46 protein-coding genes (1 of these 46 cut by a window edge) are annotated in these 45,110 nt (G+C 72.7%); 31 read left to right on the top strand and 15 right to left on the bottom strand.

From position 1 onward, the window contains the following. Positions 1-323: 323 nt before the first annotated feature. From OHL10_RS06180 to OHL10_RS06125, 12 genes are all read right to left on the bottom strand, one after another. Entirely contained in the window at positions 324-860 is a 537-nt protein-coding gene (locus tag OHL10_RS06180; RefSeq protein ID WP_265521301.1) for a hypothetical protein, read from the bottom strand. A 202-nt stretch (positions 861-1,062) separates the two neighbouring features. Then, positions 1,063-2,166 carry an AAA family ATPase gene (locus OHL10_RS06175; protein ID WP_265521300.1) on the bottom strand — a complete coding sequence of 368 codons (1,104 nt, stop codon included), beginning with the start codon at positions 2,164-2,166 and terminating at the stop codon, positions 1,063-1,065. A gap of 137 nt (positions 2,167-2,303) precedes the next feature. Further along, entirely contained in the window at positions 2,304-2,999 is a 696-nt protein-coding gene (locus OHL10_RS06170) for a hypothetical protein (protein ID WP_265521299.1), read from the bottom strand. 69 nt (positions 3,000-3,068) lie between these two features. Then, the gene (locus OHL10_RS06165) at positions 3,069-3,239 is read right to left on the bottom strand and encodes a hypothetical protein (protein ID WP_265521298.1); all 171 of its coding nucleotides are present in this window, start codon (positions 3,237-3,239) and stop codon (positions 3,069-3,071) included. 69 nt (positions 3,240-3,308) lie between these two features. Further along, entirely contained in the window at positions 3,309-3,575 is a 267-nt protein-coding gene (locus OHL10_RS06160) for a hypothetical protein (protein ID WP_265521297.1), read from the bottom strand. Then, on the bottom strand, positions 3,572-3,886 hold the full coding sequence (locus tag OHL10_RS06155; RefSeq protein ID WP_265521296.1) for a hypothetical protein: 315 nt from the start codon (positions 3,884-3,886) through the stop codon (positions 3,572-3,574). Before OHL10_RS06155 ends, OHL10_RS06160 begins: the two co-directional genes overlap by 4 nt. Before the next feature lie 83 nt (positions 3,887-3,969). Beyond that, positions 3,970-4,404 (bottom strand): hypothetical protein, encoded by a 435-nt coding sequence (locus OHL10_RS06150; RefSeq protein ID WP_265521295.1) that lies wholly within the window; start codon positions 4,402-4,404, stop codon positions 3,970-3,972. Beyond that, entirely contained in the window at positions 4,401-5,294 is an 894-nt protein-coding gene (locus OHL10_RS06145; protein WP_265521294.1) for a tyrosine-type recombinase/integrase, read from the bottom strand. The genes OHL10_RS06150 and OHL10_RS06145 overlap by 4 nt, the downstream gene beginning before the upstream one ends. Before the next feature lie 58 nt (positions 5,295-5,352). Next, positions 5,353-6,432 carry a non-homologous end-joining DNA ligase gene (gene ligD, locus OHL10_RS06140; RefSeq protein ID WP_265521293.1) on the bottom strand — a complete coding sequence of 360 codons (1,080 nt, stop codon included), beginning with the start codon at positions 6,430-6,432 and terminating at the stop codon, positions 5,353-5,355. 4 nt (positions 6,433-6,436) lie between these two features. Further along, positions 6,437-7,045: a hypothetical protein gene (locus OHL10_RS06135; protein WP_265521292.1), complete on the bottom strand. Its 609-nt coding sequence runs from the start codon at positions 7,043-7,045 to the stop codon at positions 6,437-6,439. 101 nt (positions 7,046-7,146) lie between these two features. Beyond that, positions 7,147-8,856 carry a DUF349 domain-containing protein gene (locus tag OHL10_RS06130; protein WP_265521291.1) on the bottom strand — a complete coding sequence of 570 codons (1,710 nt, stop codon included), beginning with the start codon at positions 8,854-8,856 and terminating at the stop codon, positions 7,147-7,149. Continuing rightward, a complete protein-coding gene (locus tag OHL10_RS06125) occupies positions 8,853-9,593 on the bottom strand; it encodes a peptidylprolyl isomerase (RefSeq protein ID WP_265521290.1) in 741 nt (246 codons plus the stop codon). Before OHL10_RS06125 ends, OHL10_RS06130 begins: the two co-directional genes overlap by 4 nt. 156 nt (positions 9,594-9,749) lie before the next feature. Here OHL10_RS06125 and OHL10_RS06120 point away from each other — a divergent pair, with 156 nt between their 5' ends. The 3 genes from OHL10_RS06120 to OHL10_RS06110 all read left to right on the top strand — a co-directional run bounded on the left by OHL10_RS06120 (position 9,750) and on the right by OHL10_RS06110 (position 13,013). Then, complete coding sequence (locus OHL10_RS06120) at positions 9,750-10,493, top strand: MBL fold metallo-hydrolase (RefSeq protein ID WP_265521289.1); 744 nt, start codon at positions 9,750-9,752, stop codon at positions 10,491-10,493. A 46-nt stretch (positions 10,494-10,539) separates the two neighbouring features. After that, on the top strand, positions 10,540-11,922 hold the full coding sequence (hisS, locus tag OHL10_RS06115; protein WP_265521288.1) for a histidine--tRNA ligase: 1,383 nt from the start codon (positions 10,540-10,542) through the stop codon (positions 11,920-11,922). A 68-nt stretch (positions 11,923-11,990) separates the two neighbouring features. After that, positions 11,991-13,013 carry an Rv2578c family radical SAM protein gene (locus tag OHL10_RS06110; RefSeq protein ID WP_265521287.1) on the top strand — a complete coding sequence of 341 codons (1,023 nt, stop codon included), beginning with the start codon at positions 11,991-11,993 and terminating at the stop codon, positions 13,011-13,013. Between the two features lie 25 nt (positions 13,014-13,038). Here OHL10_RS06110 and OHL10_RS06105 read toward each other — a convergent pair whose 3' ends face one another. Beyond that, positions 13,039-13,503 (bottom strand): PPOX class F420-dependent oxidoreductase, encoded by a 465-nt coding sequence (locus OHL10_RS06105; RefSeq protein WP_265521286.1) that lies wholly within the window; start codon positions 13,501-13,503, stop codon positions 13,039-13,041. Positions 13,504-13,635: 132 nt separating this feature from the next. Here OHL10_RS06105 and aspS point away from each other — a divergent pair, with 132 nt between their 5' ends. Next, positions 13,636-15,429, top strand: coding sequence for an aspartate--tRNA ligase (aspS, locus tag OHL10_RS06100; RefSeq protein ID WP_265521285.1), 1,794 nt, complete (start codon positions 13,636-13,638; stop codon positions 15,427-15,429). A gap of 100 nt (positions 15,430-15,529) precedes the next feature. Here aspS and OHL10_RS06095 read toward each other — a convergent pair whose 3' ends face one another. Next, positions 15,530-17,776, bottom strand: a complete 2,247-nt coding sequence (locus tag OHL10_RS06095; RefSeq protein ID WP_265521284.1) for an MMPL family transporter — start codon at positions 17,774-17,776, stop codon at positions 15,530-15,532. Between the two features lie 168 nt (positions 17,777-17,944). On the opposite strand from OHL10_RS06095, the gene OHL10_RS06090 reads away from it, so the two are divergent. From OHL10_RS06090 to OHL10_RS06055, 8 genes are all read left to right on the top strand, one after another. Then, positions 17,945-19,372, top strand: coding sequence for a replication-associated recombination protein A (locus OHL10_RS06090; protein ID WP_265521455.1), 1,428 nt, complete (start codon positions 17,945-17,947; stop codon positions 19,370-19,372). A 194-nt stretch (positions 19,373-19,566) separates the two neighbouring features. After that, positions 19,567-20,193, top strand: coding sequence for a 30S ribosomal protein S4 (rpsD, locus tag OHL10_RS06085; RefSeq protein WP_265521283.1), 627 nt, complete (start codon positions 19,567-19,569; stop codon positions 20,191-20,193). A 165-nt stretch (positions 20,194-20,358) separates the two neighbouring features. Continuing rightward, a complete protein-coding gene (locus tag OHL10_RS06080) occupies positions 20,359-20,745 on the top strand; it encodes a DUF948 domain-containing protein (protein WP_265521282.1) in 387 nt (128 codons plus the stop codon). Continuing rightward, on the top strand, positions 20,745-21,095 hold the full coding sequence (locus OHL10_RS06075) for a hypothetical protein (protein WP_265521281.1): 351 nt from the start codon (positions 20,745-20,747) through the stop codon (positions 21,093-21,095). Before OHL10_RS06080 ends, OHL10_RS06075 begins: the two co-directional genes overlap by 1 nt. Before the next feature lie 133 nt (positions 21,096-21,228). After that, on the top strand, positions 21,229-23,913 hold the full coding sequence (gene alaS, locus OHL10_RS06070) for an alanine--tRNA ligase (protein ID WP_265521280.1): 2,685 nt from the start codon (positions 21,229-21,231) through the stop codon (positions 23,911-23,913). A gap of 14 nt (positions 23,914-23,927) precedes the next feature. Further along, the gene (gene ruvX, locus OHL10_RS06065) at positions 23,928-24,443 is read left to right on the top strand and encodes a Holliday junction resolvase RuvX (RefSeq protein ID WP_265521279.1); all 516 of its coding nucleotides are present in this window, start codon (positions 23,928-23,930) and stop codon (positions 24,441-24,443) included. Positions 24,444-24,489: 46 nt separating this feature from the next. Continuing rightward, positions 24,490-25,638: an endolytic transglycosylase MltG gene (gene mltG, locus OHL10_RS06060; RefSeq protein WP_265521278.1), complete on the top strand. Its 1,149-nt coding sequence runs from the start codon at positions 24,490-24,492 to the stop codon at positions 25,636-25,638. Continuing rightward, a complete protein-coding gene (locus OHL10_RS06055) occupies positions 25,635-26,519 on the top strand; it encodes a shikimate dehydrogenase (protein WP_265521277.1) in 885 nt (294 codons plus the stop codon). Before mltG ends, OHL10_RS06055 begins: the two co-directional genes overlap by 4 nt. A gap of 21 nt (positions 26,520-26,540) precedes the next feature. Here the strand turns inward: OHL10_RS06055 and OHL10_RS06050 are convergent, their stop codons facing one another. Continuing rightward, the gene (locus OHL10_RS06050; RefSeq protein ID WP_265521276.1) at positions 26,541-27,161 is read right to left on the bottom strand and encodes a prepilin peptidase; all 621 of its coding nucleotides are present in this window, start codon (positions 27,159-27,161) and stop codon (positions 26,541-26,543) included. A gap of 150 nt (positions 27,162-27,311) precedes the next feature. Here OHL10_RS06050 and aroC point away from each other — a divergent pair, with 150 nt between their 5' ends. From aroC to coaBC, 19 genes are all read left to right on the top strand, one after another. Further along, on the top strand, positions 27,312-28,529 hold the full coding sequence (aroC, locus tag OHL10_RS06045) for a chorismate synthase (protein ID WP_265521275.1): 1,218 nt from the start codon (positions 27,312-27,314) through the stop codon (positions 28,527-28,529). 5 nt (positions 28,530-28,534) lie between these two features. Next, the gene (locus OHL10_RS06040) at positions 28,535-29,140 is read left to right on the top strand and encodes a shikimate kinase (protein WP_265521274.1); all 606 of its coding nucleotides are present in this window, start codon (positions 28,535-28,537) and stop codon (positions 29,138-29,140) included. Next, on the top strand, positions 29,137-30,294 hold the full coding sequence (gene aroB, locus OHL10_RS06035; RefSeq protein WP_265521273.1) for a 3-dehydroquinate synthase: 1,158 nt from the start codon (positions 29,137-29,139) through the stop codon (positions 30,292-30,294). The genes OHL10_RS06040 and aroB overlap by 4 nt, the downstream gene beginning before the upstream one ends. Positions 30,295-30,336: 42 nt before the next feature. Further along, a complete protein-coding gene (locus tag OHL10_RS06030) occupies positions 30,337-30,789 on the top strand; it encodes a type II 3-dehydroquinate dehydratase (RefSeq protein ID WP_265521272.1) in 453 nt (150 codons plus the stop codon). A gap of 97 nt (positions 30,790-30,886) precedes the next feature. Continuing rightward, the gene (locus OHL10_RS06025) at positions 30,887-31,510 is read left to right on the top strand and encodes a helix-turn-helix domain-containing protein (RefSeq protein ID WP_265521271.1); all 624 of its coding nucleotides are present in this window, start codon (positions 30,887-30,889) and stop codon (positions 31,508-31,510) included. Between the two features lie 48 nt (positions 31,511-31,558). Next, entirely contained in the window at positions 31,559-32,017 is a 459-nt protein-coding gene (locus tag OHL10_RS06020) for a hypothetical protein (RefSeq protein WP_265521270.1), read from the top strand. A gap of 145 nt (positions 32,018-32,162) precedes the next feature. Then, the gene (efp, locus tag OHL10_RS06015; RefSeq protein WP_265521269.1) at positions 32,163-32,726 is read left to right on the top strand and encodes an elongation factor P; all 564 of its coding nucleotides are present in this window, start codon (positions 32,163-32,165) and stop codon (positions 32,724-32,726) included. A 1-nt stretch (position 32,727) separates the two neighbouring features. Further along, complete coding sequence (gene nusB / locus OHL10_RS06010) at positions 32,728-33,147, top strand: transcription antitermination factor NusB (protein WP_265521268.1); 420 nt, start codon at positions 32,728-32,730, stop codon at positions 33,145-33,147. A 123-nt stretch (positions 33,148-33,270) separates the two neighbouring features. Beyond that, positions 33,271-33,876, top strand: coding sequence for a bifunctional pyr operon transcriptional regulator/uracil phosphoribosyltransferase PyrR (pyrR, locus tag OHL10_RS06005; RefSeq protein ID WP_265521267.1), 606 nt, complete (start codon positions 33,271-33,273; stop codon positions 33,874-33,876). Next, positions 33,873-34,925, top strand: a complete 1,053-nt coding sequence (locus OHL10_RS06000) for an aspartate carbamoyltransferase catalytic subunit (protein ID WP_265521266.1) — start codon at positions 33,873-33,875, stop codon at positions 34,923-34,925. The genes pyrR and OHL10_RS06000 overlap by 4 nt, the downstream gene beginning before the upstream one ends. Then, on the top strand, positions 34,922-36,265 hold the full coding sequence (locus OHL10_RS05995) for a dihydroorotase (RefSeq protein ID WP_265521265.1): 1,344 nt from the start codon (positions 34,922-34,924) through the stop codon (positions 36,263-36,265). The genes OHL10_RS06000 and OHL10_RS05995 overlap by 4 nt, the downstream gene beginning before the upstream one ends. A gap of 7 nt (positions 36,266-36,272) precedes the next feature. Then, the gene (locus tag OHL10_RS05990; protein WP_265521264.1) at positions 36,273-36,863 is read left to right on the top strand and encodes a PH-like domain-containing protein; all 591 of its coding nucleotides are present in this window, start codon (positions 36,273-36,275) and stop codon (positions 36,861-36,863) included. Next, positions 36,860-38,104: a glutamine-hydrolyzing carbamoyl-phosphate synthase small subunit gene (gene carA, locus OHL10_RS05985; RefSeq protein WP_265521263.1), complete on the top strand. Its 1,245-nt coding sequence runs from the start codon at positions 36,860-36,862 to the stop codon at positions 38,102-38,104. The genes OHL10_RS05990 and carA overlap by 4 nt, the downstream gene beginning before the upstream one ends. Before the next feature lie 3 nt (positions 38,105-38,107). Next, on the top strand, positions 38,108-41,452 hold the full coding sequence (gene carB, locus OHL10_RS05980) for a carbamoyl-phosphate synthase large subunit (protein WP_265521262.1): 3,345 nt from the start codon (positions 38,108-38,110) through the stop codon (positions 41,450-41,452). Further along, positions 41,449-42,315, top strand: a complete 867-nt coding sequence (gene pyrF, locus OHL10_RS05975) for an orotidine-5'-phosphate decarboxylase (RefSeq protein ID WP_265521261.1) — start codon at positions 41,449-41,451, stop codon at positions 42,313-42,315. The genes carB and pyrF overlap by 4 nt, the downstream gene beginning before the upstream one ends. Positions 42,316-42,554: 239 nt before the next feature. Then, on the top strand, positions 42,555-42,866 hold the full coding sequence (mihF, locus tag OHL10_RS05970) for an integration host factor, actinobacterial type (RefSeq protein ID WP_265521260.1): 312 nt from the start codon (positions 42,555-42,557) through the stop codon (positions 42,864-42,866). Positions 42,867-42,984: 118 nt separating this feature from the next. Further along, entirely contained in the window at positions 42,985-43,542 is a 558-nt protein-coding gene (gene gmk / locus OHL10_RS05965; protein ID WP_425498973.1) for a guanylate kinase, read from the top strand. A 150-nt stretch (positions 43,543-43,692) separates the two neighbouring features. After that, a complete protein-coding gene (gene rpoZ / locus OHL10_RS05960) occupies positions 43,693-43,965 on the top strand; it encodes a DNA-directed RNA polymerase subunit omega (RefSeq protein ID WP_265521259.1) in 273 nt (90 codons plus the stop codon). 37 nt (positions 43,966-44,002) lie between these two features. Continuing rightward, positions 44,003-45,110 carry the 5' portion of a bifunctional phosphopantothenoylcysteine decarboxylase/phosphopantothenate--cysteine ligase CoaBC gene (gene coaBC / locus OHL10_RS05955; RefSeq protein ID WP_265521258.1) on the top strand. Its footprint extends 122 nt past the window's final position, so 1,108 of the gene's 1,230 nt are visible here — the first part of the coding sequence; its start codon is at positions 44,003-44,005; its stop codon lies off the right edge, out of view.

Here is a 45,110-nt window from a genome sequence, read left to right as displayed (position 1 = left end):
CCCTGGTTACCACACTGGGGGGGGGGGTCCCGGGCGCGCTCGGGGGGCGGGCCCCCGACACCGCGTCCTGACCCCGAGCTGGCCGGCTGTGCCTGCCCTCGGGCATACCTCCCCCACCACTCCCACCCGAGTGGGTGAAGCGCTACCGCGAGGAACATACACCACGAGCACCGACACGGCCCATCACCGAGAGCGCGGCGGGCGCCGGTCGACCACGCGTCGCGGGTGCTCGCTTACGTCACGACACCGGCTCGTGAGCGGGGAGGTGCGCCGCGGCGACGGCGCTGCTGGATGGGCGGCGGGATCGCGAGTCGTCTGGGCTCTCATGCCGCTGGTCGGTTTCCGCTCGAGGCGGGCGCCGACGGTGCAGCCGTGGTGCCGCCGGTCGCGATCGCGTGCGCGATGGCGTCGAGCTGTGCCAGCGCGAGGGCCGCGGCCCGGTACGCCGGCGCGAGTGCGAGGACGCTGCACGCGGTGGGAACGTCGACTACCCAACCACGCGGTGGCATCACCGCGACGTCGGCCAGAACGTGCGTTCGCGCTAGCCGACGAGCTGCCGAGAGCAACGCCGCGCGGGCGTCGTGCGCCGGCGGGACGTCGGGGAGCGCTAGCGCAGAGGCCTGGATCGACAGCACACGGTCTGGTCCGGACCACGTCGACGTCGCAGGGCCGCCGACCGGCCACGGCTCGGTGTGCTCGTCGTGGTGCTCGATGAGCGCCCACACGAGCGCGGCGGGGCCGTCGAACGCGTCCCGCGGCAGCGTGGCACGCAGCTCGTCGGCGGACGACCTGTCCCACAGCGCGGTGTACAGCACGCGGCGCTCCGCCGCACGCACGAGCTCGTCGCGAGTGCTGCTCATAGGTGGCACCGGATTCTGACGGACGTCGGCGCATCGGTCGTTACCGCGTTACCGACACCAGGGGTGCGGTAACGGGTACCGCTCGGAAATGGCGGAAGATCAACGATCCTCGCGGCGACGACCCGGGCTATTGGGTAATGACGAACCGAAGGGTGAGTGTCGTTACCCGTTACCGGGAAACGCTCGGGTAACGGGTAACGCATCACGAACGGTCCGACTGCCGCCAGTCGCGCATCGCATTCACCGTGCGCTGCATGTTCCACCCGAGCCGCTCGCGCGCCTCCTTGATTGCGGTTGGCGGGGGATCGAGGGCAGCGACCGCGGCGACGTCTTCGGCAGAGGCCGCCAGGGCCGGGTCGCGGTCGTCCGGCTTCGGCGCGTACAGGGCGAAGGTCGTGTCGTCGTTCAGGCGGAACACGGCGGCCAGCGGCTCCTTGTCGCCGGCGCCGGCGCGGTGCTGACGCAGACCGCCGTGCCGGTCTTTCGAGATGGCGAGGTAGCACGACCCACCGCGACCGGGTGCGAACGCCGTACCGACCGTGACGCGCAGCGACACGCCGCCGATCGCACGCTTCTTGGCCGCCGTACCGGTGGCGCCCATCGCGCGAGAGCTCTCGCCCTTGGCGAGGTGGTCAATGACGAGAACTGCGGCGCCGGATCGCGCCAGCGGCTTCATCACGAGCCCGTGCACACGGGTGAAGTCGTCGGGGCTGTTGGACGATGCACCGAACATCGGTAGGACCTCGCCGAGACTGTCCAGGACGACCGTGTCCGGTGTCCACTCGGCCAAGGCGCGCACGACCTGGACGAGTTGCGCGCCGTCCTCGGGCTCGGCGTACCGGAACCGGTCCGGGTCCCGCAGCGCGGCCGCCGGCGCACCGAGGTCGAGCAGGCGGTGCACGGTCGACGCCACCCCGTTGTGGTCGACGTCGATCACCGCCGCTCGACGCCCAGCGTCAAGGTCGGTCGCGGCGGCTGCGAGACAGACCCAGGTCTTGCCGGACTCCGGGTCACCGTAGATGTGATTCAACTGCCCGCGGTAGAAGAGGGCCGCACCGTCCGAACAGACCATGAGGCTGGGGCGCGGAGGTTCGGGCATCGTGCCGTCGAGCAAGGCCGCCACGTCCGCGAACAGCGGCGGCTCAGCGTCGTCTTCGATTGCCGGCTGCGGGTCGGCGGCGAGACCGGTCGCGGCGACGAACGCTTCAAGCGCGCGGTCACTCAGCGCGGAGTCGCCCGGGTCGTCGTACGTGTCGGGCGAGAACCACGAGTCCTCGTCGGCGGGTGGAGCGGGTGAGTGGGTCACGGGGCGGCCCTGTAGCCTCTCTGGCGAGTAGTCCGGTCGCGGACCACCGGCCTGTACACGGCCGTCGTCCGTCCTGTCGCGCAGACCGTCCCGGGGTCGGTGTGTCCAGCACCGACCCCGGGGAACGGCCGCCCGGCCTACTGCTCGCTGAGGATGCGGGCAATGAACTCGTCGGCCGCCTGCCCACGCGTCCGCCCGTCCGGCAGCACCTCGGCCGCGAGCCGCTCCACCATGCGCTGGCGAACGATCGTCGCCATCCTCGGTGAGAGCTGCACCGGACGGGGCAAACCTGCGATCTCGACCAGTCCGATGCGGGCGGCGCCCACCTCACCCGTCGCGGCGTCCGTACGCGGACGGGCGATGGTGCGAGCGGCCTCCTGACCCAACCTGTATTGCTTGTGCTCGAAGCTCGCATGTCCAATGCGGCGGGGGTGGAACAGGTACCGCTCGCGGTGCGCGTCCGTGAGGTCCGCGCGCACCGCGGCCCTGATGTGATCCCACGGGGTGTTCCAGTCCGTGTGCCCGATCGTGAATTGCTTCTGGGAGATGAGCCCGCGGCCGCGGAGCGAGGTCCAGTACTCCGGCTCCGCTTCGACCCGGCGCCTGAACGCGCCGCGCAGGTCCGGGTTTCCGGGAAGGGTTGCGGTGTGATCCCACAGGCGGCCGTCGGCGACCGGGTCGATTGTGTAGAACGGGCGCAGCTCGACGGGCACGAACAGCGGGCTGTCCGGGTCGGTGTACGCGGGCGGGAGCGCGGGCTCGGGCGGCGTGGTCGCCTCGGTCGTCGGGGCGGGCTCCGGGGTCGTGCGCTTCGTCAGGGCCTTGAGAACCATGAGGTGTTCCTCTCGTGTCAGGTGCCGGACGGCACCAGGGTGGGGTGGGGGGTGGATGGCGAGAGCCGGCTACGCGCTCGGCCGACGGCGCCGGGCGCGGCGGCCAGCGACGGCCCGGACGAACAGCCGTGCCGGCAGTGCCGAGGTCGCGGGCAGCGGCGTCGCGTCGTCGGTCTCGGGGTCCGGCAGCGCCGGCGGGACGGCCACGGCCCGCAGGCCGGGACGGTGGGTGCTGGTCATGAGGGGTTCCTTTTCGTTCGGTGGTGCGGTGGAGGGTCGGCGGCTACATGCGCGCGCCGGTGGGATCGGTCAGCGGCGCCAGAGACCGGCGCCGGTGCGGGCGTCGTCGAGCGCGGCCATGGCCTCGGTCATCCACACGGGGTTGCCGCTGGCGCGGGCGGACTCGTACGCCTGCTCCGCGCGACGAACGCGCCGCTGGTGGCTGTGCTCGAGCGCGATCGACGCTCGGGGCCGGCTCAACGACGCGGACACGTGCAGGCCAGTCGCGGGCACGACGACGGGCGTCGGCGGTGACGGCGCGGCTGGGGTGTCGTCGTCGCGGGCGGGGGTCTTCACGCGGCATCGTCCGGGGCCTCGACGTCCCCCGTGGCTGTGGTGTCGTCGAGTTCCGCGGCGGTGGCGTCGGCCTCCGCGAGGGCCTCGCGGGCACGACGACGAGCCCGCGCCGACTTCAGCGCGAGCTTCTGGAAGTGGGCGCGGCGTAGGCTCTCCGCGCGCTTGGGGTCGCCGCCGGCGTCCGTGAGAAAGCGGGCTTCGAGGGCACGCCGCGCCGGTGCGGTGCGTGCGGTGCGGTCTTCGGTGTTCGCCCAGGAGGTGTTCGCGGCAATCTGGCCGCGCAGGCGTCGCTCGGTGTCGCTGGCAGGCATAACGAGAGAACCCTTTCGGGACTCTCGCGGCGGCCCATTGCTCGCGAACTAAGGTTCGGCGCCAGTCGCACCGGGCGGTGTGCTCAGGAAGATAGCACGACGTTCCACGCATCACCGCGAGGACGCACGGCGATCCACAGCAGGGCGTGGCAGCGGGGGCACGCGGCAGGGTGCTTCATGGGGTCGTTGCCGTTGTCTCTCAGCAAGATGTCGAGGTCGGAGGGGATCGGGTGCGACTCGGGATAGACCATGTCGTCCAGGTCCGCCTCGGTTGACCGACTGATCCGCTCGGCCACTACGCGATGAACGGCGAGTAGGGGATGGTCGGGTAGTTCGAGCGTCCGGTCCGCCGTGCGGCGCTGGTCTGCAAGCCAGGCACGCCGCTGGGCGCCGAGTTCGAAGCGACCGCCGACGACGTCGAGGAAGCGGGCGCCGTCACGCACGACGACGCGCGCGACGGCGCGCCCGTCACCATGAGGGCAGCGCATGGTCCGCTCGACACGCTCAGGGGCGCTCATACCCGATCCCCGCGCTTGAGGCGCTGGGCGGCGGATCGGGCACGGGCGTCAGCGGCGCTGGAACCATAGCGATCGAGCATCACGTCCGAGGACCAGCCGGCCAGACGCTTGAGGTCACGCTCCTGGCCGCCGGCCATCAGGTAGTCGTGGGCGAACGTGTGACGGAACCGGTGCGGGTGCAGGGCCGTGATGCCGGCGCGCGCGCCACGCTGGCGCACGAGCTCGCGCACGCCGTCGGGGGTGAGCGCGCCTCGCTGGGACAGGAAGTAGGCGTCGAGCTGCGCGTGCGGGGACGTGCGCCGCGCACGCTCGTAGCGGTCGAGCGCGGCCGTGGTGCGGGCGCCGAAATAGACGGGCCGCGTGCCGGTCTTGCCGCGCACGATCGCCATGCCGGCGTCCAGGTCGAGGTCTGTGCGGGTCAGCGCGCACAGTTCGCCGACCCGCACGCCGCAGTCGAGCAGGAACCGGACCACGGCCTCGTCGCGCCGGTCGCGCAGCGCCGGGCCCTTGCACGCCTTGACCAGCGCGGTCAGCTCGGCGTCGGTCAGCACCGGAACGGGCTTGGGCTGCTCCTTGGGCAGAGACACACCGTCGAGCGGGTTCGCCGCGATCTCGCCCTCAGCAACGGCCCAGCCGGCGAACCGGTACAGGCCGCGGTGCCGGGTGCGCACCGTCGACGCCTCACGGTCGGCGCGCAGGTCGGCGAGCCAGTCGACGACGTTGCGCCGGTTCAGCTGGTCGATGGTCGTCGGGTGGCCGTTCGCCGCGAGCCACTCGGCGAAGAACCGGACGGACTGCCCGTACAGGCGCAGGGTCGCGGGGGAGCGCCCTTCGGCGCGTAGGTGGCGGGCGAACGAGCGCGCCAGGTCGTCGAGACTCGCGGGTTCCATGGCGGTACGTTATCGCGTGAGGGTGCGCTATGCTCACACCACCACGCACCGAGCACGGCTAGTTTTCGTTGGTATCGCGCCGCTCGCGGGAAGGTTGAACTCTCTTGGGTTCGCCCGGCATCTTCGGGTACTCGGGAGGGTAGGGCAGGTCCCCGAGGCCGTGCTCGGCCTCGTCCCGCCGGGACAGCTCGAGGGCGGCCTCGAGGGACCCGCCCGGGACGGTCCGGTCGGCGCGCAGCGGGGCGAAGAGGTCTCCGACGTCGGCGAACCGTGCGGGCATGGTCGTCACGTCGAAGTCGTCCGGAGCGACGTCGGGCACCTCGTCCCAGTGCAGCGGTGCCGAGACCGTGGCCCGGGCGTTGGCCCGGATCGAGTACGCCGACGCGATGGTGCGGTCGCGGGCCATCTGGTTGTAGTCGACGAAGATCTTCTCCCCCCGCTCCTCCTTCCACCACTTCGTCGTGACCTGGTCGGGCAACCGGCGCTCCAGCTCGCGGCCGATGGCGATGGTGGCGCGGCGCGCGTCGACGAACGTCCAGCGGGGTGCGATCGGGACGAACACGTGCAGCCCACGACCGCCGGAGGTCTTCGGCCAGCCCTCGAGACCCAGCTCGGTGAGGACGGCGCGCAGCTCCGGGGCCACGCGGGCTGCGTCGTCGTAGTCGGTGCCCGGCTGAGGGTCGAGGTCGATGCGCAGCTGGTCGGGTGCCTCGACGTCGTCCGAGCACACCGGCCAGGGATGGAACGTCAGCGTCCCGAGGTTCGCCGCCCAGGCGACGACGGCCAGCTCGGTCGGGCTGACCTCGTCGGCCGTGCGTCCCGACGGGAAGGCGATCGTCGCGGTCTGCACGTAGTCGGGTGCGCCGCGCGGGATGCGCTTCTGGTAGAAGGCGTCGCCGCTGCTGTCCGTGCGGGTGCTGAGCCGGGCGCCCTCGAACACGCCCTTGGGCCAGCGCTCGAGGGTCGTGGGGCGGTCGAGCAACGCGCCCAGGATGCCGTCACCGACGGCGAGGAAGTACTCGACGACGTCGAGCTTCGTCAGGCCGCGGGAGGGGAAGACCACACGGTCCGGGCTGGTGACCCGCACGGTGCGACCGCGGACGTCGAGCTCGACCGGTGGTGTCGACGAAGGCGCCATGACGTCACGCTAGACCGCTCGCCGCGGTGGCGCCCGACGACACGGTCGCGAGCAGGTCGCGCGCGGTGGCGCGTCCGGGCCAGCGCAGGCGTAGCTCGAGCGAGCGCGCCACCGCGTCGAGATCGAGGCCGGCGTCGCGCAGCAGGGACAAGGTCTGCCGCGCCTCGTGCGAGGGACGGGTCGACGCGACCTCGAGCGCGGCCCGACGCAGCCCGGCGACGAGGACGCCACCGATCTCCACGGTCTCCGATCGCAGGACGGCCGCCTGGCGCAGCGTGCGGTCTGCACGCGGAGGGGGCCGGTGCGTCCCAGGGAGGTAGACGACGTCGACCTGTCGTGGAACGGCGGACCCCACGTGGACCCAGGCCGCGCTCGCCCCGCCGACGACGGTCCGTGACGGGACGAGGTGGCGGATCGTCTCCACGCGGGCGGCCGGGCTGGGCGGTGTGCCGGCGACGAGGGCTGTCTCGTGCCGCACGGGCACGAGCGCCCCGGAGCGCACGAGCTCCTGCCAGGCCGCGTGCCCGCCGACGTCGGCGGGCCGCACCAGGGTGGGGACGACGGGCTCGGTGGGGTGGAGCAGGTCGGCGAGCGAGCAAGTGGTGGCGTGCATGTGCTCACGGTCGCGCACGTCTGCCACGACACGCCACCGCCCGGCCTGCGGCTGTGGACAACCAGCGCGGGCCGGGCAGCGGGCGATCGATGACCTGTCGGTCAGCCGCGCGAGTCCTCGGCGGCCTTGACGACCTGCTCGAGCCAGGCACGCCGGGCGGCGACGGCCGTCTCGAGCTCTGCGACCTTGCGGGCGTCACCCGCACCACGTGCGGCCTCGAGGTCCGCCTCGAGGCCGGCGATGGCGGACTCGAGCTGCGCGGCCGCGCCCTCCGCGCGCGCACGGGTCTCCGGGTTCGAGCGCTTCCACTGCGACTGCTCGGCGTCGCGGATCGCGTTCTCCACGGCACGCAGACGTCCTTCGACGCGCTGCAGGTCGCCGCGCGGGACCCGCCCGGCGTTCTCCCAGCGTTCCTGGATGTCGCGCAGCGCCGTCTTCGCCTGGCCGAGGTCCGTGACCGGGACCAGGGACTCGGCGCGCTCGAGGAGCTCCTCCTTGACCACGAGGTTGCTCGCGTACTCCGCGTCCGTGGCCGCGTTCTCCGCGTCCCGGGCCTGGAAGAACGCGTCCTGCGCGGCCCGGAAGCGTGCCCACAGCGCGTCGTCGTCCTTGCGGCTGGCGCGGCCGGCGGCCTTCCACCGGGTCATGAGGTCGCGGTACGCACCCGCGGTGGCGCCCCAGTCCGTGCTGGTCGACAGCGCCTCTGCCTCGGCGACGAGCTCCTCCTTGGCGGCCTTCGCGGCGCTGTTGCGCTGCTCGAGGTCGGCGAAGTAGTGCCGACGTTCGCGGTCGAAGGCGGTGCGGGCGTGGCTGAACCGCTTCCAGAGCGCTTCCTCGCTCGTCCGGTCGATCCGCGGGCCGTTGCGCTGGGCGTCCTTCCAGCGGTCGAGCAGCGTCCGCAGCTCCTCGCCGGCGGGCCGCCACTGCATCCGGCTGGGGTCGGTGGCGGCGATCTTCTCGGCGGCCTCGATGATCTCGGTGCGTGCCGCGAGCGCGACCTCCTTCGCGGCGGCCCGCTCGGCCTCGAGCTGGGCCCGTCGCTCGGCCGCGACCGCGCGCAGCGACGCGACCTTCTCCCGCAGCGCGTCCAGGTCGCCGACCGCCGACGGCTCCGCCGTCTCGTCGCCGAGCTTCGACAGCGTCGAGTCGATCTCCTTGACCGAGAGGTCGGTGCCCGACAGGCGGGCCTCGAAGAGCGCGACCTTCGCGTAGAGGTCGAGGTAGCGACGCACGTAGAGCGCGAGCGCCTCGTCGGCCCCGACGCCGGGGAACTGCCCGACGCTGCGTTCACCGGCAGCCTCACGGACCCACACCGTGCCGTCCTCCTCGACGCGCCCGAACGCCGCGGCTGCCTTGGCAGCGGCGCTGTCGTCCGGCACGGGGACGGCCGGTACCTGCGTCGCCGCCGCGGGCGCCGCGTCCGACGACGCCCCGGGTGCAGGCGGCCGGGGGAGCGCGGAGGGCCGAGGCAGTGCACTGGGCTTGGGGACCGGGCTCGGCTTCGGCGCCGCGGCGGGCCGCGGCTCGGGCTCAGCCGCGGGCTCAGCGTCGGCCGCTGCTGGCTGAGCCTCGGGCGCCGCGAGCTCCTCGGTCGGCTCTCCGGCGGGTTCGTCGTCGGCTTCTGCTGCCGGCGCGAGTTCCTCAGCGAGCGCGGGCTCGGTGACCTCGGGAGCGCTCGGTGCCGCCTCGTCCGGTGCCGTCTCGGACGTCTTGGGCGACTCCGGCGCCGTGGACGTGTCGAGCTGCTCGGTCGAGGAGCCCTCAGGCTCCTGGGCCGGAGCGTCCGTCGGGTTCTCGGTGCTCTCGCTCACTGGGACTCAACTCCTTCGATGGTGACCGGGGTGGCGGGGGAGCCGTCGCCGGCTCCGTCCGCGGTCCCCGCGTCAGCGACTGCTCGGACGACGTCCAAGCCGGTGGTGATCGTGCCGAACACGGTGTAGCCACCGGTGTCGGTCGGCAACGTCGTGTCCTCGTAGACGAGGAAGAACTGGCTCCCCATGGAGTCGGGGTCCGCGGTGCGCGCCATCGCGACGGTGCCCGCGGGGTAGAGGCCGTCCGCGGGCGCGTTCTCGATCGGGCCGAACGTGTAGCCGGGACCGCCCGTCCCCGTGCCCGTCGGGTCCCCGCACTGCAGGACGAAGATGCCCGCCGTGGTGAGCCGGTGGCAGTCGGTGCCGTCGAAGTAGCCGGACTCGCCGAGGGTGACGAAGCTCGCGACCGCCTGGGGTGCCGCAGCGCCGTCCAGCGTGATCTCGATGTCGCCGGCGCTCGTGCTGAGCGTCGTCTGCCACTCCCTGCCCTCCGCCGCGGAGGCGGGCGGGAGCTCGCGGTCCTCGGTCGCCGGTGTGGGCGACGGCTCCGCGGCGGTGTCCGCCTCCCCGGCGGCGTTCAGCGCCAGCACGACGACGGCCGTGACCAGGGCGATCCCGACGACGATCCCGACGATCGCCCACGCGCGCTGCTTGCGTGCCCGGGCCTGCGCCTGGCGTTGGGTCCACTTCTCCTGGCGGCGGCGCGCCTTCTCGCGCTCGCGCTGGGTCGTCGGCACCGAGGCTCCTTCGTCGTCCGGGTCCGCGCGCGCGGCCGTTGCCGCCGTCGGGACGTTTCGGGGGACAGTCTAGGCATCGCGGGCCGTCGCGGCCGGTGAAACGGCCGCTGGGAGGTCACGGTCAGGTCTCGACGAGCCGAGCGGTAGCCTCCGGAGATGCAGATCTACACCGTGGTCGCTCCCGTGTTCGGCACGAACTGCTACGTCGCGGCCGCCGACGGGCCCATGGGGGAGCAGGGGGACCGGGACTGCGTCGTGGTCGACGCCGGCGCCGGGGTCGCTCCGGCGGTGCGCGATCTCCTCACCGATCAGCGTCTGGTCCCCCGGGCCGTGCTCGCGACCCACGGTCACGTGGACCACACCTGGGACGCGGCCGCGCTGTGCGCGCACTACGACGTCCCGATGTACCTGCACGCGGCGGACGCGTACCGCCTCGACGACCCGTTCGGCACGATCGAGCCCGGCGTCACCCGGGGTGCCGGCGACTCGCACGTGTCCGGTCCGCTCGGCCAGGCGCTGCGCGCCGCCGGTGCGAGGCCCGAGGACTACCGGGTGCCGACCGACGTGCGCGCCGTCGACGCCGGTGACGGGGGCGAGGCAGCGGTGCTCGACACCGGTGCCGTGCGCCTGGGGGTCCTGCACGCACCCGGGCACACGCAGGGCTCCGTCCTCTACCTGGTGGGTCGGCCGGGAGACGGCGCCGTGCTCACCGGTGACGTCCTCTTCGCCGGCACGATCGGGCGCACCGACCTGCCCGGGGGAGACGGTGCGACGATGTCCCGGACGCTGCGGGACGTCGTCGGGCGCCTCGACGACGGGTGGATGGTCCTGCCGGGGCACGGCCCCGCGACGGACATGCGGCGCGAACGCCGCACCAACCCGTTCCTCGCCGGGGCCTGAGACGCGATTCCCGGTTCCCGTCACCGGTCTGGAAGGATCGGGTCCCATGGCCCGACCTACACCCCTGTCCGGATTCCCCGAGTGGCTGCCCGCCGGGCGCGTCGTCGAGCAGCACGTGCTGGACGCGCTGCGCCGCACGTTCGAGCTGCACGGCTTCGCGGGCATCGAGACGCGCGCCGTCGAGCCGCTCGACCAGCTGCTGCGCAAGGGCGAGACCTCGAAGGAGGTCTACGTGCTGCGCCGCCTGCAGGAGGAAGCGGGCGAGGTGCCGGAGAAGAGCGAGAAGCAGCTGGGCCTGCACTTCGACCTCACGGTGCCGTTCGCCCGGTACGTGCTGGAGAACGCCGGGCACCTGTCGTTCCCGTTCAAGCGCTACCAGATCCAGAAGGTCTGGCGGGGCGAACGCCCCCAGGACGGACGGTTCCGCGAGTTCTACCAGGCGGACATCGACGTCGTCGGCGCCGGCGAGCTGCCGTACCACTTCGAGGTCGAGCTGCCGCTCGTGATCGCCGAGGCCCTGGCCTCGCTGCGCGACGTCGGCGTGCCCCCCGTGCGGATCCTCGTCAACAACCGGCGGGTCGCCGAGGGATTCTACCGGGGGCTGGGTCTCGACGACGTCGACGGGGTGCTGCGCAGCATCGACAAGCTCGACAAGATCGGGCCCGACAAGGTGGCCGACCTCCTCGTCGCCGAGTCCGGCGCGACCCGTGAGCAGGCGGCGGCCTGCCTCGAGCTCGCCTCGATCTCCGGCGCGGACGCGACCGTCGGTGAGCGCGTGCGGGCGCTCGCGGTCGCGCACGGCGTGACGTCGGAGCTCCTGGAGACGGGCCTCGCGGAGCTTTCGGCGATCATCGAGGCGGCCGCGGTGCGGGCGCCGGGTGTCGTCGTCGCGGACCTGAAGATCGCGCGCGGGCTCGACTACTACACCGGCTCGGTCTACGAGACCGTGCTCGTGGGTCACGAGCAGCTCGGATCCATCTGCTCCGGTGGGCGCTACGACACCCTCGCCTCCGACGGCGCGACGACCTACCCGGGCGTCGGGCTGTCGATCGGGGTCTCGCGCCTGGTGTCCCGCCTGCTGTCGGGCGGGCTGGTGCGGGCGACACGGCCGGTGCCGAGCGCCGTCGTGGTGGCGGTCACGAGCGAGGAGACGCGCGCCGCGTCCGACGCGGTCGCGACCGCGCTGCGTGGTCGCGGCATCCCCGTGGAGGTGGCGCCCAGCGCCGCGAAGTTCGGCAAGCAGATCCGCTACGCCGACCGCCGCGGAATCCCCTTCGTGTGGTTCCCCGCGGGCCTCGGCCCCGACGGCGAGCCCGTCGCGCACCAGGTCAAGGACATCCGCTCCGGCGAGCAGGCCACGGCCGACCCGCTCGTGTGGTCGCCGCCCGCGGACGACCTGTGGCCGCGGATGGTGCCGGCAGGGGACTGACGTCGGCCCGCCCGCGCCGGTCACCCGTCGCCGTTGACCCTGCTTCGAACGCATGTTCGAATAGGGTCATGAGGTGGGACGGGCAGGCGATCGCGGCCGACGACGGCGCGCTGCCCGGTCTCGTGCGCATGGCAGGTCTCGTGCGCACCGTGCGTACGCCGGAGTTCGCGGGGGTCACCTTCCACGAGGTGCTCGCGAAGAGCGCGCTGTCCCGCGTGCCGGAGCAGTCCCGGTTGCCCTTCCGTTGGACGGTCAATCCCTACCGGGGGTGCACCCACGCGTGCCGCTACTGCTTCGCTCGCCCCACGCACGAGTACCTCGATCTCGATCCTGGACGCGGCTTCGACAGCGAGATCGTGGTCAAGGTCAATGTCGTCGACGCCCTGCGTCGAGACCTTGCTCGTCCGACGTGGTCCGGGCAGGCCGTGGCGCTCGGGACCAACACCGACCCCTACCAGCGTGCCGAGGGACGCTACCGGCTGATGCCCGGGATCATCGGGGCGCTCGCGGACGCCCGCACACCGATCTCCCTCCTCACCAAGGGCACGCTCCTCCGGCGTGACCTGCCGCTGCTCGGCGAGGCCGCGCAGCGCGTGGACGTCGGTGTCGGAATCTCCCTGGCGTTCGTCGACGAGGCGCTCCAGCAGGCGGTCGAGCCGGGCACGCCGACTCCACGCGCCCGGCTCGACCTCGTGCGCGCCGTGCGTGCCGCAGGGCTGCCGTGCGGGGTCATGGTCGCGCCGGTCCTTCCGTGGCTCACCGACGCGACCGATCACCTCGAGCGGCTCCTCGATGCCGTCCACGACGCGGGCGCCACGAGCGTCACCGTCCTCCCGCTGCACCTCAAGGCCGGCACCCGGGAGTGGTACATGCAGTGGCTCGCCGATGACTACCCGCACCTCGTGGCGTGCTACGAGCGTGTCTATGCACGTGGCGCCCACGCCAGCGGCGCCTACCGCGCGTGGTTGTGGGACCGTGTGCGTCCGATGCTCGAGGCCCGCGGGCTCAGCACCGCTGAGCACCGCGCCGCCGCGGCGTCCGGTGGCGCCGGAGGCGCGGCAGAACCAGCAGGGCAACCGAGCCTCTTCTGAACCTGGCGAACCGCGACGCTGCGGCTCAGCCTGCGAGGTGCGCCGGGAACCCGCCCGTGGCGACCGGCCCCCAGCCCGTGACGGTCACCCGGACGAGGGACTTGCCCTGGCGGACCATCGCCTCGCGGTACTCGTCCCAGTCCGGATGCTCACCGGCGATCGAGCGGTAGTACTCCACGAGCGGCTCCACCGACGCCGGCAGGTCGAGCACCTCGGCCGTGCCGTCGACCTGGACCCACGCGTCGTCGAAGTCCTCGCCCAGTACGCACAGCGACGCCTGGGACCGGCGTCGAAGGTTCACCGCCTTCGCCCGGTCCGGGTACGTCGAGACCACGACCCGTCCCGCGGCGTCGACCCCGTAGGTCACCGGGCTCATCTGCGGCGCACCGCTCGCGCGGGTCGTCAGCAGCACCGCCCGCTTGTTCGCCCGCAGGAACGTCGTGAGCTCCTCACGGTCCACCCGGTCCGTCGTCGCGATCCGTCGTGCCACAGGTCCACCTCCGCGCCATGCTCCTGAACTCCGTCCACCCACAGACTAGACTCGACCACCGGCGCCCCGGCGCCAGCCCACCCACCCACGGATCACCCCGGTGATCCGGCATGCTCCGGAAGGACTCACCCCGTGCTCCGCACCCACACCGCCGGCTCCCTGCGGGCCGAGCAGATCGGTCAGACCGTCACCCTCACCGGCTGGGTCGACCGTCGACGCGATCACGGGGGAGTGGCGTTCATCGACCTGCGTGACGCCACCGGCATCGCCCAGGTCGTCATCCGCGACGAGTCGGTCGCCCACCCGCTGCGCAGCGAGTTCGTCCTCCAGGTCACCGGAGAGGTCTCGCGCCGGCCCGAGGGCAACGCCAACCCCAACCTCGCCACCGGCGAGATCGAGGTCCTGGCCGCCGACGTCGTCGTCCTCAACGAGTCCGCGCCCCTGCCCTTCCAGGTCTCGACCGCGCTCGCGGACACCGAGACCGTCGGCGAGGAGGCGCGCCTCAAGCACCGCTACCTCGACCTGCGCCGGCCCGCGCCAGCCGCCGCCCTGCGGCTGCGCTCCCAGGCCAACAAGGCCGCCCGCTCCGTGCTCGACGCCGAGGACTTCGTCGAGATCGAGACCCCCACCCTCACCCGCTCCACCCCCGAGGGTGCCCGCGACTTCCTCGTGCCCGCGCGACTCGCCCCCGGCGCCTGGTACGCGCTGCCGCAGTCCCCGCAGCTGTTCAAGCAGCTGCTCATGGTCTCCGGCATGGAGCGCTACTACCAGATCGCCCGCTGCTACCGCGACGAGGACTTCCGCGCCGACCGACAGCCCGAGTTCACCCAGCTCGACGTCGAGATGAGCTTCGTCGAGCAGGACGACGTCATCGCGCTCGCCGAGAAGATCCTCGTCGCGCTGTGGGAGCTCATCGGCTACACCATCCCGACGCCCATCCCGCGCATCACCTTCGCCGACGCCATGCGCCTGTACGGGTCTGACAAGCCCGACCTGCGCTTCGGCAACCCGCTCGTCGAGCTCACCGACTACTTCGCCGAGACGCCCTTCCGCGTCTTCCAGGCCGAGTACGTGGGCGCCGTCGTCATGGCCGGTGGTGCCTCCCAGCCCCGCCGCCAGTTCGACGCCTGGCAGGACTGGGCCAAGCAGCGCGGCGCTCGTGGTCTGGCGTACGTGACGTTCGCCGAGGACGGCACGCTCGGCGGGCCGGTCGCCAAGAACCTCTCGGACGCCGAGCGTGCCGGGCTGGCCGTCGCGACCGGCGCCCAGCCGGGCGACGCGGTCTTCTTCGCCGCCGGCAAGACGTCGGACTCCCGTGCGCTGCTGGGGGCCGCTCGCCAGGAGATCGCCCGCAGGACCGACCAGATCGACGAGAACGCTTGGGCGTTCGCCTGGGTCGTGGACGCGCCGCTGTTCAAGCCCACGGGCGAGGACGACGACGTCGCGGTCGGCGAGGGCGCGTGGACCGCGGTGCACCACGCCTTCACGTCCCCGACGCCGGAGTGGATCGACACGTTCGAGCAGAACCCGGGCGAGGCGCTGGCCTACGCCTACGACATCGTCTGTAACGGCAACGAGATCGGCGGAGGGTCCATCCGTATCCACCGCCGGGACGTCCAGGAGCGTGTCTTCGCGATCATGGGGATCGGCGAGGCCGAGGCGCAGGAGAAGTTCGGCTTCCTCCTCGACGCGTTCGCGTTCGGTGCGCCGCCGCACGGCGGGATCGCCTTCGGCTGGGACCGTATCGTCGCGCTGCTCACCGGGTCGGAGTCCATCCGCGACGTCATCGCGTTCCCGAAGTCGGGCGGCGGGTTCGACCCGCTCACCCAGGCGCCCGCGCCCATCACGGCGCAGCAGCGCAAGGAGGCCGGGGTCGACGCGAAGCCCAAGGCCGTGGAGGAGCCGGTGCCCGCCGCGCAGGCGTGAGGTCCGGCGTGACGACGCCCGGTGGGTGAGCGCACCCGTCGGGACGTCGATCGAGCACCACCGGGAGGGGGTGGCCTGCGAGCCACCCCCTCCGGTGTTCTCAGTGCGTGATCGCCGTGCGCGCGTGGAGACGGCGCAGCGGACCCGGGGCCCACCAGTTGACCCGGCCGAGCAGGGTCATGGTCGCCGGGACCAGCAGCAGGCGCACGATGGTGGCGTCGATGAGGACGGCGACCGCGAGCGCGAAGCCGACCTCCTTGATGACGAGGAGCTCGCCGAAGACGAACCCGGCGAAGACCACGATGATGATCGCGGCGGCCGACGTGATGATGCGGCCCGAGCGCTGCAGCCCCAGGCGCACCGCCTCGTCGTTCGACAGCCCGGCGTCGTGCAGCTCCTTGATGCGCGCCAGGAGGAACACCTCGTAGTCCATGGCGAGCCCGAACGCGAACGCGACGACGAGGGCGACGACGTACGTCTCGATGCCCCCGGCCGACGTGAAGCCGAGGAGCCCTTCGAGGTGGCCGTCCTGGAAGACCCACACGAGCACCCCGAGCGAGGCCGCCAGGGACAGCGCGTTGGTCAGCAGCGCCTTGACGGGGATCACGACCGAGCCCGTCATGAGGAACAGCAGCACGAACGTCGCGACGACGACGATCCCCACGGCCCACCAGACCCGCTCGGACAGCGCCTCGAGGAAGTCGACCTGCCCGGCGGCCTGACCCGTCACCCAGTACTCGAAGCCCGGGTCGAGGGCGCGGATCTCCTCGACGACCGCGACCGCCTCCGGCCCGCCCGGGTCCGTGGTCTCCAGGTGCGCGCCGAGGACGACGTAGGAGCCGGTCGGTGCGGCGGCGTCGACGCGCTCGACGCCGTCCAGGGAGCCCAGGTCCTCGGCCCAGGCCGCGGCGTCCTCCACGGTCGTCTGCGTGACGACGATCACGGCAGGGCTGGCCGACTGCGGGTACTCCTCGGCGAGCTGGGTGACGAACTCGCGCTGCGGCGAGCTCGTCGGCAGCAGCTCGATCCCGGAGTTGCGCATCTGCAGGCCGGCGACCGGCAGCGCCAGCGTCACCAGCACCGCCACCGTGGCCAGCAGCACCCACAGCGGGTGCTTCTGGACGCGTGCCGCGAGCCGTGAGAACACACCCTCGTCCGACTGGACGTCGGCCGTGCGCGCCAGGACGGACCGCACACCGGGGACCTTGCTCAGCAGCCCGGGGCGCGCGAGCCGGCGTCCGCTGTAGGCGAGCAGGGCCGGGACCAGCGTCAGCGCCGTCGCGACCGCGACGAGGACGACGCCGAGGGCGCCCGCACCGATCGACCGCAGGATGTCCGGCTCGAACACCATCAGCCCCGCGATGGAGATCGCGACGATGAGCGCCGAGAAGGCGACCGTGCGTCCCGCGGTGGCCATGGTGCGCACGAGCGCCGTGTGCACCGCACCGTCGCCGCGCCGCCGTCGCACTGCCGCGCCGTCATCGTCCGCCAGCGCGCGGTGCAGCTCCTCGCGGTACCGGGACACCACCAGCAACCCGTAGTCGATCGACAGGCCCAGGCCCAGCAACGTCACGACGTTGACCACCGACGCGTCCACGTCCAGCAGGTAGGAGAGCCCGAGCAGCACCCCGAGGCCACCGGCGATCGACGCGATGGCCGCCGCCATCGGCATCGCCGCGGCCATGAAGCCCCCGAACACCAGGACCATGATGAGCAGCGCGATGGGCAGGGCGATCACCTCGCCGGTCGTGAGGTCCTTCTCGACCTGCTCCGTGATCGCCTCGATGATCAGGGCGTTCGACCCGACCAGCCCCTGCACGTCGGTCGAGATCGCCGCGAGATCGCCGGGGACCGCGTCGAGGCGCTCCACGACGGCGTCGGCCACCTCCGCCTCGGCCGCCGCGTCCAGGTCGGCCGCCAGCGTGACGTCCACCACGAAGCCGTCGCCGCTCGCTGCGAGCAGTCCCTGCGCGATCTCGTCCTCGACGCCGCCCGGCACGACGAACGGGTCGATCACCGACTCGACGCCCTCGAGCGCGAGCAGCTCCTCGTTCACCGCCGCCATCGCGTCCGCGACCGCCGGGTCGACCGGGTCGACCCCGCCGACCAGGAGCGTGATCGACGCCCCGGACTCGCTCTGCTCCCCGAGGATCTCGTTGGCCTGCGCGCTCTGCGAGCCCGCCACGGACGGCTCACCCGTCGACACCCGGTCGAACAGGCTCTGCCCGTGCACACCGAACAGCGCCAGCGCGAATCCGATCGCGGTGAGCGCCACCCACGCGACGAGGGTCAGACGGGGATGACGGGCGACACGACGACCGAGGCTCTCGAACACGAGCGTCAGCATCCCACCTGCGCCGACCTCGTGTCAGGTCGGTCCGCGGTCCGCGGTCCGCGGTCCACGGTCCACGGTCCGCGGTCCGCGAGCCGCGCGCACTGGCCGGGCCATCGAGCGCGGGCTCCGGTCGGCCCGCCGAGCGTCGGTTCCCCGCCGTACGCTTCGACCATGCACGGCATGGACCTCTTCGACTCGGCGACCTCCAGCGCGCACGGCACCCCGCGGCCCGGGCCCGGCGCGCCGCTGGCCGTGCGCATGCGCCCCGCCACCCTCGACGAGGTCGCCGGCCAGGACCACCTGCTCGTCGCCGGCTCGCCGCTGCGCCGTCTCGTCGAGGGACCCGACGACGCGTCCCGGCGCGCGTCCCCGGGCTCCGCGATCCTCTGGGGGCCACCGGGCACCGGCAAGACCACCCTCGCGTACCTCGTCGCCGCAGCCTCCGGACGCCGGTTCGTCGAGCTCTCCGCCGTCACCGCCGGCGTCAAGGACGTCCGCGCCGTCATCGAGGACGCCCGCCGCCGCCTCGCCACCGGCGGCGAGGAGACCGTGCTGTTCATCGACGAGGTGCACCGCTTCTCCAAGTCGCAGCAGGACGCCCTTCTGCCGAGCGTCGAGAACCGCTGGGTCACGCTCGTCGCCGCCACCACCGAGAACCCCAGCTTCTCCGTCAACTCCCCGCTGCTGTCCCGCTCGCTCCTGCTCACCCTGCGCCCCCTGACCATCGAGCACGTGCGCACCCTCGTCCGCCGCGCCCTCACCGACGAGCGCGGCCTCGGCGGCGCCGTCACCCTCTCCGACGAGGCAGAGGACCACCTGCTGCGCCTCGCCGGCGGAGACGCCCGCAAGGCGCTCACCGTCCTCGAGGCCGCCGCCGGCGCCGCGCTGTCCGGCGCAGAGACGACCGGTCCTCAGGAGTCCGCCGACGCTCATGACCTGGTAGGCGACCCATCCGAGGCCCCTGTGGTCATCGACCTCGACACCGTCGAACGCGCCATCGACGTCGCCGCGGTGCGCTACGACCGCGACGGTGACCAGCACTACGACGTCATCAGCGCGTTCATCAAGTCCGTCCGCGGCTCCGACGTCGACGCCTCCCTGCACTACCTCGCCCGCATGATCGCCGCCGGTGAGGACCCCCGCTTCATCGCCCGCCGCATCGTCATCTCCGCCGCCGAGGACGTCGGCATGGCTGACCCCAGCGCCCTGCAGACTGCCGTCGCCGCAGCCCAGGCCGTCGCCCTCATCGGCATGCCCGAGGCCCGGATCATCCTCGCCGAGGCCGTCGTCCACCTCGCCACGGCCCCCAAGTCCAACGCCGCCTACCTCGGCATCGACGCGGCGCTCGCGGACGTGCGCGCCGGTCGGGTGGGGTCGGTGCCGGCCCACCTGCGGGACGCTCACTACGCGGGCGCCAAGGACCTCGGCCACGGTGCGGGGTACCAGTACGCGCACGACGCCCCCCACGCCGTCGCACCTCAGCAGTACCTCCCCGACGAGCTGTCCGGTGCCCGGTACTACACACCGTCGGACCGCGGCTTCGAGAGGTCGGTCGCCGAGCGGCTCGAGCGGATCCGGCAGATCCTGCCGCCGCCGGGGCGACCCTGATCGTGCGGTAGACTTTTGAGGTTGCCCCCGCCCGTCGCGGCGGAGGCAGCCACCTGGGACCTCGGCCCGGCAGCGCCCCGACCATCCGGTCGGCGGCCGCTCATCGGCTGGTCCCGCACCCGTGATCGACGTCCGCGCACAGCGGGCTGGGACGGGTGTGACGTCACCATCACACGACAGGAAGAGGAATCACTGTGACCTCAGTGAAGCGTTCGCGCCGCCAGGTTCGCCTGAGCCGCGCTCTGGGTCTTGCGCTGACCCCGAAGGCCGTCAAGCACTTCGAGAAGCGCCCCTACCCCCCGGGTGAGCACGGCCGTGCGCGTCGTCGCACCGAGTCCGACTACGCGGTGCGTCTGCGCGAGAAGCAGCGCCTGCGCGCCCAGTACGCCCTGCGCGAGAAGCAGATGGCCCGTGCGTACGAGGAAGCCCGCAAGGACGCCGGTCTGACCGGTGAGGCGCTCGTGGAGAACCTCGAGACGCGTCTGGACGCCCTCGTGCTGCGCTCCGGCTTCGCCCGCACCATCCTGCAGGCGCGCCAGGCCGTCGGCCACCGCCACATCCTCGTCGACGGCAAGATCGTCGACCGCCCCTCCTTCAAGGTCAAGCCGGGCCAGACCATCCAGGTCAAGCCCAAGAGCCAGGCCACGACGCCGTTCCAGGTCGCCGCCGCCGGTGCGCACCGTGACGTGCTCCCCGCCGTCCCGGCCTACCTGGACGTCCAGCTCGAGAAGCTGAGCGCCGTCCTCACGCGTCGCCCCAAGCGCGCCGAGGTCCCCGTGACCTGCGAGGTCCAGCTCGTCGTCGAGTACTACGCTCGCTGATCTGTCGGGAGGTCGGTCACCACGACCGGCCCACCACCCCGGACGCCTCGCTCGCCGCCTGTCGGAGAGCGAGGCGTTCGTGCACCCGGGTAGGGTTTCGCGAGGCGATCGACCTCGTCGACGCGCTCGTCGGAGCGCTTGCCGGAACACGTGGAGGAGCAGCAGATGTCCGTAGGAGATGTGGCCGGGCTCATCGCAGCGATCGCGTTCGTGGCGCTCGTCGGTTTTCTCGCCGTACCGCTGATCAAGCTCGGTCGCGTCCTCGACGAGGCGCGCACGAGCCTGCGCGAGGTGACCGAGCACTCGGTACCGATCCTCGACGAGGCGGCCACCACCGTCGCGACGACGAACGGCCAGCTCGAGAAGGTCGACACGATCACCACGTCGGCTGCGCAGGTGAGCGAGAACGTCTCTGCGCTCACCGGCCTGTACGCCGCGACGTTCGGCGCGCCCCTCGTCAAGGTCGCGTCGTTCACCTACGGGGTCCGCCAGGCGTTCGGGCGTGCGGCGGGTCGTGGCCCTCGCCAGGGGACAGCAGGGGGCGGGCGCTGATGCGCCGCGTGTTCTGGGTCGGCGTCGGGGTGGCGATCACCGTCGTGGTCGTCGTCAAGGGCCGCCAGGTCGTCGCACGCTACGCACCCGCGTCCCTGGTCGAGCAGGCCACGGACCAGGTCAACGGCGCGGGGGAGCGGGCGACGCGGTTCGTCCAGGACTTCCGCACGGAGTTCTCCCGTGCGCGCCAGGAGCGCGAGGACCAGCTCATGGCCTCCCTGCTGGCAGAGGGCCAGGAGGATCCCGAGACCGTCCGGGCGCGCCGGGCGACGTCCGCCGGGGGACGGCACCGTGCACCGGCGCAGGACGCCCCGGACGACGAGGACCTGCTCGGCTACTCCTTCTTCTGAAGCGCCCGCCGGTCCTGAGCGTCACCCGGGATGCATGCCGAGGCGCGAGCGCGCGCCATACTTGTTCACCGGGCCGGGGCCTCGCCCCGCCCGCGATCGTCGAACTGCCACCACCACACTGCCGAAGGACACCATGCGCACCGCCGAGATCCGCAAGCGTTGGCTCGACTACTTCGCCGAGCGCGACCACGTCGTCGTGCCGTCGGCGTCGTTGATCTCGCCGGACCCCTCCACGCTGTTCACCATCGCGGGCATGGTGCCGTTCATCCCCTACATGACGGGTGAGCAGACGGCGCCGTGGGACCGCGCGACGAGCGTGCAGAAGTGCGTGCGGACCCTCGACATCGAAGAGGTCGGCAAGACGACGCGGCACGGCACGTTCTTCCAGATGAACGGCAACTTCTCGTTCGGCGACTACTTCAAGGAGGGCGCCATCACCTACGCGTGGGACCTCGTGACGGGGTCGCGCGAGAAGGGTGGGTACGGGTTCGACCCGGAGAGCATCTGGGTCACCGTGTACCACGACGACGACGAGGCCCGTCAGCTGTGGAAGCAGATCGCCGGCCTGCCCGACGAGCGCATCCAGGCGCGGGGCAAGAAGGACAACTACTGGTCCACCGGGCAGCCGGGCCCTGCCGGCCCCTGCTCGGAGATCTACGTCGACCGCGGCCCCGCGTACGGCAAGGAGGGCGGGCCCGTCGTCGACGAGGACCGCTACCTCGAGATCTGGAACCTCGTGTTCATGCAGTACGCGATCGACGACGTGCGCTCCAAGGAGGAGTTCCGCATCGTCAGCGAGCTGACGCGCAAGAACATCGACACCGGCATGGGGCTGGAGCGCGTCGCGTACCTGCTCCAGGGCAAGGACAACCTCTACGAGATCGACGAGGTCTTCCCGGTCATCGCCGCCGCGCAGGAGCTCTCCGGGCGGACGTACGGGGCGAGCCACGACGACGACGTGCGCATGCGGGTCGTTGCCGACCACGTCCGCTCCGCACTCATGATCATCAGCGACGGCGTGCGGCCGTCGAACGAGGGCCGTGGCTACGTGCTGCGCCGCCTGCTGCGCCGCTCGGTGCGCGCGATGCGTCTCCTCGGCGTCGAGGACCCGTCGCTGCCGATGCTGCTGCCGGTGAGCCGCGACGCGATGCAGGCGTCCTACCCCGAGGTGGGTACCGAGTTCGAGCGCATCTCGCAGGTGGCCTACGCCGAGGAGGACGCGTTCCGCCGCACGCTGACGTCGGGCACGACCATCCTCGACACGGCCGTCGCGCGCGCCAAGAGCACCGTCGGTGCCTCGGGGACCCCGGTCCTCGGCGGCGAGCAGGCCTTCGCGCTGCACGACACCTACGGCTTCCCGATCGACCTCACGCTCGAGATGGCCGCGGAGCAGGGCGTCCAGGTCGACGAGAAGGCCTTCCGGTCCCTGATGCAGGAGCAGCGCACGAGGGCGCGTGCCGACGCGCTCGCCAAGCGCTCCGGCGGCGTCGACACGGTCGCCTACGAGTCGCTGGCCAGGGACCTCGCGCGCCCGGTCGAGTTCCTGGGCTACACCGACGCCACGGCCGCGGTGTCCGTCGCGGGCCTGCTGGTCGACGGTGCGCCGACGCCGGCCGCCGTCGCGCCCGCCGACGTGGAGATCGTGCTGGACCGCACGCCGTTCTACGCCGAGGCCGGCGGTCAGCTCGCCGACCACGGGACCATCGTGCTCGACGGCGGGGCGATCATCGAGGTGGACGACGTGCAACGCCCGATCAAGGGCCTGTCGGTGCACCGTGGACGCCTCACGGAGGGGACGGTCGCGCTCGGTGACCCGGGGACCGCGCAGATCGACACGGAGCGTCGCAAGGCGATCAGCCGTGCGCACAGCGCCACGCACATGATCCACAAGGCGATCCAGGAGCAGCTCGGGTCCGAGGCGACCCAGGCCGGCTCGGAGAACGCCCCGAGCCGCATCCGCTTCGACTTCCGGTCCTCGAGCGCCGTGCCCGTCGGGGTGCTGTCCGAGGTCGAGGAGCGGGTCAACGTCCAGCTCGCCGAGAACCTCGAGGTCACCGACCAGGTCATGCCCATCGCGGAGGCCAAGGCGCTCGGCGCGATGGCCCTGTTCGGCGAGAAGTACGGCGACCAGGTGCGGGTGGTCTCGATCGGCGGCGACTGGTCGCGTGAGCTGTGCGCGGGCACGCACGTCCGGCAGACCGGCCAGCTCGGTCTCGTCACGCTGCTCGGGGAGTCGTCCATCGGCTCGGGCGTGCGGCGTGTGGACGCGCTCGTCGGCGACGGCGCGTACGGGTTCCAGGCCAAGGAGCACGCGCTCGTCGGTCAGCTCACGGGTCTGCTCAACGTACGCCCGGACGAGCTCGGTGAGCGCGTCGGTTCGCTCGTCTCCCGGCTGCGGGACGCGGAGAAGGAGCTCTCGGCTCTGCGCCAGGCGCAGCTCCTCGCGGCGGCCGGCTCGCTCGCCGAGCGGGCGGAGCAGGTGGGCGAGGTCCGCGTCGTCGTGCACGACGCCGGTCAGGTCGCCTCGGCGGACGACCTGCGGGCGCTCGCCCTCGACGTCCGCGGTCGCCTCGGTGAGTCGACGCCGACGGTCGTGGCCGTCGGCGGGGTCGCCAAGGACCGTCCGCAGGTCGTCGTGGTGACGAACGCGTCCGCGCGTGCTCAGGGTCTGCGCGCCGGCGTCCTCGCCAAGGCCGCCGCCGGGGTGCTCGGCGGCGGTGGAGGCGGCAAGGACGACATGGCCCAGGGCGGCGGCACGGACACGGCGAAGCTGGGTGCCGCCCTGACCGGCCTGCGCGACGACGTCGCGGCCGCCTGAGGGAGGCGCGCGTGATGACGCATCCCACCGGTGAGCCCGACGCCGACCCCTCCCTCGTGCGGGGTGCCCGGCTCGGGGTCGACGTCGGGAGCGTCCGGGTCGGTCTCGCGGCGAGCGACCCCGACGGGCTCATCGCGACGCCGGTCGCGACGCTTCCCCGGGACACGGCCAGGCGCTCCGTCGGGGCGCCGACGGACGTCGCACGGATCGCCGAGGAGGTCGCGGAGCGGGGCGCGAGCGTCGTCTACGTCGGGCTTCCCCGCCACCTGTCGGGCAACGAGGGTTCGGCGACCCAGGAGGCACGCGCGTACGCTGGGTCGATCGCGAGCATCATCGACCCCGTTCCGGTGCGCCTCGTCGACGAACGGATGACGACGGTCAGTGCCCACCAGGCGCTCCGCGCATCTGGACGATCCGGGCGAAAGCACCGTACCGTCGTCGACCAGGCAGCGGCGGTCATCATTCTCCAGACCGCGCTGGACAGCGAACGCGCCACCGGGGCGCGTGCAGGAGAACTGGTAGAACTATGACCGTCGCTCATCTGGTGCGAGTACACCCGTCAGGAGGCAGCCGCCCGTGACCGATCTCTTCGAGTCCCCCCCGATGCAGCAGGGGACACCGACGCGGCAGTCGCGGTCTTCCCACCGCGAGCGCCGGGCGGCCAAGCGCCGGGCGCGCCGTCGTCGCCGGGCGGCGCTGGTCGTCATCCTCACCCTCGGCCTCGTCGGTGCGGCGGGGTACTACGTGCTGAGCAACGCCGAGTCGATCTTCGGCTTCCGCAACCCGGCCGTGGCCGCGAGCGACTTCGACGGTCCGGGCGGCGAGCCCGTCGACGTGCTCATCGAGCCGGGTTCCACTGGTACGGCGATGGGCCAGGCGCTCGTCGAGGCGGGTGTGGTCGCGAGCACGCGCGCGTTCGTCGACGCCTATGAGGCGACACCGGGTGCCGGTGGTATCCAGTCGGGCACGCACACGATGCTCACCGAGATGCGTGCGGCCGACGCCGTGGCGCTCCTCGTGGCGAACGAGAGCCGGGTCGAGCTGCGTCTGACCATCCCCGAGGGGTACACGCAGGACCAGGTGATCGACCGGGCGGTCGCGGTGACGGCGTTCACGCGCGAGCAGTTCGAGGAGGCGCTGGCCGACCCGGAGGCGTTGGGGCTGCCCGACGCGGCAGACGGCGACGTCGAGGGGTGGCTGTTCCCGGCGACGTACGTGCTGCAGCCGGACGACACCGCGGTGGACATCATCGCCAACATGGTCAGCCAGACCAAGGACGTGCTCGATGCGGAAGGCGTGCCCGAGGGCGACCGTCAGGAGGTCCTCATCAAGGCGTCCCTCATCGAGCGTGAGGCGAAGTTCGCGCCGGACCGCCCGATGATGGCGCGGGCGATCGAGAACCGCCTGGAGGACGGCATGCGGCTCGAGATCGACGCGGCCGTCGCCTACGGCCTCGGCATCCCCGGGACCGAGCTGACGCGCGCCGACACCGAGGACGAGAGCAACCCTTACAACACCTACCGGCACGCCGGTCTGCCGCCGGGTCCGATCGCGTCTCCGGGTCAGGAGTCGATCGCCGCGGTGATGAACCCGGCCGACGGGACGTGGATCTTCTGGAGCGCGGTCAACCTCGACACGGGCGAGACGAAGTTCGCCACGACGTTCGACGAGCACCAGTCCAACGTCGCCGAGCTGCGGCAGTGGCAGCGGGAGAACGAGGGGTGAGCGGTCCGTCGCTGCCTGCCGGGGCGCGCCGCGCCGCGGTGCTCGGGCACCCGGTCGCGCACTCGTTGTCGCCGGTGCTGCACCGTGCGGCCTACGCCGACCTCGGCCTGGACGGCTGGCAGTACACGGCCGTCGACGTGACCGAGGAGCGGCTCGCGGCGTTCCTGGCGGGCCTGGACGACACATGGGCGGGGCTGAGCCTGACCATGCCGCTCAAGCAGGTCGTGTTCGACCTGATCGACCACGTCGAGCCCCTCGCGGGTGTCGTCGGCGCGATCAACACCGTGCTCTTCCAGCCGGGTCCGGGTGCCACACGCACGCTCGTCGGCGCCAACACCGACGTCCACGGTCTCGTCGCGGCGCTGCGCGAGGGGTTGGGCGGGACGGGTCGGACGGCGGGTCGTGCCGTCGTGCTCGGCGCCGGCGCCACCGCGGCGTCGACGCTCGCCGCGCTCGCCGAGCTCGGCTGCACCGACCCGACCGTGCTCGTGCGGTCGCTCGGGCGGACCGGTGGGTTGCAGCGCGCCGCTCACCGGATGGGCGTCTCGCCCCGTTTCGTGGTCCTCGGTCCGGGCGCGTCGGAGATCACGACGGCCGACGTCGTCGTCTCCACGCTTCCCGCGCACGCCGCGGACCCGTTGGCCGATGCCCTGGCTGGTGGGGCTCGGGCGCACGGTGTGCTGCTCGACGCCGTGTACGTGCCGCGCCCGACCGCGCTGTCCCGCGCGTGGGCCCGGCAGGGCGGGACCGTCGTCGGCGGTGAACGGATGCTTCTGCACCAGGCTGCCGAGCAGGTGCGGCTGATGACGGGTCGTCCTGCCCCGCTGGCGGCGATGGGTGCCGCGCTCGACGCCGCGCTCGACACCCCGGCGACCGTCTGACGGTCGTCCGTCCGACGGCGGTCAGCCGCCGAGCAGGACCGCCACGGTGCGCTCGCCACCGGCGATCCCGAGGACCGCTCCGAGGATCATGAACGGTCCGAACGGCAGGGCGGTGGTGCGGGTCGCACGTCGGGTGACGAGCAGGACCACCGACACCAGGCCGCCGGCGACGAAGGCGGCGCACGCGCCGACGGCGAGCGCGTCCCAGCCGGCCCACCCCAGGTACGCGCCGAGGACCCCGGCGAGCTTGACGTCGCCGAGCCCGAGGCCCGCGGGGTGCGCGAGCTTGAGGCCCGCGTAGGCGACGAGCAGCAGCACGCACCCGGCCACAGCGCGGCCGTACGCGGCCGGGTCCTCCGTGCCGATGCTCGCGACCGCGAGGACGACCCCCGCCAGCGGGTAGGAGGGCAGGACGAGGGCGTCGGGCAGCCGGTGGGTCCGCAGGTCGATCACCGCGAGCGCCGCGCCCGTGACCGCGAAGGTCGCCGCGGCTGGCGCGGTCCACGACGGGCCGGTGTACCAGAGCGCGGCGGCGACGCCCAGGGCCGCGACCACGGTGATCGCGACGGCGTGCGGCGCGACCTCGGCCACGACCCGGTGCCGCAGGGGTGCTCGCTCGGCGGTCTGTCCGGTCGTCGTCACGCGGCGAACCTATCGGACGGGCGGGCCGCTCCGCGGGGCCCCTCCACAGGTACCTCCGCGTGGTGACCCGGGGTCCACCTCCGGGGGAGCGCCGGTCCGCACTGCGGGCGGTCGGCAGGGGCGGGGTCGTGGCGTGGGAGGATGGCGACCATGCTTCGTTGGTTGACGTCAGGTGAGTCGCACGGTCAGGCGTTGGTAGGAATCCTGGAGGGTCTGCCCGCGGGTGTGGAGCTGGTGACCTCGGACGTGCAGGCCGCGCTCGCGCGCCGCCGTCTCGGGTACGGCCGAGGCTCGCGCATGAAGTTCGAGCAGGACGAGGTCCGGGTCCTCGGCGGGCTGCGCCACGGCGTCACGCAGGGTGGGCCGCTCGCGATCGAGATCGGCAACACCGAGTGGCCCAAGTGGGTCGACGTCATGTCGTCCGACCCGGTGGCACCCGAGGCGCTGATGGTCGACGCCGGCACCGGCGACGTCCGGGAGATCGCCCGCAACCGCCCGCTCACCCGGCCCCGGCCCGGCCACGCCGACCTCGTCGGGATGCGCAAGTACGGCTTCGACGACGCCCGGCCGGTGCTGGAGCGCGCCTCCGCCCGCGAGACCGCGACCAGGGTCGCGCTCGGGACGGCCGCCGCCCGCTTCCTGGAGCAGGCGCTCGGTGTGCGGCTCGTGTCCCACGTCGTCGCGATCGGCCCGGTCGAGGTGCCCGACGACGCCGCGGCGCCGTCGCCCGGTGATCTCAGCACGCTCGACGCGGACCCGGTGCGCTGCTTCGACGCGGCGACCTCGGCCGCCATGGTCGCCGAGATCGACGACTGCCAGAAGGCCGGCGACACGCTCGGTGGTGTGGTCGAGGTCCTCGCCTACGGCGTCCCGTCGGGGATCGGGACCTACGTGCACGGCGACCGGCGCCTGGACGCGCGGCTCGCCGCCGCGCTCATGGGCATCCAGGCGATCAAGGGCGTCGAGGTCGGGGACGGGTTCCGAACCGCACGCCGTCGCGGTTCGCAGGCGCACGACGAGATCGAGCGAGGCCCGGACGGGCGCCTGCGCCGGCTGAGCAACCGTGCCGGTGGCATCGAGGGCGGGATGTCCAACGGCGAGACCGTGCGCGTCCGCGCGGCGATGAAGCCCATCTCCACCGTGCCGCGCGCGCTCGCCACGGTCGACCTCGCGACGGGAGAGGCGGCCAAGGCCCAGCACCAGCGCTCGGACGTGTGCGCGGTGCCGCCGGCGGCGGTCGTCGCCGAGGCGATGGTCGCGCTCGTGCTCGCCGAGGTCGCGCTCGAGAAGTTCGGCGGCGACTCGGTCGCCGAGGTACGGCGCAACGCGCAGGCCTATCTCGACGCCGTCCCCGAGCCGCTGCGCTGAACGCCGTGACAGCACCCCACGCACGGGCCGTACAGCCCGCCGCCGTGCTCGTCGGCCCTCCCGGCTGTGGCAAGTCGACCGTCGGGCGCCTGCTCGCCGGTCGCCTGGGGCTGCGAGCCCGCGACACCGACACCGACGTCGAGACCACCGCGGGCAAGTCCGTCGCCGACATCTTCCTCGAGGACGGTGAGCCCGTGTTCCGTGCCCTCGAGCGCGAGGCCGTCACCACCGCGCTCGCGGTGCACGACGGCGTCCTCGCCCTGGGCGGTGGCGCCGTGCTCGACGAGTACACGCAGGCCGCCCTCGAGGCGTACGCGGCCGCGGGCGGGCAGGTCGTCTTCCTCGACGTGTCCCTCGCGCACGCCGCACCGCGCGTCGGTTTCAACCAGTCGCGCCCGCTGCTCGTGGGCAACCCCCGTGCGCGGTGGCAGGCCCTCATGACCGAGCGCCGGCCCGTGTACGAGCGGCTCGCGACGCTCCGCGTCCTCACCGACGCCCGCACCCCCGGCCAGGTCGCGGACGAGATCGCCCGAGCGCTCGCCCCCGCGCCCGGCGCGGAGCAGGCACCGGACCCGACGACAGCCGACGACCACCCCAGGAGCACCGAGTGACCAGCGAGGCCCCCGTCCCCACCCCCGCCGTCCGGGTGACCGTCGCGGGCGACGCGCCCTACGACGTCGTGATCGGACGCCACCTGCTCGGCGAGCTGCCCGGCCTCCTCGGCACCGGCACCCGGCGGGTGCTCGTCGTGCACCCCGCCGCGCTCGCCGCGACGGCCGACACCGTCCGCGCCGATCTCCTCGAGGTGGGCTACGAGACCTACCTCGCGGAGGTGCCCGACGCCGAGGAGTCGAAGTCGGCACAGGTCGCCGCCTTCCTGTGGCAGGTGCTGGGACAGGCGGACTTCACCCGCAGCGACGCGATCGTCGCCGTCGGCGGCGGCGCGACGACCGACCTCGCGGGGTTCGTCGCGGCCACGTGGCTGCGGGGGATCACTGTCGTGCACGTACCCACGACGCTCCTCGCCATGGTCGACGCCGCCGTGGGCGGCAAGACGGGCATCAACACCGCCGAGGGCAAGAACCTCGTCGGGGCCTTCCACCCGCCCGCCGGGGTGCTGTGCGACGTCGCCGCGCTCGAGTCGCTCGGCCGCTGGGACTTCGTCGCCGGGCTCGCCGAGGTCGTCAAGACCGGCTTCATCGCCGACCCCCGGATCCTCGAGCTGGTCGAGGAGCACGCGCACGCGCTGTCCGAGTGGGGCCAGACCCCCACGACCGACGAGACCTGGGCCGTGGTCGCCGAGCTCATCGAACGGTCGGTCGCGGTCAAGGCCCGCGTCGTGGGGGAGGACCTCAAGGAGTCCGGCCTGCGCGAGATCCTCAACTACGGGCACACCCTCGGCCACGCGGTCGAGCTCGTGGAACGCTACGCGTGGCGCCATGGCGCCGCGGTCTCCGTCGGCATGGTCTTCGCCGCCGAGCTCGCACGCCTCGCGGGCCGCCTCGACGACGACGTCGTGGACCGCCACCGCGCGATCCTCACCTCGCTCGGCCTGCCGGTCGGGTACCGCGGCGACCGCTGGGAGCAGCTGCTGTCCGCCATGCGCCGCGACAAGAAGTCCCGCGGGGACCTGCTCCGGTTCGTCATCCTCGACGCCGTGGGCAAGCCGTCCCGTCTCGAGGGCCCCGACCCGACGCTGCTCGCCGCGGCCTACGCCGAGATCAGCAAGGAACCCCCCGCAGGGCGCGGCCCGGTCGCGTTGTGAGACACCCGGGCGCACGGCCCGTCGTCCTCTAGGCTCGGGCCCATGACACGCGTGCTGATCCTCAACGGGCCCAACCTCGGACGCCTCGGAGTCCGCGAGCCCGAGGTCTACGGCTCCGCCTCCTACACCGACCTCGTCGCGGCCGGCGAGCGCTGGGGCGCGGAGCTCGGCCTCGAGGTGCAGGTGCGTCAGACGGACGACGAGGCCGAGATCGTCGGCTGGCTGCACGGCGCCGTCGACGACGGCGCCCACGTCGTCCTCAACCCCGCGGCCTTCACGCACTACTCCTACGCCCTGCGGGACGCCGCCGCCCAGGTCACCACCGCCGGGCTCCTGCTCCTCGAGGTCCACCTGAGCAACCCCGCGGCACGCGAGGAGTTCCGCCACCACTCCGTCGTGGGCGCCGTGGCGACCGGCACGATCGCCGGGTTCGGCTTCGACTCCTACCGGCTCGCGCTCTCGGCGCTCGCGGTACGGCTCGTGCAGAGCGCCTGAGCGGGTCAGCGCTCGAAGGATCAACCTCAGGAATGTGATCTGACATGATCAACTGCTCGGGGTTGATGGATTGTCATCCACCCTCTACGGTTGATCCATGTTCGTGCTGACGGTGGACCAGCAGTCGAGCACGGGACGGGCCGACCTCGTGCCGAGCCTTCTCGCGGACCTCGCGGCGCACCTCGACGGTGCGCCAGGTGTCGCGCTGGGGTTCGAGCGCACGGTCGGCGACGAGGTCCAGGGAGTGCTCGGCGACGCCGCGACCACGGTCGACGTCGTGCTCGCTCTCGTGCGCCGGGGCGGGTGGAGCATCGGGCTCGGCCTCGGCCCCGTGAGCACCCCGCTCCCTGCGACGTCGCGCGAGGCTACGGGCGCAGCGTTCGTGCACGCGCGCGCCGCCGTCGATCAGGCCAAGGGGCGGGGGAGCGCGGTGCCGCTGGCCGTCGTCGGCCCGTCGGCCGGGGTGGCCGCGGAGGTCGAGGCGCTGCTCCAGCTCCTGGGTGCGACCGTCCAGCGGCGGACCGAGCGCGCGTGGCAGGTCATCGACGCGCTCGCGCGTGCGGGTGGCGTGCAGAAGGACGTGGCCGCAGAGCTCGGGATCAGCGCGCAGGCCGTGAGCCGGTCGCTGCGTACGAGTCTCTGGCACGAGGAGGCGGCCGTGCGGCCACTCGTGGCGAGACTGCTCCATGAGGCGGACGAGACGGACGAGGGCGACGGATGAGCGAGGCGTGCAGATGAGCGAGGCGGACGAGAGGAACGAGGTGCGCCGGTGAGCGGCACGGAGGAAGGTCTGGTCACGGTCGGCGTCTGGGTCGTCGCGCTCCTGGTGAGCGTGCTCGGCGGCCTGCTCGTCACACCCGGCGTGCTGCGCCTGGCCGCGCGCGAGTCCGAGCCCACCGACCCTCCCATGACGAACGCCGCAGGCGCTCCCATGCCGCCGGTCCCGCCCCCGCCGGTCGGCGGCCCGATGGGCACCGCCGCCGTCAAGGCGCTGCGGGGCGGCACCTGGATCGGGGTCCTCGAGCGGCTCGCCATCACCCTCTGCCTGCTGGCCGGCTACCCCGCAGGGATCGCCTTCGTCGTCGCGATCAAGGGCCTCGGACGCTACCCGGAGCTGCGCGAGCACCCCGTCGCGTCCGAGCGGTTCGTCATCGGCACGCTGTCCTCGATGGTCTGGGCCGCGGGCGTCGGGATGGGCGGCGCGGCCCTGCTGGCCGTCCTCCGCTAGACTAGGGCGGGCTTTTCGCGGGTGTTCCCCGGGTCGCAGAGCCGTGGGCGCGCCGGCACCGGTCGACGAGGCCGCGAGCGAGGCGCGACGACGACCCAGGACGACCCGCGAGGCCCTCACCGACCCGCCGACAGGAAGATCGAACGTGGCAACCACCAACGACATCAAGAACGGCACCGTGCTGAAGCTCGACGGTCAGCTCTGGACCGTGATCGAGTTCCAGCACGTCAAGCCCGGCAAGGGTGGTGCGTTCGTCCGGACCAAGATCAAGAACGTCCTGTCCGGCAAGACGGTCGACAAGACCTTCAACGCAGGCCTGAAGATCGAGACCGCGAGCGTCGACCGTCGCGACATGCAGTACCTGTACAAGGACGGCGACGACTTCGTCTTCATGGACACCGCCACGTACGACCAGCTGAACGTCTCGGCAGCCACCGTCGGCGACGCGGCCGACTACATGCTCGAGAGCCAGACGGCGATCGTCGCGACCAACGAGGGCGTGCCGCTCTACATCGAGCTCCCCTCCTCCGTCGTGCTGGAGATCACCTACACCGAGCCCGGCCTCCAGGGCGACCGCTCCACGGGCGGGACCAAGCCCGCGACGCTCGAGACCGGCGCGCAGATCCAGGTGCCGCTCTTCCTCGAGCAGGGCACCAAGGTCAAGGTCGACACCCGCGACGGCTCCTACCTGGGGCGCGTGAACGACTGACGTGGGTGCTCGTACCAAGGCGCGCAAGCGCGCCCTCGACGTCCTCTTCGAGGCGGAGCAGCGTCACCGGGACCCGGTGCGGCTCCTCGCCGAGCGGGTCGTCGACTCCGGTGTCGCGCAGTCGCCCCTGCCGCAGTACTCGGTCGAGATCGTCGAGGGTGTCGTCGAGCACGGAGAGCGCATCGACGAGCTGCTCGAGACCTACTCGCAGGGGTGGACCCTTGACCGCATGCCCGCGGTGGACCGAGGCCTCCTGCGCATCGGCAGCTGGGAGATCCTCTACAACGACGACGTCCCCGACGCCGTCGCGGTCGACGAGGCCGTCGACCTCGCCCGCGAGCTGTCGACCGACGACTCCCCGTCGTTCGTCAACGGGCTCCTCGGCCGCATCCTCGACATGAAACCGACGCTGCTGGCGTGACGCCCCCGGCGCCGCCGTCCGCACCCCGGACGGCGGCGTCGGTGCGCACCGACGGGCGGTAGTGTGTGCCCTGTCCGACATCCTTTAAGGCCCGTCCGGTGAGGCGGGGAAGGAGGTCGCCAGATGAACTCTGGCCCTGCTGTGCCCAACGATCTGCCCAACGATCTGCCCCCCGAGATCGAGACCGTCGTCCTCGGTGACACGGAGATCGCCCGAGCGCTGACCCGCATCGCCCACGAGATCGTGGAGCGGAACAAGGGAGCGCACGAGCTCGTCCTCCTCGGCATCCCGACCCGCGGCGTCCCGCTGGCCGTGCGGCTCGCGGAGCGGCTCGCCACGATCGAACCGGGACTCGTCCCCGCCGACGTCGTCGGAGAGCTCGACGTGACGATGTACCGGGACGACCTCTACAAGCACCCCACGCGCACCATCGGTGCGACCCGGCTGCCCGCCGGCGGCATCGACGGCAAGGTCGTCGTGCTCGTGGACGACGTGCTCTACTCCGGCCGCACCATCCGCGCCGCGCTCGACGCGATCAGCGACCTGGGCCGGCCCCGCGCGGTCCAGCTCGCGGCGCTGGTCGACCGCGGGCACCGCGAGCTCCCCATCCGCCCGGACTTCGTCGGCAAGAACCTGCCGACGTCGCAGTCGGAGCGTGTGCGCGTGCGGCTGGCCGAGGTCGACGACGCCACCGACTCCGTGGTCATCGAGCAGGGGGTGGACCGATGAGGCACCTGCTGTCCACCCAGGACCTGGCGCGCACCGACGCGATCCGCATCCTCGACACGGCCGCCCAGATGTCCGCGACGCAGTCCCGGGAGATCAAGAAGCTCCCGACGCTGCGCGGCCGCACGGTCGTCAACCTGTTCTTCGAGGACTCCACCCGCACCCGGATCTCGTTCGAGACGGCGGCCAAGCGGCTGTCGGCCGACGTCATCAACTTCTCGGCGAAGGGATCGAGCGTCTCGAAGGGCGAGTCCCTCAAGGACACCGCCCTCACCCTGCAGGCCATGGGCGCCGACGCGGTCGTGATCCGCCACCAGGCGTCCGGCGCTCCCTACACGCTCGCGACGTCGGGCTGGGTCGAGGCGGCCGTGGTCAACGCCGGCGACGGGATGCACCAGCACCCGACGCAGGCGCTGCTCGACGCCTACACGCTGCGCCGGCACCTGTCGGGGACGGCGTTGAGCGCGCCGGGCGCGTCGGGGCCCGACGACGTGGCCGCCCTGGGCGCGGACCTCGCCGGGCGACGGGTCGCCGTCGTCGGGGACGTGCTGCACTCCCGCGTGGCGCGCTCGAACGTCCACCTGCTGCACACGCTCGGCGCCGAGGTCACGCTCGTCGCGCCGCCGACCCTGCTGCCGGTCGGTGTCGAGGCCTGGCCGTGCCGGGTCGCCTACCACCTGGACGAGACCCTGCGCGACTGGTCGCCCGATGCCGTGATGATGCTCCGCGTGCAGCGCGAACGCATGAGCGGCGCCGGCACCGGCGGGGGCGCGTTCTTCCCCAACCCGCTCGAGTACACCCGCAAGTACGGCCTCGACGCGCGCCGCCTGCGCCTGCTCGCCGAGCACGCGGTCGTCCTGCACCCCGGACCCATGAACCGCGGGCTGGAGATCTCCGCGGAGGCGGCGGACTCGCCGCGCGCGGTGATCGTCGAGCAGGTCGCGAACGGCGTGGCCGTGCGCATGGCCGTCCTCTACCTCCTCCTCGCGGGGGACACGTCCGGCGACCGGACGGACCCCGCCCCCACGACCGAAAGGGTCCGAGTCCCGTGAGCGCCGACACCACCCCAGCCACTGCCGCCGGCACCTACGTGCTCCGTGGCGCCCGCCCGCTGGGCGGCGAGCCCGTCGACCTCGTCCTCGACGGCGGTGTGATCGCCCAGGTGGTCGCCGTCGGCACGGCGGACGTCGACGGCGCGGTCGTCGTCGACGCTCAGGGTCTCGTCGCCCTGCCCGGCCTCGTGGACCTGCACACCCACCTGCGCGAGCCCGGTCGTGAGGACGCCGAGACGATCTCTTCGGGCACGCGCGCCGCGGCGGCGGGAGGGTTCACCGCCGTGCACGCCATGGCGAACACGACACCCGTCGCCGACACCGCCGGTGTCGTCGAGCAGGTCTGGCGCATCGGGCGGGACGCCGGCTGGGTCGACGTCCACCCGGTGGGCGCGGTGTCGGTGGGCCTCGACGGCACGCAGCTCGCCGAGCTCGGTGCCATGGCGGACTCGGCCGCGCGCGTGCGGGTCTTCTCCGACGACGGCAAGTGCGTGGCGGACCCGATCCTCATGCGTCGTGCGCTCGAGTACGTCAAGGCGTTCGACGGCGTCGTGGCCCAGCACGCGCAGGAGCCGCGCCTGACCGAGGGTGCCCAGATGAACGAGGGCGTCGTCTCGGCCGAGCTCGGCCTCCCGGGCTGGCCCGCGGTCGCCGAGGAGGCGATCATCGCGCGCGACGTCCTGCTCGCGGAGCACGTCGGCTCCCGCCTGCACGTGTGCCACCTGTCGACGGCCGGCTCGGTGGAGATCGTGCGCTGGGCCAAGGGCCGGGGGATCGACGTGACCGCCGAGGTCACCCCCCACCACCTGATCCTCACCGACGACCTCGCCCGCCAGTACGACCCGGTGTTCAAGGTCAACCCGCCGCTGCGCACGGCCCGCGACGTCGAGGCGGTCCGCGAGGGCCTGGCCGACGGCACCATCGACATCGTCGCGACGGACCACGCGCCGCACACCCGCGAGGACAAGGACTGCGAGTGGGCCGCGGCCGCGTTCGGCATGACCGGCCTCGAGACGGCGCTGAGCATCGTCCAGCAGACGATGGTCGACACGGGCCGGATGACGTGGGCCGACGTGGCGCGGGTGCTGTCCGCCGCCCCCGCGCGCATCGGGCGCATCGACACCGGCGAGCGTGCCCACGGCCGTCCGCTCGAGGTCGGTGAGCCGGCGAACGTCACGCTCGTCGACCCGGCGGCCCGCCGCGTCGTGGACGGTGCGGTGCAGGTCACGTCGAGCACGAACACGCCGTTCCAGGGGTACGAGCTGCCCGGCCGCGTCGTCGCGACGTTCCTGCGGGGCACCGCGACGGTGCTCGACGGCGCGCCCGTCGAGAAGGAGTGAGGCGTCGATGAACCTCCCGCTCCCCGTCGCGGTCGGCATCTGGGTCGTCGTCGGCCTGCTGCTGCTCGTCGTCGTCCTCACCGGGCGCCGCCGCCTCGCCACCCGCACGTCCGCCGTCGTGCCCCCGCCCCTCGCGGTCCCGGCCGCGCCGGGCGAGGTCCTCGCCGGCCCGTTCGACGCCGTCTACGTCTCGAGCACTCTCGCGGGCGACTGGCTCGCGCGGGTGGGCGCGCACGGGCTGGGGGACCGCTCCGCCGCGGCGGTCACCGTGCACGAGCAGGGAGTGGTCGTGGCGCGCCGCGGCGCCCCCGACCTCTTCGTCCCGGCCGCCGCCGTCACGGCGGCGGGCACCGCGCCCGGCATGGCCGGCAAGTACGTCGGCAAGGACGGGCTCGTCGTCATCACCTGGACCGCGCCCGCCTCTGCCGTGGACGCGCCCGTCGCGCTCGACACAGGGCTGCGCACGCTGCGCGCCGCCGACCGGGCCCCGCTGCTGGCGGCCGTCCGCACCCTCGTCGCCCCGGCGGCACCCGAGACCTCCGGTCCGGACCCCGACCCGTCCGGCACACCCGGCACCGACCCGAAGGAACCGCTGTGAGCACCTCGACCATCATCCGGCCCGGTGAGACCCTCACCGACCAGACCGCGGTCCTCGTCCTCGAGGACGGCACGGTCTTCACGGGCCGCGCCTACGGCGCCAGGGGCGCCACGTTCGGCGAGATCGTCTTCAACACCGGCATGACCGGCTACCAGGAGACCCTCACCGACCCCTCCTACCACCAGCAGATCGTCGTCATGACGGCGCCGCACATCGGCAACACCGGCGTGAACGACGAGGACCGCGAGTCCCGCCGCGTCTGGGTGAGCGGTTTCGTCGTGCGCGACCCCGCGCGGCGGGCGTCGAACTGGCGCTCGGAGCGCTCGCTCGACGACGAGCTCGTAGCGCAGGACGTCGTCGGGATCAGCGGCATCGACACGCGTGCGCTGACCCGGCACCTGCGCGAGCTCGGCGTCATGCGCGCGGGGATCTTCTCGGGCGACGCGCTGACGCGCGGCGGCTACCCGCGGCCCGTGGCCGAGCTCACGGCCGAGGTGGCCGGCTCGCCGGCCATGGCCGGTGCGCACCTCGCCAGCTCCGTGACGGTGGACGAGGCCTACACGGTCGACCCCGTCGAGGGTGCGGGCACGCCGGACGGACCGGTCGCGACCGTCGTCGCGGTCGACCTCGGCATCAAGTCGATGACCCCGCAGCGGCTCGCCGAGCGGGGGGTGCGGGTGCACGTGGTGCCCGCCACCACGACCATCGACGAGATCGTCGCCCTCGCCCCGGACGGTGTGTTCTTCTCCAACGGCCCCGGCGACCCGTCGGCGGCGGAGACGGAGGTCGCGCTGCTGCGCGACGTGCTGGACCGTCGCATCCCGTTCTTCGGGATCTGCTTCGGCAACCAGATCCTCGGTCGCGCCCTGGGCTACGGCACGTACAAGCTGGCCTACGGCCACCGGGGCATCAACCAGCCGGTGCTCGACCGCACGACCGGCAAGGTCGAGGTCACGGCGCACAACCACGGGTTCGCCGTCGACGCGCCGCTCGAGGGTGCCTCGGTCGCCCCGCACGACGCCGGCCGCTACGGCCGCGTCGAGGTCTCGCACGTCGGCCTCAACGACCAGGTGGTCGAGGGCCTGACCTGCCTCGACCTGCCCGCCTTCTCGGTGCAGTACCACCCCGAGGCCGCGGCCGGTCCCCACGACGCCGCCTACCTCTTCGACCGTTTCGTCGACCTCATGACCACACCGTCCGCCGCGCTGCCCACCGCCGCCGACGCGCACAAGGAGAACTGACCCGTGCCTCGCAGAACCGACATCTCCAGCGTCCTGGTCATCGGGTCCGGACCGATCGTCATCGGCCAGGCGTGCGAGTTCGACTACTCGGGGACGCAGGCGTGCCGCGTCCTCAAGGAGGAGGGCCTGCGGGTCGTCCTCGTGAACTCGAACCCCGCGACGATCATGACGGACCCCGAGTTCGCCGACGCGACGTACGTCGAGCCGATCACGACCGAGGTGCTCACCTCGATCATCGCCAAGGAGCGGCCCGACGCGCTGCTGCCGACCCTCGGTGGCCAGACCGCGCTCAACGCGGCCATCGAGCTCGACAAGGCGGGTGTGCTCGCCGAGTACGGCGTCGAGCTCATCGGGGCGAACATCGCCGCGATCGAGAAGGGCGAGGACCGCCAGCAGTTCAAGGACGTCGTCGAGAAGTGCGGCGGGGAGAGCGCGCGCTCGGAGATCATCCACACGGTCGACGAGGCCGTCGACGCCGCGACCCGGCTCGGCTACCCGATGGTGGTGCGCCCGTCGTTCACCATGGGCGGCCTCGGCTCGGGCATCGCGTATGACGAGGCGGACCTGCACCGCATCGTCGGGTCGGGCCTGCACTACTCGCCGACCACCGAGGTGCTCCTCGAGGAGTCGATCCTCGGCTGGAAGGAGTACGAGCTCGAGCTCATGCGCGACAAGAACGACAACGTCGTGGTCGTGTGCTCGATCGAGAACGTCGACCCGGTCGGGGTGCACACCGGTGACTCCGTCACGGTGGCCCCCGCGCTGACGCTCACGGACCGGGAGTACCAGCGCCTGCGCGACATCGGCATCGCGGTCATCCGCGAGGTCGGTGTCGACACCGGCGGCTGCAACATCCAGTACGCGGTGGACCCCGCCACGGGCCGGGTCATCGTCATCGAGATGAACCCGCGGGTGTCGCGCTCGTCCGCGCTGGCGTCGAAGGCCACCGGGTTCCCGATCGCGAAGATCGCGGCGAAGCTCGCCGTGGGCTACACGCTGGACGAGATCCCCAACGACATCACGAAGGTCACGCCGGCGTCGTTCGAGCCGACGCTCGACTACGTGGTCGTCAAGGTGCCGCGGTTCGCGTTCGAGAAGTTCCCGGCCGCCGACCCGACCCTGTCGACGACCATGAAGTCGGTCGGCGAGGCGATGGCGCTCGGGCGCAACTTCACCGAGGCGCTCGGCAAGGCCCTGCGCTCGATCGACAAGGGTGGGTCCGTCTTCCACTGGGACGGCGAGCCCGTGGCGGGCGAGGCGCTGGACGCGCTCCTGACCGAGATCGCGCGCCCCACCGAGGGTCGGCTCGTGGCGACCCAGCAGGCGCTGCGCGCCGGGGCGAGCGTCGAGCAGGTCTTCGAGGCCACGAAGATCGACCCGTGGTTCCTCGACCAGATCCAGCTGATCAACGAGACGGCCGCCGCGGTCGCGGCGGCGCCGGCGCTCACGCGCGACGTGCTGGCCGAGGCCAAGCGGCACGGGCTCTCCGACGCCCAGATCGCGAAGCTGCGCGGCATGGGCGCGGCGGGGGAGTCGACCGTCCGCGAGGTGCGGTACGCCCTGGACGTGCGCCCGGTCTACAAGACCGTCGACACGTGCGCCGCGGAGTTCGCCGCGACCACCCCGTACCACTACTCGTCCTACGACGAGGAGTCCGAGGTCGCGCCGCGCGAGCGGGAGGCCGTGATCATCCTCGGCTCGGGCCCCAACCGCATCGGGCAGGGCATCGAGTTCGACTACTCGTGCGTGCACGCGACGCTCACGCTGCGCGAGCGGTACGAGACGGTGATGGTCAACTGCAACCCGGAGACGGTCTCGACCGACTACGACACGTCCGACCGCCTGTACTTCGAGCCCCTGACCTTCGAGGACGTCCTCGAGGTCTACCGCGCCGAGCTCGCCGCCGGCCCGGTCAAGGGCATCATCGTCCAGCTCGGTGGGCAGACGCCGCTCGGCCTCGCCCAGCGTCTGGCCGACGCCGGTCTGCCGGTCCTGGGCACGAGCCCGGAGGCGATCGACGCGGCGGAGGACCGCGGGGTCTTCGGCCGGGTCCTGGCGGAGGCCGGCCTGCCCGCCCCGGCGTTCGGCACCGCCCGCTCGCTCGGCGAGGCGCTGGACGTCGCCGCCGGGATCGGGTTCCCGGTGCTGGTGCGCCCGTCCTACGTGCTGGGCGGCCGGGGGATGGAGATCGTCTACTCGGCCGACCAGCTCACGGGGTACGTCGAGCGGGCGCTCGAGGCCGCCGCGGCGGACGACCGGACGACGACCGGCTCGTTGCCCGCGCCGCTGCTCATCGACCGCTTCCTCGACGACGCGCTCGAGATCGACGTCGACGCCCTCTACGACGGCACCGAGCTCTACCTCGGCGGCGTGATGGAGCACATCGAGGAGGCCGGCATCCACTCGGGCGACTCCGCGTGCGTGCTGCCGCCCGTGTCGCTCTCGGAGTCGGAGATCGACCGGATCCGCCGCTCCACCGAGGCGCTGGCCAAGGGTGTGGGGGTGCACGGTCTGCTCAACGTGCAGTACGCGCTCGTCTCGGACGTGCTCTACGTCCTGGAGGCGAACCCGCGGGCGTCGCGCACGGTGCCGTTCGTGTCCAAGGCCACGGGGGTGTCCCTGGCGAAGGCCGCGGCCCGCATCATGGTCGGCGACTCGATCGCGGACCTGCGTGCCGAGGGGATCCTGCCCGCGACCGGCGACGGCGGGACGCTCGACCTCGACGCGCCGATCGCCGTGAAGGAGGCGGTCCTGCCCTTCAAGCGCTTCCGTACGGCGGAGGGCCTGGTCGTGGACACCGTGCTCGGCCCGGAGATGCGCTCGACCGGTGAGGTCATGGGCTTCGACCGGGACTTCCCGCGGGCGTTCGCCAAGTCGCAGGCGGCGGCGTTCGGCGGTCTGCCGACGTCGGGCACGGTCTTCGTGTCGGTGGCGGACCGGGACAAGCGCTCGATCGTCTTCCCGATCAAGCGGCTCACCGAGCTCGGCTTCGAGATCCTCGCGACCGCGGGCACCGCGGTGGTGCTGCGCCGCAACGGGATCCCGGCGATGGTGGTGCGCAAGTTCTCCTCCGGCCGTGGGGCCGACGGCGAACCGACGATCGTGGACCTCATCACCGAGGGCCGGGTCGACATGGTGATCAACACCCCGTCGGGCCAGGGCGCCCGCGCGGACGGCTACGAGATCCGGGCGGCCACGACGGCGGCCGACAAGTCGATCGTCACGACCGTGCAGCAGCTCGCCGCGGCCGTCCAGGGCATCGAGGCCGTGCTCGCCGGGCCGTTCGACGTCTGGAGCCTGCAGGAGCACATGGCCGCCGGCGTGGCGCGCACGGCGGCCGGCGCGTGAGCGGCCCGCGCGCGGCGTTCGGTGCCCGCCTCGCGGCGGCGATGGACGACCACGGTCCGCTGTGCGTGGGCATCGACCCGCACCCCGGCCTGCTCGCGTCGTGGGGGCTCCCCGACGACGCGGCGGGGGTGCGTGACTTCGGCCTGCGGGTCGTCGACGCGCTCGGGGGGCAGGTGGCGGCGCTCAAGCCCCAGTCGGCGCTGTTCGAGCGGCACGGGTCCGCCGGGGTCGCGGCGCTGGAGGAGATCCTCGCCGCGGCCCGTGCGGCCGGGCCGTCGGGCACGCTGACGATCGTCGACGCCAAGCGCGGCGACATCGGCTCGACCATGGCGGGCTACGCCGACGCGTACCTGCGCGACGGCTCGCCGCTGGCCGGCGACGCGCTGACGGTCTCGCCGTTCCTCGGCTTCGGCTCGCTGGAGCCCGCTGTGGAGGCCGCGCTGGCCTCGGGTCGCGGGCTGTTCGTGCTGTGCCTGACGTCGAACCCGCAGGGGGCCGAGGTCCAGCACGCGCGCACGGCGGACGGTCGGTCGGTCGCCGCCGTGGTGGCGGCGCAGGCCGCCGTGCTCAACGCGGGGTCGCAGCCGCTCGGCTCGGTCGGCCTGGTGGTCGGCGCGACGATCGGCGACGCCGCGCGCGCAGCGGGCGTCGACCTCGCCGAGGTCAACGGGCCGCTGCTGGCGCCGGGTGTGGGCGCACAGGGCGCCGGGGCGACGGAGCTGACGGAGGTCTTCGGTGGCGGCCGTCGCCAGGTGCTCGCGTCGTCGTCCCGGGGCGTCCTCGGGGCCGGGCCGCTCGCGGGCGACCTGCTGGCCGCGGCTCGTTCCGCGGCCCGGGAGGCGGGCGAGGCACTGCGCGGCTGAGCTCGGAGGTACCGTCACGCTCGGCAACCTCCCGTGACGCGGGGTGATGCAGGGGTGTTGCGTCGGTGATCGTCGGCAGGTCGAGTTCGTACGGTCTTGCCCGTTCGGGCGTGTGAGCGTTGCTCGCACGCCTCCGCCTCGATACGTTCGAGTGGTCGGTGCACCCGGCCCGTCCGGGTCCGCGACCTGCGTCGACACCGAGTGGGCCCATCCCGCCTGAGGACAAGTAGGTGACTTGCGTGGCACTTCCACCCCTGACCCCCGAACAGCGCGCAGCTGCGCTCGAGAAGGCCGCCGAGGCGCGCCGGGCGCGCGCCGAGGTCAAGAACCGGCTGAAGTACTCCCAGGGTTCCCTCGCCGAGGTGATCCGCACCGGGCAGACCGACGACGTGATCGGCAAGCTCAAGGTCGTCTCCTTGCTGGAGTCCCTCCCGGGCGTGGGTAAGGTGAAGGCCCGGGCGATCATGGAAGAGATCGGGATCGCCGAGACACGCCGCGTCCGCGGGCTGGGACCCCACCAGTCGGCGGCGCTCATCGAGAGGTTTGGCTGACATTTCCGCATCACCCGACGTGCCGGGCCGTGTGTCGTCCGGCACGCCCGCACCTGCGCACGCTGCCTCGTCCGAGCGGCCCGATCGTCCGTCCGACCCGCCGGCGCGGCTGACCGTCCTGGCGGGTCCGACGGCTGTCGGCAAGGGCACGGTCTCGGCCGACGTGCGCGAGCGCTACCCGCAGGTGTGGTTGTCCGTCTCGGCGACGACCCGCGACCCCCGTCCGGGTGAGGTCGACGGTGTGCACTACCTGTTCGTGGGGCGCGAGGAGTTCGACCGGATGGTCGCGGCGGGCGAGATGCTCGAGTGGGCGGTGGTCCACGGTCGTAACAGCTACGGCACGCCGCGCCGCGCGGTGGAGGAGAAGCTCGCCGCCGGTGTTCCGGCGCTGCTCGAGATCGACCTGCAGGGCGCCCGCCAGGTCAAGGAGTCCATGCCTGACGCCCGGTTCGTGTTCCTCGCGCCGCCCAGCTGGGAAGAGCTCGAGCGTCGGCTCGTAGGCCGCGGCACGGAAGGTCCCGAGGAGCGCGAGCGGCGCCTGGCGACCGCGCGCGTCGAGCTCGCGGCCGCGCCGGAGTTCGACCACGTCGTCGTCAACGACGAGGTGCGGCGTGCGACCGACGAGCTCGTGCACGTCATGGGACTCGACGTGCAGGCCGCGCCCACGCCGCTCTGAACAGCGCTGACGCCTGCCGACCACGGCTGACTTGCCAGCGCCCCGTAGACTTGATCTCCGGCGCGTGCCTTCGTGCCCGCCACCCGATCGTCACCACTGATCGAGAACCGGCAGCCCCGCTGCACCACCCCTGACTCACGGAGTGAGACTGTGTCTGGAACCATCGCCGCCCCCGAGGGCATCACCGACCCGCCCATCGACGACCTGCTCGAGCGCGCGGACTCGAAGTACGCCCTCGTCATCTACGCGGCCAAGCGGGCCCGCCAGATCAACGCGTACTACTCCCAGCTCAACGAGGGCCTGCTCGAGAACGTGGGCCCGCTCGTCGAGGCACGCAACCAGGAGAAGCCGCTGTCGATCGCGATGCGCGAGATCAACGCGGGTCTGCTGTCGATCGAGAGCAACGAGACCCCCGAGGCCTGAGCAGGCCCGGGCTCGGCACGAGGGAGCGCACGAGCGAATGAGGATCCTCCTCGGCGTCAGCGGGGGAGTGGCGGCGTACAAGGCCGCCCTCCTGCTGCGGATCCTGCGTGAGCAGGGTCATCAGGTCCGGGTGCTGCCCACGGCTGCCGCGCTGCGGTTCGTGGGCGCCCCGACGTGGGAGGCCCTGTCGGGCGAGCCCGTGACGTCGGAGGTGTTCGACGACGTCCCGCACGTCCCGCACGTCGCGCTCGGTCAGGGCGCTGACCTCGTGGTCGTGGCCCCGGCGACGGCCGACCTCCTCGCGCGCGCCGCGACGGGCCGGGCCGACGACCTGCTGACCTCCGCGCTCCTCACGGCGCGGTGCCCGGTCGTCATGGCGCCCGCCATGCACACCGAGATGTGGGAGCACCCGGCAACCCGTGCGAACGTCGCGACGCTGCGCGCGCGGGGGGTGCTCGTCATCGACCCGGACTCCGGTCGCCTCACCGGTGCGGACACGGGGCCGGGCCGTCTCCCGGAGCCGGAGGTCATCGCGCGGGTCGCGCTGGAGGCCGTCGCCCCGCCCGCTCGCCGGCGCGACCTCGAGGGCCGGACCGTCGTCGTCTCGGCCGGGGGGACGCGGGAGCCGATCGATCCGGTGCGGTTCATCACGAACCGGTCCAGCGGGCGCCAGGGCGTCGAGCTGGCCCGCGCCGCCCGGGACCGCGGTGCACGCGTCGTCCTCGTCGCGGCCGACCTGGCCGGCGACGTGGAGACGGACCTGGCGGCCGACGCCACGGGCATCGAGCGGGTCGACGTCGAGACGACCGTGGCGCTGCGCGACGCGGTCCGTGCCGCGGCCACCGCGGCGGACGTCGTCGTCATGGCGGCGGCCGTCTCCGACTTCCGTCCCGCGCACGTCGGCGGCGCGAAGATCAAGAAGGTCCCGGGGCAGGCCCCGGCACCGATCGAGCTGGTGGAGAACCCCGACATCCTCGCCGAGCTCGCGCGCGAGCGCCTGCGCCCGGGCCAGCGGGTCGTGGGTTTCGCCGCCGAGACGGGCGACGCCGCGGGAGACGTGCTGACGCACGGCCGGGCCAAGGCACGTCGCAAGGGCGCGGACCTGCTCGTCATCAACGCCGTCGGTGCGGGCCTCGGCTTCGGCA

It is taken from the genome of Oerskovia flava, assembly GCF_026163685.1.
GTDB lineage: Bacteria > Actinomycetota > Actinomycetes > Actinomycetales > Cellulomonadaceae > Oerskovia_A > Oerskovia_A flava.
The sequence above is the reverse complement of the archived record's forward strand: the minus strand, read 5'-3'. Positions and strand labels throughout refer to the sequence as shown.

Coding starts and splice junctions, on each gene's coding strand:
- OHL10_RS06150 (WP_265521295.1), bottom strand. CDS start 4,404: ATGAGCGCCCCTGAGCGTGTCGAGCGGACCATGCGCTGCCCTCATGGT.
- OHL10_RS05990 (WP_265521264.1), top strand. CDS start 36,273: ATGAACCTCCCGCTCCCCGTCGCGGTCGGCATCTGGGTCGTCGTCGGC.
- OHL10_RS06165 (WP_265521298.1), bottom strand. CDS start 3,239: ATGACCAGCACCCACCGTCCCGGCCTGCGGGCCGTGGCCGTCCCGCCG.
- OHL10_RS06180 (WP_265521301.1), bottom strand. CDS start 860: ATGAGCAGCACTCGCGACGAGCTCGTGCGTGCGGCGGAGCGCCGCGTG.
- OHL10_RS06155 (WP_265521296.1), bottom strand. CDS start 3,886: ATGCCTGCCAGCGACACCGAGCGACGCCTGCGCGGCCAGATTGCCGCG.
- OHL10_RS06080 (WP_265521282.1), top strand. CDS start 20,359: ATGTCCGTAGGAGATGTGGCCGGGCTCATCGCAGCGATCGCGTTCGTG.
- hisS (WP_265521288.1), top strand. CDS start 10,540: ATGGCCCGACCTACACCCCTGTCCGGATTCCCCGAGTGGCTGCCCGCC.
- OHL10_RS06135 (WP_265521292.1), bottom strand. CDS start 7,045: ATGCACGCCACCACTTGCTCGCTCGCCGACCTGCTCCACCCCACCGAG.
- aroC (WP_265521275.1), top strand. CDS start 27,312: ATGCTTCGTTGGTTGACGTCAGGTGAGTCGCACGGTCAGGCGTTGGTA.
- OHL10_RS06120 (WP_265521289.1), top strand. CDS start 9,750: ATGCAGATCTACACCGTGGTCGCTCCCGTGTTCGGCACGAACTGCTAC.
- OHL10_RS06095 (WP_265521284.1), bottom strand. CDS start 17,776: ATGCTGACGCTCGTGTTCGAGAGCCTCGGTCGTCGTGTCGCCCGTCAT.
- OHL10_RS06075 (WP_265521281.1), top strand. CDS start 20,745: ATGCGCCGCGTGTTCTGGGTCGGCGTCGGGGTGGCGATCACCGTCGTG.
- pyrR (WP_265521267.1), top strand. CDS start 33,271: ATGAACTCTGGCCCTGCTGTGCCCAACGATCTGCCCAACGATCTGCCC.
- ruvX (WP_265521279.1), top strand. CDS start 23,928: ATGACGCATCCCACCGGTGAGCCCGACGCCGACCCCTCCCTCGTGCGG.
- alaS (WP_265521280.1), top strand. CDS start 21,229: ATGCGCACCGCCGAGATCCGCAAGCGTTGGCTCGACTACTTCGCCGAG.
- OHL10_RS06025 (WP_265521271.1), top strand. CDS start 30,887: ATGTTCGTGCTGACGGTGGACCAGCAGTCGAGCACGGGACGGGCCGAC.
- OHL10_RS06090 (WP_265521455.1), top strand. CDS start 17,945: ATGGACCTCTTCGACTCGGCGACCTCCAGCGCGCACGGCACCCCGCGG.
- OHL10_RS06170 (WP_265521299.1), bottom strand. CDS start 2,999: ATGGTTCTCAAGGCCCTGACGAAGCGCACGACCCCGGAGCCCGCCCCG.
- OHL10_RS06145 (WP_265521294.1), bottom strand. CDS start 5,294: ATGGAACCCGCGAGTCTCGACGACCTGGCGCGCTCGTTCGCCCGCCAC.
- OHL10_RS06030 (WP_265521272.1), top strand. CDS start 30,337: ATGACACGCGTGCTGATCCTCAACGGGCCCAACCTCGGACGCCTCGGA.
- OHL10_RS06000 (WP_265521266.1), top strand. CDS start 33,873: ATGAGGCACCTGCTGTCCACCCAGGACCTGGCGCGCACCGACGCGATC.
- ligD (WP_265521293.1), bottom strand. CDS start 6,432: ATGGCGCCTTCGTCGACACCACCGGTCGAGCTCGACGTCCGCGGTCGC.
- OHL10_RS06110 (WP_265521287.1), top strand. CDS start 11,991: ATGAGGTGGGACGGGCAGGCGATCGCGGCCGACGACGGCGCGCTGCCC.